General features: G+C 43.1%; 44 protein-coding genes, 2 rRNA genes and 1 riboswitch (1 of these 47 running past the window's edge). Of the genes, 40 read left to right on the plus strand and 6 right to left on the minus strand.

Features of this window, described 5'->3' with window-relative positions:
* The 11 genes from ACOSV2_RS15420 to ACOSV2_RS15470 form a co-directional block, all read left to right on the plus strand.
* A 23S ribosomal RNA gene (locus ACOSV2_RS15420) occupies positions 1 to 126 on the plus strand; the annotation flags it as partial.
* A 102-nt stretch (positions 127 to 228) separates the two neighbouring features.
* Positions 229 to 345: ribosomal RNA gene (gene rrf, locus ACOSV2_RS15425) — 5S ribosomal RNA — on the plus strand.
* Positions 346 to 508: 163 nt separating this feature from the next.
* A complete protein-coding gene (locus ACOSV2_RS15430; RefSeq protein ID WP_428975905.1) occupies positions 509 to 1,348 on the plus strand; it encodes a tyrosine-type recombinase/integrase in 840 nt (279 codons plus the stop codon).
* Between the two features lie 27 nt (positions 1,349 to 1,375).
* Positions 1,376 to 1,576, plus strand: a complete 201-nt coding sequence (locus ACOSV2_RS15435; protein WP_428975906.1) for a hypothetical protein — start codon at positions 1,376 to 1,378, stop codon at positions 1,574 to 1,576.
* Between the two features lie 118 nt (positions 1,577 to 1,694).
* Positions 1,695 to 2,138 (plus strand): hypothetical protein, encoded by a 444-nt coding sequence (locus tag ACOSV2_RS15440; protein WP_428975907.1) that lies wholly within the window; start codon positions 1,695 to 1,697, stop codon positions 2,136 to 2,138.
* Positions 2,139 to 2,255: 117 nt separating this feature from the next.
* Positions 2,256 to 4,064: a hypothetical protein gene (locus tag ACOSV2_RS15445; RefSeq protein WP_428975908.1), complete on the plus strand. Its 1,809-nt coding sequence runs from the start codon at positions 2,256 to 2,258 to the stop codon at positions 4,062 to 4,064.
* A 188-nt stretch (positions 4,065 to 4,252) separates the two neighbouring features.
* Complete coding sequence (locus ACOSV2_RS15450; protein WP_428975909.1) at positions 4,253 to 5,080, plus strand: SGNH/GDSL hydrolase family protein; 828 nt, start codon at positions 4,253 to 4,255, stop codon at positions 5,078 to 5,080.
* A gap of 501 nt (positions 5,081 to 5,581) precedes the next feature.
* Positions 5,582 to 7,159: a cell wall-binding repeat-containing protein gene (locus tag ACOSV2_RS15455; protein WP_428975910.1), complete on the plus strand. Its 1,578-nt coding sequence runs from the start codon at positions 5,582 to 5,584 to the stop codon at positions 7,157 to 7,159.
* 335 nt (positions 7,160 to 7,494) lie between these two features.
* Entirely contained in the window at positions 7,495 to 10,575 is a 3,081-nt protein-coding gene (locus tag ACOSV2_RS15460) for a cell wall-binding repeat-containing protein (protein WP_428975911.1), read from the plus strand.
* A gap of 285 nt (positions 10,576 to 10,860) precedes the next feature.
* Positions 10,861 to 11,421 (plus strand): competence protein ComK, encoded by a 561-nt coding sequence (locus ACOSV2_RS15465; RefSeq protein WP_428975912.1) that lies wholly within the window; start codon positions 10,861 to 10,863, stop codon positions 11,419 to 11,421.
* A gap of 245 nt (positions 11,422 to 11,666) precedes the next feature.
* Positions 11,667 to 13,433 carry a LamG-like jellyroll fold domain-containing protein gene (locus tag ACOSV2_RS15470; protein ID WP_428975913.1) on the plus strand — a complete coding sequence of 589 codons (1,767 nt, stop codon included), beginning with the start codon at positions 11,667 to 11,669 and terminating at the stop codon, positions 13,431 to 13,433.
* A gap of 73 nt (positions 13,434 to 13,506) precedes the next feature.
* Here ACOSV2_RS15470 and ACOSV2_RS15475 read toward each other — a convergent pair whose 3' ends face one another.
* Positions 13,507 to 15,159: a M4 family metallopeptidase gene (locus ACOSV2_RS15475; protein WP_428975914.1), complete on the minus strand. Its 1,653-nt coding sequence runs from the start codon at positions 15,157 to 15,159 to the stop codon at positions 13,507 to 13,509.
* A gap of 896 nt (positions 15,160 to 16,055) precedes the next feature.
* On the opposite strand from ACOSV2_RS15475, the gene ACOSV2_RS15480 reads away from it, so the two are divergent.
* The 6 genes from ACOSV2_RS15480 to ACOSV2_RS15505 all read left to right on the plus strand — a co-directional run bounded on the left by ACOSV2_RS15480 (position 16,056) and on the right by ACOSV2_RS15505 (position 21,301).
* A complete protein-coding gene (locus ACOSV2_RS15480) occupies positions 16,056 to 17,522 on the plus strand; it encodes a cell wall-binding repeat-containing protein (RefSeq protein ID WP_428975915.1) in 1,467 nt (488 codons plus the stop codon).
* A 199-nt stretch (positions 17,523 to 17,721) separates the two neighbouring features.
* A complete protein-coding gene (locus ACOSV2_RS15485) occupies positions 17,722 to 18,825 on the plus strand; it encodes a histidine kinase N-terminal domain-containing protein (RefSeq protein WP_428975916.1) in 1,104 nt (367 codons plus the stop codon).
* 122 nt (positions 18,826 to 18,947) lie between these two features.
* Positions 18,948 to 19,394 (plus strand): type IV pilus modification PilV family protein, encoded by a 447-nt coding sequence (locus tag ACOSV2_RS15490; protein ID WP_428975917.1) that lies wholly within the window; start codon positions 18,948 to 18,950, stop codon positions 19,392 to 19,394.
* Between the two features lie 13 nt (positions 19,395 to 19,407).
* Positions 19,408 to 19,842, plus strand: a complete 435-nt coding sequence (locus tag ACOSV2_RS15495) for a type II secretion system protein (RefSeq protein ID WP_428975918.1) — start codon at positions 19,408 to 19,410, stop codon at positions 19,840 to 19,842.
* Entirely contained in the window at positions 19,835 to 20,965 is a 1,131-nt protein-coding gene (locus ACOSV2_RS15500; protein ID WP_428975919.1) for a hypothetical protein, read from the plus strand. The genes ACOSV2_RS15495 and ACOSV2_RS15500 overlap by 8 nt, the downstream gene beginning before the upstream one ends.
* A 120-nt stretch (positions 20,966 to 21,085) precedes the next feature.
* A complete protein-coding gene (locus tag ACOSV2_RS15505) occupies positions 21,086 to 21,301 on the plus strand; it encodes a hypothetical protein (RefSeq protein WP_428975920.1) in 216 nt (71 codons plus the stop codon).
* 202 nt (positions 21,302 to 21,503) lie between these two features.
* Here the strand turns inward: ACOSV2_RS15505 and ACOSV2_RS15510 are convergent, their stop codons facing one another.
* The 4 genes from ACOSV2_RS15510 to ACOSV2_RS15525 form a co-directional block, all read right to left on the minus strand.
* The gene (locus ACOSV2_RS15510; protein WP_428975921.1) at positions 21,504 to 22,094 is read right to left on the minus strand and encodes an SCO family protein; all 591 of its coding nucleotides are present in this window, start codon (positions 22,092 to 22,094) and stop codon (positions 21,504 to 21,506) included.
* A 65-nt stretch (positions 22,095 to 22,159) separates the two neighbouring features.
* Complete coding sequence (locus tag ACOSV2_RS15515; protein WP_428975922.1) at positions 22,160 to 23,155, minus strand: aliphatic sulfonate ABC transporter substrate-binding protein; 996 nt, start codon at positions 23,153 to 23,155, stop codon at positions 22,160 to 22,162.
* Between the two features lie 62 nt (positions 23,156 to 23,217).
* A complete protein-coding gene (locus ACOSV2_RS15520; RefSeq protein ID WP_428975923.1) occupies positions 23,218 to 23,973 on the minus strand; it encodes an ABC transporter permease in 756 nt (251 codons plus the stop codon).
* The gene (locus ACOSV2_RS15525) at positions 23,957 to 24,745 is read right to left on the minus strand and encodes an ABC transporter ATP-binding protein (RefSeq protein WP_428975924.1); all 789 of its coding nucleotides are present in this window, start codon (positions 24,743 to 24,745) and stop codon (positions 23,957 to 23,959) included. The genes ACOSV2_RS15520 and ACOSV2_RS15525 overlap by 17 nt, the downstream gene beginning before the upstream one ends.
* 269 nt (positions 24,746 to 25,014) lie before the next feature.
* Between ACOSV2_RS15525 and ACOSV2_RS15530 the strand changes: the two genes are divergently transcribed.
* The 16 genes from ACOSV2_RS15530 (at position 25,015) to ACOSV2_RS15605 (ending at position 44,608) form a co-directional block, all read left to right on the plus strand.
* Positions 25,015 to 25,536, plus strand: coding sequence for an RNA polymerase sigma factor (locus ACOSV2_RS15530; RefSeq protein ID WP_428975925.1), 522 nt, complete (start codon positions 25,015 to 25,017; stop codon positions 25,534 to 25,536).
* Positions 25,520 to 26,938: a hypothetical protein gene (locus ACOSV2_RS15535; RefSeq protein ID WP_428975926.1), complete on the plus strand. Its 1,419-nt coding sequence runs from the start codon at positions 25,520 to 25,522 to the stop codon at positions 26,936 to 26,938. The genes ACOSV2_RS15530 and ACOSV2_RS15535 overlap by 17 nt, the downstream gene beginning before the upstream one ends.
* Before the next feature lie 423 nt (positions 26,939 to 27,361).
* Positions 27,362 to 28,948 carry a solute:sodium symporter family transporter gene (locus ACOSV2_RS15540; RefSeq protein WP_428975927.1) on the plus strand — a complete coding sequence of 529 codons (1,587 nt, stop codon included), beginning with the start codon at positions 27,362 to 27,364 and terminating at the stop codon, positions 28,946 to 28,948.
* Between the two features lie 72 nt (positions 28,949 to 29,020).
* Complete coding sequence (locus ACOSV2_RS15545; protein ID WP_428975928.1) at positions 29,021 to 31,264, plus strand: alpha-galactosidase; 2,244 nt, start codon at positions 29,021 to 29,023, stop codon at positions 31,262 to 31,264.
* Positions 31,265 to 31,510: 246 nt separating this feature from the next.
* Entirely contained in the window at positions 31,511 to 32,692 is a 1,182-nt protein-coding gene (locus tag ACOSV2_RS15550; protein WP_428975929.1) for a galactokinase, read from the plus strand.
* Positions 32,689 to 33,684 (plus strand): UDP-glucose 4-epimerase GalE, encoded by a 996-nt coding sequence (gene galE, locus ACOSV2_RS15555; RefSeq protein WP_428975930.1) that lies wholly within the window; start codon positions 32,689 to 32,691, stop codon positions 33,682 to 33,684. Before ACOSV2_RS15550 ends, galE begins: the two co-directional genes overlap by 4 nt.
* A gap of 6 nt (positions 33,685 to 33,690) precedes the next feature.
* Complete coding sequence (gene galT / locus ACOSV2_RS15560) at positions 33,691 to 35,187, plus strand: UDP-glucose--hexose-1-phosphate uridylyltransferase (RefSeq protein ID WP_428975931.1); 1,497 nt, start codon at positions 33,691 to 33,693, stop codon at positions 35,185 to 35,187.
* 398 nt (positions 35,188 to 35,585) lie between these two features.
* A complete protein-coding gene (locus ACOSV2_RS15565) occupies positions 35,586 to 37,544 on the plus strand; it encodes a beta-galactosidase (RefSeq protein WP_428975932.1) in 1,959 nt (652 codons plus the stop codon).
* A 2-nt stretch (positions 37,545 to 37,546) separates the two neighbouring features.
* Positions 37,547 to 38,587 carry an aldose epimerase family protein gene (locus ACOSV2_RS15570; protein WP_428975933.1) on the plus strand — a complete coding sequence of 347 codons (1,041 nt, stop codon included), beginning with the start codon at positions 37,547 to 37,549 and terminating at the stop codon, positions 38,585 to 38,587.
* An 8-nt stretch (positions 38,588 to 38,595) separates the two neighbouring features.
* Positions 38,596 to 39,594 (plus strand): LacI family DNA-binding transcriptional regulator, encoded by a 999-nt coding sequence (locus tag ACOSV2_RS15575; protein ID WP_428975934.1) that lies wholly within the window; start codon positions 38,596 to 38,598, stop codon positions 39,592 to 39,594.
* A 163-nt stretch (positions 39,595 to 39,757) separates the two neighbouring features.
* Positions 39,758 to 41,137, plus strand: a complete 1,380-nt coding sequence (locus ACOSV2_RS15580; RefSeq protein WP_428975935.1) for a Glu/Leu/Phe/Val family dehydrogenase — start codon at positions 39,758 to 39,760, stop codon at positions 41,135 to 41,137.
* A gap of 127 nt (positions 41,138 to 41,264) precedes the next feature.
* Positions 41,265 to 41,483 (plus strand): DUF1659 domain-containing protein, encoded by a 219-nt coding sequence (locus tag ACOSV2_RS15585; RefSeq protein WP_113970394.1) that lies wholly within the window; start codon positions 41,265 to 41,267, stop codon positions 41,481 to 41,483.
* A 36-nt stretch (positions 41,484 to 41,519) separates the two neighbouring features.
* Entirely contained in the window at positions 41,520 to 41,738 is a 219-nt protein-coding gene (locus tag ACOSV2_RS15590) for a DUF2922 domain-containing protein (protein WP_428975936.1), read from the plus strand.
* Between the two features lie 181 nt (positions 41,739 to 41,919).
* A riboswitch (SAM riboswitch) is annotated at positions 41,920 to 42,025 on the plus strand.
* Positions 42,026 to 42,096: 71 nt separating this feature from the next.
* A complete protein-coding gene (locus tag ACOSV2_RS15595) occupies positions 42,097 to 43,110 on the plus strand; it encodes a methionine ABC transporter ATP-binding protein (protein WP_428975937.1) in 1,014 nt (337 codons plus the stop codon).
* Positions 43,100 to 43,765 (plus strand): methionine ABC transporter permease, encoded by a 666-nt coding sequence (locus tag ACOSV2_RS15600; RefSeq protein WP_428975938.1) that lies wholly within the window; start codon positions 43,100 to 43,102, stop codon positions 43,763 to 43,765. Before ACOSV2_RS15595 ends, ACOSV2_RS15600 begins: the two co-directional genes overlap by 11 nt.
* A gap of 21 nt (positions 43,766 to 43,786) precedes the next feature.
* Positions 43,787 to 44,608 (plus strand): MetQ/NlpA family ABC transporter substrate-binding protein, encoded by an 822-nt coding sequence (locus ACOSV2_RS15605; RefSeq protein WP_428975939.1) that lies wholly within the window; start codon positions 43,787 to 43,789, stop codon positions 44,606 to 44,608.
* A gap of 100 nt (positions 44,609 to 44,708) precedes the next feature.
* On the opposite strand, the gene ACOSV2_RS15610 is transcribed toward ACOSV2_RS15605, so the two are convergent.
* Positions 44,709 to 45,881, minus strand: a complete 1,173-nt coding sequence (locus tag ACOSV2_RS15610) for a HEAT repeat domain-containing protein (protein WP_428975940.1) — start codon at positions 45,879 to 45,881, stop codon at positions 44,709 to 44,711.
* A 276-nt stretch (positions 45,882 to 46,157) separates the two neighbouring features.
* Here ACOSV2_RS15610 and ACOSV2_RS15615 point away from each other — a divergent pair, with 276 nt between their 5' ends.
* The 7 genes from ACOSV2_RS15615 to ACOSV2_RS15645 form a co-directional block, all read left to right on the plus strand.
* Positions 46,158 to 47,369, plus strand: coding sequence for a M20 metallopeptidase family protein (locus ACOSV2_RS15615; RefSeq protein ID WP_428975941.1), 1,212 nt, complete (start codon positions 46,158 to 46,160; stop codon positions 47,367 to 47,369).
* Positions 47,356 to 48,678 carry an amidohydrolase gene (locus ACOSV2_RS15620; protein ID WP_428975942.1) on the plus strand — a complete coding sequence of 441 codons (1,323 nt, stop codon included), beginning with the start codon at positions 47,356 to 47,358 and terminating at the stop codon, positions 48,676 to 48,678. The genes ACOSV2_RS15615 and ACOSV2_RS15620 overlap by 14 nt, the downstream gene beginning before the upstream one ends.
* On the plus strand, positions 48,675 to 49,907 hold the full coding sequence (locus tag ACOSV2_RS15625; protein ID WP_428975943.1) for a M20 family metallo-hydrolase: 1,233 nt from the start codon (positions 48,675 to 48,677) through the stop codon (positions 49,905 to 49,907). Before ACOSV2_RS15620 ends, ACOSV2_RS15625 begins: the two co-directional genes overlap by 4 nt.
* A gap of 3 nt (positions 49,908 to 49,910) precedes the next feature.
* Entirely contained in the window at positions 49,911 to 51,221 is a 1,311-nt protein-coding gene (locus ACOSV2_RS15630) for a hypothetical protein (protein WP_428975944.1), read from the plus strand.
* Between the two features lie 193 nt (positions 51,222 to 51,414).
* Positions 51,415 to 52,944 carry an AbgT family transporter gene (locus ACOSV2_RS15635; RefSeq protein WP_428975945.1) on the plus strand — a complete coding sequence of 510 codons (1,530 nt, stop codon included), beginning with the start codon at positions 51,415 to 51,417 and terminating at the stop codon, positions 52,942 to 52,944.
* 241 nt (positions 52,945 to 53,185) lie between these two features.
* Positions 53,186 to 57,157, plus strand: coding sequence for a cell wall-binding repeat-containing protein (locus ACOSV2_RS15640; protein WP_428975946.1), 3,972 nt, complete (start codon positions 53,186 to 53,188; stop codon positions 57,155 to 57,157).
* A gap of 177 nt (positions 57,158 to 57,334) precedes the next feature.
* A protein-coding gene (locus tag ACOSV2_RS15645) for a cell wall-binding repeat-containing protein (protein ID WP_428975947.1) crosses the window boundary here: on the plus strand, positions 57,335 to 57,671 show its 5' end (the start). Its footprint extends 2,117 nt past the window's final position; 337 of the gene's 2,454 nt are visible here — the first part of the coding sequence; it begins with the start codon at positions 57,335 to 57,337; its stop codon lies off the right edge, out of view.

Raw genomic sequence — 57,671 nt, forward strand, 5'->3', positions numbered from 1 at the left:
CGAGATGAGATTTCCCATCACGTAAGTGAGTAAGATCCCTAGAAGATGACTAGGTAGATAGGTCAGAGATGGAAGCATGGCGACATGTGGAGTTGACTGATACTAATCGATCGAGGACTTAACCACAAAGAGTCATTTTTTAAATGAACAACATGGGTCGATATTCGGCTTTCTTGACATCAATTCTTTATCTAGTTTTGAAGGAACAATCCTTCAATTGAATATTCGTCTGGTGATAATGGCGAAGAGGTCACACCCGTTCCCATGCCGAACACGGAAGTTAAGCTCTTCAGCGCCGATGGTAGTTGGGGGATCTCCCCCTGTGAGAGTAGGACGTCGCCAGGCAAATATAGAAAGAGTAACTCATTGGAGTTACTCTTTTTTTATCGTCTGATATTAAATTAATTCTTCCTCATTATACTCTTCTATATTCGGAGAAGTTGACTTCTTTATCTATTCGTTCTACGATATGATTAATACAGAGGTTTGATTCGAAAGGGTGGTACTCTTGCAAGGATCTTCTAGTACTACGATTGATCAGTTTTTAGCATGGCTGGAACATGAGGGAAAATCAACAAACACCATCTCGACTTACCATCAGGAGCTTAAGAAATATGAGAAATGGCTCCTACAGAATGACAGGGAGTTAATAGATATTACTCATCGTGATGTACAGGATTACATTCTATTTTTAGAAGAAAAGGGTAAAAGTCCGATTACGACGGATAAGATTTTGGGCGTGATACGAACTTTTTCCAGATATTTAAAGAGGCCTGATATAACCTTTGATATAAAGATCAAACAAGGAAATAAAAAGGAAGATATCGAAACGCTGTCTAAAGATGAGTGTGAAGCACTTTTATCGGAAGTAAGAGAAAGTGAAAATGAAAGGAACATAGCGATTGTGTATATGCTGCTTCATACGGGGATACGGGTATCAGAGCTTTGTGCCCTGAATACATCAGATATCAATCTTGTAACGAAACAAGTAAGTGTCTCGGATACCCATGGGGATCAACGGATCATTCCCTTGTCGGATGAAGTGGTTCACTACCTTACTGACTATATGGAAGCTATCCAACCACAGGAAGCATTGTTCCTTTCTAAATCAAATGAGCGATTAACGGATAGATCGGTTCAATATATGCTTAAGAAGTTCCATATAAATGCGCAAAAGCTGCGCCATACATTTTGCCAGCATCTCATCGATCAAGGTGTCAGTCTTGAAATAGTATCCAGGTTGGCTGGGCATAGGGATATTAATGTAACGAAAAGGTATGCGAAGTCACGCTTGCCTGAAACGGAATTTGAGGATGCGATTCGACGAACTTTTTCGAAGGATTGTTGAAGATTTTTTTAATGGGAGAGGAGAAACATGAAGGATGAATTAGCACATAAAAGGTGGATGGCCTTACCGGGACATATCCGAAAGAAATTTGAAGGAAATGTATTTTGTCGGTCATGCGGTGTGACAACGATTGTTGATTACAGTGTGGATTCTGATAATCATAATCTTGTTCTGGAAGGTAGCTGCATGACGTGTGGGCGTAAAGTAGCAAGAGTCATTGAGTCATAATGAAACAGAACTTCCTTATCAGGATCATGGTAAAGGAGTTCTTTTTATATTATGTGATTTTCTTCACGAACAATTATGGTAAAATAAACAATATCAAAACAATACTAGGTGATGTCCGATGAAGGATCTCTACAATAAAGCATTAGCTGCTATTATCTCACCTCTGTTTTTTGCTCTGTTTATGGGGTGGGCACTGTATACTCCAATGGAAGAAAGAGAATATGAATGTTGTTATATGAATTATAGTGATGGATTTGTCATGACGATTATGCCTTCCATTCCCATTTACCTCGTGTTTGGACTTTTAGGTGCCTATCTGATTGATAAAGTGACGAATGCTCTAAAAATCAAACGAAACGTGTATTTGTTTCAACTATTGATGTATACGCTGATAGCCATTCTTCCTGGCATATTTCTTTCCATTGCGTCAGAGGGGATTGGAATGACATTGCTTTTTTCAATTTATAGTGTTCCTGCTACGCTCATTTACTACCATGTCTTCCTCTTCCTACATTACTTCGAAAAATTTAGAAACAACCGAAGAAAACTACATGAAGCATAAATGAGTCAGGAGTTTCCGAAATTCGGAGATTCCTTTTTTGATTGATATGCGATTTTGTTCCAACGAAGAATGATATAATGGGATTTACTACTTGTTTTTCATGTATCAGGAGGACTCATGCTTACGTCTATACTATTACTATTCTTGTTATTTCTTTCCCTTGCCGGATGGGGGATGTTTTTTCTATATAAGGTAAAGGTTCATCCTGCCTTTATTCCTTTATTTCTATTTTCCAGTGTCACGACGGTGCTATTTGGAGCCGGGTTGCTTCATCGGATGCCATTGGCAGCGAATATCATCTATTATTCTGGTTTATTTTTATGTTTGATTTATCTCGTATTATTCTTTTTTAAAAAGATCTCGTTTAAACCTTTGCTGCATCCCTCGCTGGTGTTCTTTTCCTTAGCATTTCTGTTTGTCATGCTTTATATGAGGGGGACTCTCTTTTTAAATTATGATGACTTCAGCCACTGGGGACTGGTGGTGAAGGAGATTGTGAGACTCGATGGTCTGCCGGATGCCAGTACGCTGGTGACTTTCCAGAACTATCCGCCTGGAAGTGCCGTGTTTATTTACTATTTTCTCAATCATTTAGGGTTTCATGAAAGTTTGGCATTGATGGCACAAGGATTCATGACGATGGCTGGATTCACAGTCCTATTCACGTGGAGTTCCTGGAAGAAGCTGGGGACTGTCATCCTGCCTTGGGTTATTTCCTTTACCCTCCTATTAGTGAATGCGAAAATCTTCTACAGTTTACTGGTGGATATTATTCTTGGATCAGTGGCGTTAGCGATTCCATTAATCGCTTATTACTACCGTAAGGATTGGAAAAGACTGCTTCTCGTGAACATTCCGATTGTGATCTTGTTAATTCTATTGAAAGATAGTGGAAAGGTTTTTCTATTATTTAACGGGATTGCTACGCTAGGCATACTGATTGCTTCTCATCGGGAAGGGATTGAAAAGAGAATCGATAAAGTCATGCCTTATGCTTCATTGGTTCTGTTGATGGTTCTACCTTTAGTGGTGAATTTGCTTTGGCACACGTATACGTTACAAGCTTATAGTGAGAGCTATGGAGATAATAAGTTTGCCATTACAGAGGATAAGCTGCAGGATATTCAGAAATCGGAGGAGTTTTTAGCAGGTTTTGATGGAATGATGCTGGACGCTGCGTTGAATCCTTTGTCGTCGCCTCATGTGATGGCATTGTTGGTGGTCAATCTGATTGCCCTTCTATTAATGGTCAGAATGAAACGTAAAACGCCTAATGAACTGGTGGCGTCGTTTGTCCTGTTTAATCTCTTTTACGTGATGTATATGTGTTCTCTCTCCTATATGTATGTGTATCTGATGCCTGAGAACGAAGCGTCAAGGCTTGCAGGGTTTAACCGCTATCAGTCGACCATTACCGTGTATGCAGGCGGCATGCTCATGACGGTGGTTGTCTATGTATGGTCTAATTATGTGAAATCCTTTAAAAGGGTAACGGGCATTCTGTTGGCAGTCTGTTTTTTAATCCCGTACATTGGACATCTGGAAGTATTGGTGACCCGGCCGGAAGCACATGTTGAGCGTCGGGGCGACGTAAAAGAGTATTCTTCTGTAATTAAAACATCAGGGGTATCGGAACCTATGATTACCTATTATAGTCCAGGAAGTGCGGATGACGGAGGATATTTCAGCTATTTGATCAGGTATGAACATCTATCTATGAACTATTCTTTCATCAAAGGTGCTGAAACTAAAGATCAGCTCTCTTATTTGAAGGAAGTATTGATGAAGTCTGATTTTCTGATGGTGCTGGATCGTGACGAACATATCCAAGATGGGTTATCACAGTATACTGAAAATGAAATTTCAGAAGGGGTGTACCGGGTAAAACACGAGAATGATAGGTTTGAGCTGGTGCCGATGAATTAGGGAGGGTGAAAGTCTATCTTTTTAAGATAGGCTTTTATTTTAATTAAACGCTAGTTGATACTTTTTATCCAAATAAAACCAGTTATTTTGTCGTAACTTTTCGAACCGCCTTCTACACGTATATACAAATTCTGAACTCTATCTCCTCTATCATATGATTCATAGACTTTACGTTATGGGGGATGAGGATGAAGAAGTTTTTGTTAGTCGGTCTTGGCGTGATTACATTATCAACACTTGCAGGTGGAAAATATCATTGGGATCAAAGGGTCGAGGCCGTCCAGGTTAACGTCCATACAGAAAAAGTAGCCGGCGTTCAGGCGGTGAGTGAAGAAGAGCGTGAAGAAAATGAGAAAGAAAAAGCAGCGGCTGAAGAAGAAAAGAAGAGGCTGATAAAACTGGATAAGCTGAATTATCTTCCGCCAGAATTAAAAGACACGTTTAAGAAAAAGCTTGAAGATAATGAACCCGTTCACCTGATGATTCTTGGCTCTTCATCTACTCCTGGGAAGGAAGGAGCTTGGCCGAAAGAACTAGAAAAGGCGCTGCTCGACACGTACGGTCACGATTTGATAAAGGTGACGATGAAAGAAATCGCCGAAAAAACGTCAGAACAGGTTGTGAAGGAAGAATTACATAAACCACTGGCTGATATGAAGCCGGATATTCTCTTGCTGGAACCATTTTTATTGTGTGACAACGGGGAAATCAGAATGTCGAACCGCATTAAAAATCTTGAGACGATTATTGGGGATTTCAAGAAACAGAATTCTGAAATCTCCTTTATCATCCAACCGGCCAATCCAATTCCAGGTGCTTATTACTATCCTCAGGAAGAAGCTGATTTAGAGAAGTATACCCGGGAGAAGAAATATGTGTATCTTAACCATTGGGACGCATGGCCGGATTACAATCATAAAGAAATAAAGGACTATTTAACAGAGGAAAATATACCTAACGAAAAAGGAAATAAGCTCTGGCTTGATTATTTAATGAAGTATTTTATAAGGGGATAAATTTCCGAAGTCTTCAATCCGTTGCGGTTGAAGGCTTTTTTTGAATAAAAAAGGCCATTATAAGAAAGTGGACGGGTACATCGAGAAGGATCTACATGCTTAATTTTGACTCATGATAGTGTAGTTTCTGGAGCAGGTGTTCTTTCATTTTTTCATCAAGACAGTCTTGGATCAGGGTGTAATAGTAAGTGGCGAGAAACCTATGGATCATCTTCATTACGATCTTCACTCCTTATATCTGTTTATTTTATTTTCCACTATAAAGCACCTCGAATATATAGGGATTGTTATTTATTTTTATTACATCATTTGCAGGCGTAATGGCCAGATCCCACACAACTGCTTCTAAAGGATCGAATTGCGGGTTTTGTCGATAAAAATTAGGAGGAATATCCTAATGCCTTGGCCAATACCTATAATTGGATTGCCAAAATAGAGAGGAAGAACCACTTTGAAAAAAATTTGAAACATTCTTTGAAAGTGTTAACGGGAGCAATGACAATGGCATTAGTGATGACACCAACGATGGCTCTTGCTGAAATGAAAGAAGAGCATACGTATGTAGATTATCTTGCTTTAGGAGATTCGTTGGCGGCAGGGGTGCTGTATGACAACTCGCTAGGTAAGGGCTACCCTGATTTCCTTGCAGACGAATTTAAAGAAGATGGCTTTCATGTAGATTTTAACAAGAGCTTTGCCATACCGGGTTATACGTCTAAACAGGTATTGGCGGACATACAAGATCCTGCAAAGGGTTTGCAGAAAGAAATCATGGAGGCTGATACGATTACATTGGACGCAGGTGCCAATGACTTACTGCAATTGATTGAACATAAGGATGGCAGGATTTCAATTGATCCAGTAAAAGTGCAGGCAGCCCTTCAGGAAGTGGGTGTGAATATCGCTGCCTCTTTAGGCATCATCCATCAATTAAACCCTGACGTACCGGTGTATGTGATGGGTTATTACAATGCATTCCCTTATTTGCCACAAGAGACCCAGGCACAGTTAAAACCTGCGTTAGATGGATTGAACCAAGCCATTCAAGCAGCTAGCTTGCAGGGGGGAGGCGTGTTTGTCCCGGTTGAAGAAGCGATGGCCGATAATTTCCAAGTGAAACTTCCTAACCCGCAGAATGTCCATCCTAGTGAAGAGGGATATGAAGCCATGGCCGACGAGTTTTGGAAGATCATGGAGCTCTCAAGTGATACAGTTGGAAAATCAACTGCCCGTTTATACGGACAGGATCGTTACGAAACAGCGGCTGAAATCTCAGAAGAAAGCTGGGAAGCTGTTGAAACCGTGATCATTGCGAGAGGTAACGAGTATCCCGATGCATTGGTCGGAACACCTCTTGCCTATCAGTTGGAAGCGCCGATTTTGTTGACGAATGGAGCCACATTATCCAAAGAGACTGTAGAAGAGATCGATCGTCTTGGAGCAGAGAATGCGGTGATTCTTGGTGGGGAAGGAGCCGTTTCAGAGAAGATAGAGGCGGAATTGGATGAGTTGGGATTAAGCGTGGATCGAATCGGTGGAGGTGACCGCTTCGAAACAGCCGCTTTCGTCGCGAATGAATTGGGTTATTCAGAAACGGCAGTCGTTGCCTATGGATATGACTTCCCTGATGCCCTAGCAGTTGCTCCATATGCGGCCCAGCATGGATATCCAATCCTGTTAACAGAAACAAATTCCATTCCAGAAGCGACAGGCTTTGCCCTTCAGGATGTAGAGAACACCTATGTGATTGGGGGAGCAGGGGTCATCAGTGAAGAGTTAACGTTTAAAAATGGAAAGCGTTTGGCTGGTGACGCGCGTTATGATACAGCGGCTGCTATCTATAACGAGTTCCAAGGTCCCGCAAGCTATGCCGTAGTTGCAACAGGCCAGGACTTCGCTGATGCTCTTACGGGGTCTGTCTTTGCTGCCATAAATGAGGTTCCGTTATTGCTGGTGAAAAAGGATGACTTGCCTCAGCAGACAAAAGGATTGGTGATGGAACAAGGATTGAAGCACTTTATGGTATTGGGTGGAGAAGGTGCGGTTGAGAGTGGTGTTGTTGAAAAGTTAGTGGAGTAAAGATGTTCATAAACGGTCAAAAGAGTCCTGGACTATATTCAAATAGTCCAGGGCTTTCTTTTGTGTGTGAAACAATCGTTTAACAGCCTTAAGTAAGGCTGTGAGAGTGGTGTATTGAATCAATCAAACGTTTGTTTAAATAGAGTCAGTCTTTAATAGACATCAGAAGGAGTACAGTTAAGTTTTTCCATAGAGGAACAAGTACTTCAAAACAGCTCTTTAAACACGATAATTAAGAGACTATATTTTTCCTTAAAATATAAAATATTTCCAATTTTAGCTTTCTGTGGTTTAATAGATTCTGTAGTTCATTTTATAACATAGTGGAGGTTCTAATGAAAAAGAAGATTCGTAGTTTCGTAGCTTTGGTTTTCGTTTTTTCGTTGATTTTCAGCCAGTTTTCCGTGATGGAAGCAGGTGCGGAAGAGTCTGGTGTACCCAATGAGGAAGGAACGTTGATGATCGGGACACCGGTCGACGGTGAATTCGATGTTTCTGAAAACGTTCATTGGTATAAGGTCGATCCATCTGAAAGTGAAGTGACAGATTATACCCATTTACGGATGAAGCTTCAATCAGAATCGGAATTAAATGTGACGGTTTATTCCAGTCTGGAAAATGCCATCAATAATCGCGCATTTGAGCGTTATATGAGCTATTCCTATCAAAATGAACCAGCGATCATCGACTTCCCGATTTCCTGGGTAGGCCCTTATTATATTAAGATTGAGTCCTATGGAATGGAAGAAGAATATGTAGAGTTCGAAGAAGAGTTTGAAGATATGATGATTCCATACACGGTAAGCTATGATGGCATTACGTTACCTCCTTCTGATGAAGCCATTGCTGAGGAGTGTCCAGCGGAGTTAAGCACGAAAGAAAGAGAAAATGGAAAAAGCATTTTAAAAGATTTACGTACCGTTCGTGAAACGGTCTTGGCAAAAACGGAAAAAGGCCAGGATTTGTCTGCTCTTTATTACAAAGCGGCTCCGTTTATCAGTTCAAAAATGGTCTTCAGTAAAACACTGCGTGATAGTGTCTACCATGATCTTGTCCAATTAAAGGAATTGTTTGCCGATGTAGCGGCTAATGGAAGTGCAAGCTCATACAAAATCACCAAAGAAGATCAAAAAGCGATCAATAATCTGTACAATAATGCACTTGAATCGACTCCTGAGTTCATACAGGAGAAAATTGAGAATACAGGTAAAGAAGTAGGGATTTCAAACCTGACGAATTCAACGGTTTCTACTATTCTGGCAAAAGCGGGACTTTCCCCTATAAAGGCAGCCAGTGACGAAAATCGTTTAATCGTGAAATTAAAAGATAAAAAAGATGCAGCAAGTATCCAGGGGAAAACAAAATCAATGGGTGTTGAATCGATTTCCCCACTAAAGACGAAGGATTCATTCTTCTCCAATCTGTATGTGGTAGAAGTCGATGGGGACGGTTCCGATAAAGTGTCTACTGCCTCATTAAAAGTTACTTCAAAAGAGATTGCGAAGCTGCCTGAAGTCGAGTTTGTTGAGCCTGTCCAACAATACAAAGCACTGTCATCCGATGCTCAATATCCTTATCAATGGTCTCTACAAAATAACGGAGACAATGGTGGGAACCCTGATGCCGATATTCAGTACGAGCAGCTTCAGGAGCTTCTGAAAGAAAAAAATCTTGAAGAGACGATCATTGCTGTAGTGGATACGGGTGTAGACCACACGCTGGCAGATCTGAGCAATCATGTCTTAAAGAATGACGGTTATAATTTTGTAGGACGAAATTCCGATGCGATGGATGATCACGGCCATGGAACTCATGTATCTGGAATCATTGCAGCAGAAGCTAGTAATCACTACTCGATGGCAGGAATCAATCCTCACACGAAGATTCTTCCTGTTAAAGTGCTTGATGCATCTGGAAGCGGTGATACAGAACAAATCGCTTACGGGATTAAATATGCAGTCGATCACGGAGCTCAGGTCATTAACTTAAGTCTTGGCGGATCTTATAGCCGTGTCATTGAGTATGCTCTCAAATACGCTCATGACCATGGAGTGACCGTGGTAGCTGCAACAGGTAATGACGGAATGGAAGAAATTTCATATCCTGGTTCATCAAAATATGTGGTTTCTGTTGGAGCGACAAATAATATGGACCTTGTATCTGATTACTCAAACTTTGGAAAAGGAATCGACCTGGTAGCACCGGGAACGGATATTCCGAGTCTGGTTCCAGATGGAAACGTGACATACATGAGTGGGACGTCTATGGCGACTCCTCACGTAGCGGCGGTTGCAGGGTTACTTCTTTCCCATGATGCTGAGTTAACACCGGCTCAAGTGGAAAGAGTGTTAACGCGAACAGCTTTAGATATCACGTTTGATGAAGAAGATAATCCAGGTTACGGCTACTATTACGAGGAAGAGTACCCATACCCAGCGGAGTTGGTCCTTCCGGGATACGATACAGTTTCCGGCTGGGGAAGATTGGATGCCGTGAGTGCGGTTACGGGTATCGATCAAGCGAATATTGGCACGGAACGAATCTTTGGGACCGATCGTTATGAGACTGCTGTGAAAATTTCAAGCAAAGGCTGGGAACAATCTGATGTAGCGGTCATTGCAACGGGGCGTAATTACCCTGACGCATTAAGCGCCACACCACTTGCTTATCACCACAGCGCACCATTATTGTTAACCAATACAACAACCCTTCCTAAGGCGGTTAAGGACGAACTAAAACGCCTAAAAGTAAAGAAGGTGATTCTGGTTGGAGGTAAATCGGTTATTACAGCCAATATCGAGAAAGAAGTCAAAGATTTAGGAATCAAGACGATTTCACGCATCAGCGGAGCCGATCGTTATGAAACATCAGTGAAAATCGCTGAACAATTAGGCTTCACGGATCGTGCAGTCGTGGCAACCGGGCAAAGCTTCGCGGACGCCCTTTCCATTGCTCCGATAGCTGCTTCCCTTGAAATGCCGATTCTATTAACAAAGAAAAGTGGAACACCGGATTCTGTTCGCAGCTATATGGAAGAGAGCATGTTTGAGCAGTTCTATGTAATCGGCGGAGAATCAGCTATCCCGGAAACGGTAGCTGAGGAGTTCATGAATTATGAGCGATTAAGCGGAAGTGATCGTTACGAAACGAATAGCAGCATCATCAACTATTTCGCTAGTGAATTGAACATGTCCACACCATTCATTGCAACAGGTAAGAACTATCCTGATGCCCTGGCTGGTTCTGCACTGGCAGCTGTAGAAGGAAATTCCGTGGTGTTGACTCATCCGAAAGAGGCACAGTTTACAACGATGGATACCCTTGCTATGTTTGCTCCGGTTACAGATATGTATTATATTCTTGGTGGAGAAGGGGCCATCTCTGATTCAGTGGTTGAATCACTTTTGGCACAATAAAAAATTAGGAAGCCTCCATTCGATGCATTTGTGTATCGAATGGAGGCTTTTTGATGCCTTATCATATCTGAATCATCCCAACGTAATCATATATTTCTAAGGCCTTTTTTCGACACTATCTCCCAGGAAATAATCCATTTCCTCAAATTATGAGATTTTTCTCAAAAAATATACAAATATAAATGGAAATAATTTAACATTAGTATATAATAGTAATAAAGTCTCATATATAAGAAGATTCTGACAAAAGGGGCTTTATTAAAAAGGAAAAGGAAGGTGTTTTGATTGAAAGGTTTAGAAGTGCTGGTTACTCGAAGGACGGTGGCGGTTTGTCCTGCTTATGATGGGATTCATCAGTCAATCATTTATGACTACTCGGGGAAAAAGACGTTCAGCAAAAAATCAGTCATGGAGATTTTAGACGAATCCTGTATGGCTTACCGGTCTACATATGACGGCAGGATCAAAGCCGTTCGCCATGCTACCAGGTATTTACGAAAGACACCTCTTATGATTTGCCCGCAGGAATTCATCTATGCGATACCTACAATGGCTTCAACACACTATGATTGTATCTGGTTATTCTGCCAGCATATCGAATCTACTGTCACATCAGAAGGGAAAACATACATCCAGTTTACGAATGGCGAAGAGTTGGAAGTCAACTGTTCTGAAAAAGTGATCACCAAACAACGTGAACGGGCGGCTGCCACCATGAATCACTTCGCAAGTTTCCCATCCCGCAGAGCTTTGAGAAGGACCGAAAGCGAACTATATCTTCCAGGATTTCATCCAGGTCTGCTTGATTCCACAGACATAACAAATGATTCACAGATCGATTTTTGAGGGACGGACCTCTGAGTATCAAAAACGAAATCATTAAATAATGAAAAAACAGGAGTAGGGTGATTATACCAACTCCTATTTGTCATTTTCTTTTACGATTGCTGGAGGGACGGACCTCAGTATGTAAATGGTTAAAAATCTTCTAATGATTTGTTGATTAGAAGATTTTTTTGTCTCAATACAATACATCTTCTTTTCGACACGGTCCATACTAATTAAAAAACGATTGTAAAGGAGGGACGACATTGAGATTAGACAAGAAACACATGCTATTCATAACGGGACTGGCTGGTTTGATGGTTCTACTTTGGGTGTTGTTCCCTCCTGTCATTTCCGGACGGGACATGGAAGAGAGAGGTCCTTCTACAACCATCGCCGCCCATTGGATCTTCTCGAAGGATCATATTCAAACCGGAACCATCACCGGAAAGGATCTGGTTATGAGAGATGTAAGTGGCAACACCAATCATCTCCGGTTAATCAACCTTGAAGGCTCCAATCAAAAGCTTCCGTTCATCCGCTGGTCGGAAGAAGATTACGAACAAAAGGATGCGGTGGAGACCTTGCAATTTACTCACAAAAAAAGTGAGGCTGGGGGTCAATACTTTCAAACGGGCAAGGATGCCCCTTTGAATCATAATCGTTTTAAAAACGGATATACCATCGAGGTTTTATTCAAACTGCCGAAACAGTTCTCTCCGAAAGACCACGGTGGAATGGAGATTATGTCAAGGGGTGGAGAGCGCTCCACCTTATCAGTATCTGACTTTAAACAAGTCCAGTGGGAAAGTCATCCCTTAAATCTTCAACGCAGCGAGACAGAATGGTCCCTTGCCCTTGATAGTGAAGAAGACTGGTATCATGTAGCGGTCGTCAATGACGGGAAGAATACGAGCATCTATATAAATGGAGTGGCCGACTTCCGGCACACCACTGCTGAAATGATCGGGATTGATTTTGCAAAAGGAAAGGGATGGAATATCGGGGCGTCAGAAAAAGCAGACGCTTTGTTTGCAGGGAATTTACAGGAAATCCGCATCGCCAATCGATCTATTCCAAAAGAAGACTGGCTTATCCAACATAAGCCCAGTGACCACGTCAAAAATGGAACCAATCGATATCAATCCTTACGAACGAAAAAGAAAAATTATTCCTTTCTTTTTGTACCGGATCCACAAAAAACGGTGCGATATAAGCCAGAGATTTTCAAAGAGCAAATGAGATGGATTTCAAAGAGATATGAAAGGTTGAACATCGCTATGACTGCTTTCTTAGGAGACATGGTCGATCAAAGCGATTCATTGGAGGAATGGGTCCACTCGTCTACAAGCGTCGGGATCCTCGACGAGAGAAAGGCACAGTATGTGACGATTGCCGGGAATCATGACTACGGTAAAGGAGATCCGTATCTTAAATATTATGGATCAGGGCGTTTTGCGGAAAGATCGTATTATAAAGATTCTTCCCCTACTGGATATAGTTCGTATTCCATCATTAAAGCGGGAAGCTATCATTACTTATTTCTATCCCTCGACATGGAACATATGAAAGAGGACATTCCCTGGGCAAAAAAGGTTCTTAAAGCACATCCCAAAACACCGACCATCCTTCTTTCTCATCAAATCCTCAACATAGAGGGGGGCACTCCCATAGAGACAGAGAGAGGGACACTTGCCTGGGATGAACTGGTCTATCCATTTAATCAGGTATTTATGACGGTCAATGGCCATCATCATGGCTCCACTCACAGAATGAAACAAAATGCAGCGGGTCATCCCGTTTTACAAATACTTGTCGACTACCAATCAAGCTATCACGGGGGCAATGGCTGGATGAGGTTTGCAGAATTCGATGAAGAAGATGAGATGATTTCGTTTAAGACCTATTCCCCATGGGTGGATAAGCTGCCACGGCCACAGAAAACGTATTTTGATGTGGCGTATTTAACGGGGGTGCGTGATCAATTTCAGATACCTTTTGATTTTGAAGAGAGGTTTGATTTTGCACGGTGATCAACGGGGGTGGAGCCGGAAATATATAAAAGAAGCATGAAGAGTGGATCTTCATGCTTCACAAACCTAAGATTTATTCCACAATCCCCACAGAATCAAAGCCGCCAGCCGCTGCTTCTGCCTCTGCACTGCCTTCTCCATATAAATCGAAAGCAGATTGAATGATCGCTTGACGGGCATCACTGAAATCAGACATAGGCGTCAAATAAACCGTCAATGCACGATAATAAATTTTCCCGAGCTTTTCACGTCCGATATCCTGAGCCGTCAGGTAGGCAGCATGATTAATGATGGAGGAGTTAATATGAACACCACCGTTGTCCAAGGAACGGGGAAGATCATAAAATTCATCCATATGCGAAGGGTATTTGCCCTCGCCATTTCCGTACTCCACATATTTTGCTCCTACCGGGTATTTGCTTGGGTCACTTAAGCTGCGAAGAGATTCTCTGCCGTCTGCTTTGGCAGCCGGTGCCATGATGTCTTCACCGAGCTCCCAGTTCTCGTCATCGATCAATGCGCCGAAAATGTCTGCGAAAGCTTCATTCAGCGCACCTGGTTGAAAGCGGTACACAAGATTGGCGGAGTTGGAAATGACTCCGTGGGTCATTTCATGAGCCGCCACGTCAAGCCCGGCAGATAATGGAACCATGAATTCTCCATCTCCGTCCCCATACGTCATTTGGCGTCCATTCCAGAAGGCGTTGTTATAATTTGTTCCAAAATGAACATAAGAAACAATCGCCATTCCTTCATCATCCAGGGAATTTCGGTCATGCTCATTTAGATAATAATCGTATACCTTTTCTGAGTTATAATGGGCGTCCACGGCAGGCCGATCGTAATCTGATTTAAATGAAGCATCTTTATTGGAGAAAACCTCTCTTGAAGGATAATCGTATGTTAAAATCCCCTCCAAATCCTCATGACTATAATCCGCCATCTGAAACTCGGTACCTGAACGCGGTTCCTTTACTTGTGAAATATGTAAAAGACGATGTTCCCCTAATACACCGGTCCCTGTTCCTGTTTGAGTTTTAATCTTTTCCGAGTGCATAATTCCATTATATTGATCTACCACTTTTCCACTTTTCGCATCCACGAACACAAACCAGTTTCCAGGCTCTTCTCCTAAGAAGTTCACATTCACTTTATAGGCCACATGATTTTTCCCTTCAAACGGGTAGATCACGAGTTCCGAAGTTGGAGTGTATTCTGTTTTTTCAGGAGCTTGAACAGAGGCTTTCGCTGCTTCTACTGCTTTTTTACTGGTAACTAGTGTAGACGTATTCAGTTCGCTCGTTTCCACTTGTTCATTGTAAGAACCATTCACAGCTGTAATTTCATTGTTTTGGTTATAGTGAACAATGATTTCAGATCCTTCAACCGGCAGTCCACTCTTTGTTTGATGAAAGCGGATGTGAGTCATCCCCAGCTCATCTTTTTTTGATTCCTTCACTTTTAAACCGGCTTTGGGATTCTTCATTCCTATTTTACTTTTATGTTGATCTAAATAGTTAAGAGCATCATTAGAATTAACTGCAAGACGTTTGACTGCCTGCTTTTCCTTTACAAAAAGAGGGACATTGGCCTTCACATTCCATTCTTTAGAAGCTGCATTTATAGCGTGTTCATGAGGTTGGACGGCAAGGGCATCATTGGACGGAAGACCGGCAGAAAAGAGAGTAGTAGAAAGAATAATTGGTGCGATTAGTATTTTCTTCAAGTTATTTCCTCCTTTAGTAGCTTATGTACAAGTATAGAGAGGGAGGAAAATAATTACATGATTCGGATTCATTATCTTAATAGTCTGAAAATATAGGTATTTATTGGTAGGAGTAGAAGTATGCTATGGGGAAATTTGAGTAATGAATAACTCTTTGTTATTCATTTCGGAATTCGAAGTAATGAGTAAGAACTAGTTATTGTCGAAAGAAAAAGAATAATGGGGAGATTATATAAATATAAATAGGTTATAAATAGAAGTTTTATGGGTACTTAGAATTGTGTGGAAGATATTCCCTACAATAAAAAATAATTAATGCCCACGGTTTTATTAAACCTGAAATAGATACAGACTCAACTGAAAAAGTTGTCGATAAGTATTCTTTCTTAATAGATAGATTATTCTGAAATTTATTCTATAATAGAGGTACAGGAAATATCTGTTAAACGAATTTACTTTGTTAGGAGGAATGACGATGTCTGGATATTATATGAAAGAAATATGGACCCCGTTAAAATTAGTAGGGGTAAAAATTTTTAAAACGGAAGAAAATCGGATATTTATGAAATTTCTCAAGAAACCTAGAAAGCGTATTTTCTAGAAACATAAAGTGATATTTCAAGTAGAACATCAGCAACGTGTTGTAAGTTACTCTTTCAGTTAGCCGCTATTTGCGTATTTCCATCCGTATTATGCAGTCAGCCTTTCATTCCCAACTGCTTTTCTTACACTATCCTCACAATATAAATCATATCTCAAATTTTGAATAATCCATTCTCCATAAACCATTTTAAGAAGATGATAGAACCAAATTTTCAAGTCTAGAATTCACCTTTCCAAAATAATATAAGGTTGTAGGGCGTTACATATCATTTCAACTCGAAGGGGCTGGGATCATGAAGAAAATCAGTACCGGTTTATTTGTCATTCTATTGATCTTCTGTTTTAGTGTTTCACCGTCGGTTGCCGCAGGTCCGTTTGATCACCCAACCATTAAGGAAGAACTTCACTCTCTCTCAAAGAAACAATCTTCAACGACACTTGATGACTCAACATTCACAAGACTGAAAGAAAGGATGAAAGGATTAAAGAAGTCCGATGAAATGAGGTTGATGGGTGAGGTGTATGAAGAGGAACCAAATGATTATCCATACCAGGCTGACTATATCCGCCTCGATGACATCGTACTTGGCACCTTTTGGTGGGCTGAAGACTTGGATTATTACAGCTTGGATATTGATGAAACGCAAGATACGTATATTTACGGAACGACATTGACAACTCTCAATAGTCTGGGGTATTTGCTTTTTACCCCGGAAGGCGAGCCTGTCTATCCCGATGAATGGCTGGAAGATGGAAGCGATAATCTCCAGATTTATTATTCTCTTCCTCCAGGTTCCTATTATCTTGTAGCCACTGATCTCAATATGTTCGGCGGGGACGGAGTGTATGGGTTGACCGCATTCACTGGAGAAGAAACCGTAGATAATGTGTATCGTATTTATGGAAAGGACCGGCATGAAACCGCCATTGAAATCTCGAAGGTGGGATGGCCTGACGGTGCTGAAACGGTTGTATTGGCAAGAGACACCACATTCCCTGACGCTTTGGCAGGAGCCCCGTTCGCTTACCAACAAGATGCGCCGATTCTATTGAATCCAAAGGATAGCTTGAATGGTAAGGTGAAAGACCGAATAAAAGAACTAGGGGCGAAGAAGGTTGTCATTTTAGGAGGAGAGGGTGCGATATCGGCTAAAGTGGCAAAGGAATTGAAGAATAACGGATTGGAGGTTCGCCGGATCGGGGGAAAAATACGCTATGAAACGGCAGCGAAACTTGCAAAAGAATTAGGGTATTATGATCAGGCAATCATTGCATACGGTGGCAACTTCCCGGATGCCTTATCCATCGCACCTTATGCTGCCTCCAATGGAATACCGATTCTGTTAAGTCCTGCCAATGAATTAGCGAATGAAACGAAGGAAGCTCTGAAGTCTGTCACGGACACGATCATTGTCGGAGGAAAATCAGCCATTTCCGATGGAGTCCAAAAGCAACTGGCTAAAACGAATCCTGTACGGATTTCAGGTAAAGACCGTTATGAAACATCGGTCAACATCGCCACACAGCTTGAAATGCCGGGAGATATCATCACGGTTGCGACAGGTCAAAATTTTGCCGATGCACTGACAGGATCTGTACTTGCCGCTAAATACTACGAACCTATCCTCCTGGTAGAAAAAAATAAAGTGCCTGACCCTGTACGAAAGTATATCTCAGATAATGGAACATGGTACTACACTGTACTTGGGGGGGAAGGAGCGGTTTCTCAAAAAGTTGTAGAGGAGCTCAGTGGTTTGTAGGTTATATAACATGACAGAAAGACTAATGATCACTCTTAGGGTGGCCATTAGTCTTTTTTATCCATTTAAGGAATCTTCAACTGTAAAAATACCAAATGACTATCATCCTGTCCCTCTTTTTCTGTTATGATGATATCAACGAATATTTCGACAATAACCGGAATGAAGGGACTGCCATTTGATGACTAGGGCTTCTGCCATGTTAATAGAATTTCTTGAAAATCATTCAGACGAATTTTTACATAATTGGCGAAAGAGTATCGTCATTTCAGATAATGATTTATATAAAGAAGAAGTGTTGAATAATGGAGTGAAAATGTTTCAGTTAGTAAAGCGTGCGATCGAAACGCCTCTCAGTGAAGAGGAAATCACCTATCTCGCCTATAAGACAGCCCTGGAACGGGTAAACGCAAACGTGAATATAAGCGAGTTTGTCTATAATGTGAATGTGGGGAAAAGTATCATTATCAAGTGGGTGAGTAATTCCGGAATTGAACTCCGGGATTTGCAGCCCATCATTGAAGAAATCAACGCCCTTTTCGACCGTTTCTCTTACTTAGCCGTCAGAAAATACACGGAAATTAAAGAACAGCAGCTCCAGGAAAAGGAATTGTACATCGATCAAACCCATAAAGAACGTCTAACGATCCTTGGCCAGATGAGTTCGAGCTTTGTCCATGAATTCAGAAACCCCCTCACGTCGATCATCGGATTTACTAAGCTCTTGCAAAACGGTTATCCTGAGTTACCTTACCTCGATATTATGCAGCATGAATTGGAGCAACTGAATTACCGGATCTCTCAATTCCTCCATGTGTCGAGGAAGGATTTGATAGAGAGTACAAGGGAAGAGATCATTCTTACAAATCATCTGGAAGATACCATTGAATTTCTATATCCCAGCCTTCTGGATGGTGATGTATCCATTGACTTTCAGTGCGATGCTGCCATCAAGGTGTTGGGAAACAGGGATGAGCTTAGACAGGTCTTTCTTAACCTCATCATGAACTCCATTGACGCCCTTCAGGAAGTAGAAGGAGAACGTCAAATCACCGTTTCATGCGAAGAAGAAGAAGGTAAAACAAAACTGGAAATCTCCAACAACGGTCCGCGGATCAAAGAAGAAACCATCGAAGCCATTTTCGAACCTTTTTACACGACAAAAGACCTCGGAACGGGAATCGGTCTTTATATTTGTAAAAAGCTGATTGAAAAGCATGATGGGGAAATCCGTTGTCAATCGAACGATGAGTGGACGACGTTTACAATCGGTATTCCTGTTCAATCTAATATGGTTATTTAATAGATTTCAGACCAATCGGTGCCGAGCTACGCCCGGCATCGATTTTTTTATTTAGATTTAGTGATTAGTAGAATGTAAATGATATAATCGATATAGGTAAATATGATCAGTTAGAGAGGAGGTTGGATAAGATCATGACGCAAAATGAAAAAGGGATTACGTTACTGGAAGTGCTTTTGTCGATGGTGATCTTATCAATTGTCCTCTTGACGATTGTGAATTTTTTCCCCCAGATGGGCAGGATGAATACGTATAATGGCGAGAAGATGAAGGCTGTGAACTTGGCCAGGGGAGAACTTGCTACGTGGAAGGAAAGGGACAGCCTTGACACACCGCCACCACATTACATATTAAATGAAGGAACAGACCCCCATAACTATCATTATTTCACTTCAACCATAGATGGATTTAAGGTAAATGTAACGATCGATAAACAATCTGATTTGGATACAACAGAATCTCCATCTCTATCTCCATCTCCATCAAAAGCTCATCAAATGCTCATTCAAGTGCTGGAAGATCAAAAAATAGTAAGTGAAACCTACGGATACATGATGGTAAATGACTAAGGGGGTTTCTGAATTGTTACATAACGAACGTGGATTAACGCTTGTGGAAGTCCTTGCTACTTTAACCATTTTGTCCATTATAGGTGCAGTAGTATGGAATGTTTTCTTTCAAGGGATCCATTATACGAAAAAGGCCGTTTCGCAAAATAGCATTCAGCAAGAAGCGAATATTATAACGATGAGGTTGACAAGGATTCATCAGTCTTCTGAATCCTATGAATTGGAAAATCCGGATTGTACCATCAAAGTGAACTACAGTGAACTAGAAGAGGAGTTTCATCATAACGATCTGTGTTTTTCACTGGAAAATGCCCCGGAAGAACCTATCTTACCAAGCAAGATCGATTATCCTTTACTCATCACGATTACAGATAAGCATCATCCCAAAAATAAGTTCGTCATAGATACAACCTTATATAGACTGAAGGGAAGTAACCATAATGAATGATCTAAATAACGAAAAAGGATATGCATTGGTAACCGTTCTATTAATGATGGTCGTTTTTGTGGTAATCTCATTATCCTTCATGGGTCAGTCCTTTAGTAGTGTGAAACAAAATAAGGAAGTGGAGAAGGACTATCAATCGGTTGCATTGGCGGAGATGGGCGTGGAGTATTTTGAAGGTAAGATCAGGAATGTATTGAAAGAAACAGAGATAGACGGGGCAACAAATAGTGAAGATTTAAAAGTGAAAGTTGAAGGGTCCCTGGAGAATGAAAAGGTAGAGATAGAAAATGAAGAATTGGGTTCTTATTTTCAAATAACTAAGAATGATGATTTAACGAACTTTAGTGACCTTAATGAACAAAAGAATGAACTCTTCATCCATTTTAAAAGCATAGGAAGTTCGGGAAGTAAAGAAAATACCTTACATACGACCATGACGATACCAATGAGAATAGGATCGACCTCATCGAAAGAACTACCAGATTTTAATCAAATACAGAAGCCGGAAAATGTTCAGGCAGAATGTAAAAACCCGCCGATTATATATAAAAGTTGTGCGGAGATATTAGTTCTCGGATCCGGGTCTTATCCTCAAAACCATAATAACTTAGATGGCAAACTTATATATACTACCGGAGCACTCATCCTGGACGGTAATGCCAATAACATGGACAATACAAAAATTCATACAGACGGTTCCTTGTCACTCGGGAAGAATATAAATAATGCTACAAACGTGACCCTTGAAGTAAAAGGTGCGATGAGCATTGGAGGGCAGTTAAGATTGGACAGTTCCAAGGTATACGTCGGAGGCAGCATGAGTCTTGACGGGCATATGGATATAGAAGACAAATCCTATACTTATATTGAGGGGGACGCTTCTATTTCCAAACATTTATCCATTGGTACAAACTCAAAAATGTGTGTAGCTGGTAACCTGGAAGCCGGTCAGCTAGATATAGATGGGAAGTTATATGTGAAAGGGTCAGTAGAAGGAAAGATCAAAACTGGACAGCCAACCTATGTAAATCACACTGAATTTGTGAAAAACTGTGGCGTAAGCGACTCCTCTCAAACGTTATCCATTATGTGGGATGAAATTTCTACTGAAGTCGATTATTGATTGTAAATGCAAGCCTTTCACTTTTTGTGGAAGGTTTTTTTATGGGATATTAATGAAATATGTCCACTCTTTCCCATGTTAAAGCTGAATAGTAAATAGGAAATAGTCAGGAGAGTCAGGATGATAAAGGAAGATGGGAGTCTATTCACAGGTTTATTTTGGGGAGTGATGTTCAGTAATCCCGCTTTGGATTTCATTATTCGGGTGGAAAAAGCTGTTGAAGAGCGTTATTGGTTGATTTATTCCGGTACTGCCGTAAATAAAGATTTATCGACAAAGATGCTTGATTATTTGAAAAACGGATCAATTGTTCCTAATTCCAGATTAATTATTTGAAATCAAGATTGTGAAAAACCCAAATCAGGATTAATCTACCGTAATAGTGGATTAATTATTAAAGATAAGTGAAATAATCTTTCTATTTCATATAGTCTCCGAAAATAGTGCTGAAAAACATAAAGAAACAGCTATAAAGTGTTTAGAATAAACTTCAGACATAAATCCATATAAAAAACCTCCTCGATTCCACTCGAAAAGGTCACTTCAACTTCTCAATATCCTCAAGGATCTCCTCATATGGAGGATTCGACACCCCTTCATACTGCTTCAACAAAACCCCATTTTCACTTACTAAATAAAAAGAAGTGCCATGAACGAATTGATTAGATCCTTCCACTTGAGCAGCAGGAGTTTTAAAAGAAACATTGGCAAAAGATTCGATCTCGTCACGGGAATATCCCGTCAAGAAGCTCCAATTCTTATCATCCACTTCATAGCGGCCGCTATATTCCTTCAACACTTCAGGAGAGTCATGTTCGGGATCCACACTAATCGAAACCAGCTGAACTTCCCCATCCAGTCCCGCCTCCGCTATCTTCTTTTGAAGCTTCGACATATTCGCCGTCATCGGAAGACATACGGTATCGCAATTCGTAAAGATGAAATCAGCTATCACAATCTTCCCCTTATTGAGCTCACCTAAAGAAGTAGTCTCCCCATCCTGATCCACCGCAGCCAAATCACCGACCTCTACTTTCATAGGAAAAGACTCCTCAACATTTTCACCCTGGCAGCCTGCCAACAAGAAAAGAGATAAGGCAACCGTAGCAATATTAGATATTACTCTCACTTCACATTCTCCTTCTGAAATAGAGGTCCGTCCCTCTCACCAGAAGAGGGACGGACCTTGTCAGGTTAGTCTATAAACTGTTTATCAATTAAATCGGTGAATTTTGGTTTTTCTTTCAGGAACTTCAGTTCATAGGATGAGTCAGCGAAGGCTTGAACGGCATCGGAGTCCACTTTGTAAGTGAAGCCGATTCGTTCCCAAGCCTGGTCGACGACTTTCTTGCTTAGTTCTTGGCCGGTTACGTCTTTCACGTCCTTAATCGTGATTTCTTTTGCTTCTTCCGGATTTTCAGCGATGAAAGAAGTCGCTTCTTTATGTGCGTCCACGATTTTTTGAATGGTGTCCGGATTTTCTTTTACGGATTTTCCAGAGGCTACAAGTACTGATGCTGGTAATGTTTCACCGAATGAAATCTCATCATGATCGATGATGATGTTGGCACCTGTTTCCTGTTGAATCACGGCTGCCCAAGGTTCCGGCGCTACGGCAATATCGACTTTCCCTGATTTCAACATATTGGCATATTGTGCCGGGTTTCCGGTTACATGTTTCATCGTCCCACCGATACGTTGAGATTCAATGCCGTGTTCTTTCAAGAATGTTTCGACCTGAACATCATGTGTACAACCGACGGCAGGGGTGATGAAGGATTTACCTGCAAAGTCGTCCACGGTCTTTACGCCGCTTTCCTTACTTGCAAGAACCACGGTTCCACCAGTGGATCCCCCACCGATGATCTTCACGTCAGCCCCGGTCATGTAGTTGTTCATAGCTGGACCAGGTCCGACAAGACCGGCATCAATTTCGCCTGTTTTCAAAGCGGTCATAAACGATGAACCATCGGGGAAGGTTTTGTATTCAATCTTTGTACCGTCACCCAGCTGTTTTTCGTAAAATCCTTTGTCCTTTGCAACCATTGCGGGAACGTGATTAATATTCGGGAAGTAACCGATGACGACCTTCTTGCTTACGTCACCGCCTGAGCTTTTTTCCGTACCGCAGCCTGCTAAAACACCTAGGAATGTAAAGAAAATCGTCATGAGTAGAAATGCTTTTTTCATTTTGTAACCTCCTGTTTTTTTTAATGAGGCAGGCGATTGTCACCTGCCGTATTTTTCTATGCTTAAGACTCCAATCCCCAACGCTTAATCACTGATCTTTCAATACGCTGGAAAATCAGTTGATCCACGATGGCACCGATGACGCCAATGATGATCATCACGGCAATGACAAGGCTCATGTCACCAAAATCGGATGCGTATCGGAGGGTGTAACCGAGTCCGGGACCGGTGCTTAATAGTTCCCCTGCCATCAGCGCTCTCCAGGCGAAGGCCCATGCAAGGCGTGCACCCGTGACCACATAAGGAATCGATGCCGGAAAGATGACTCGAATGAATAAGTCCAAACCTCTCGACCCCATCGTTTGTGCTGCTTTTAAAAAGAGGGGAGAGACGTTTTTTATGCCCATTCGAATGTTGAGTGCCATGACGAATGTACCGCCGAGGATAACGACGAAAATGACCGCTTTTTCATTGAGTCCGAACCACATGATAGCCAGTGGCAGCCAGACAATACTCGGTACACTTTGGAAAGCCAGCAGTAAAGATCCCAGTGTATCGTCAGCCGTTTTTGATTTGGCCAGAAGAACGCCTATGCTGGTTCCAATAAGCAACGAAATCCCTAACCCGATGAATAAACGTTTGAAGCTCGCGATAAGGTCAATGATCAAGGTTTGATCTGCTATTCCTGTAAAAAGGGCCTGGAAAACGGAAGTGGGAGAGGGGAGGACCACTTCTGTCCATAGTCCGAATCGTGATCCCGATTCCCAAAGGCCGATAATGAGGGCAAAAAAGATGATGCGTTTAAGAGCTGTGTTCATAGGCCAATTCCTCACTTATCACTTTGTCGATTTCTTTCTTTAAATAGCTCATAATATGTTCTTCAATCTTTACCATTTCCTCTTTATGAGCATCCCGGGGACGGGGAAGATCCACTTTGATATCTGTCAATATCGTACCGGGTCGGGTACCCATGACGATGATCCGGTCTGAAAGCTTAATAGATTCAGAGATGCTGTGAGTGACGAACAGGACGGTTTTCTTCGTTTCCATCCAAATCGTTTCAAGCTGGTGGTGAAGACGGGAGCGTGTTTGTTCATCCAGTGCACCGAATGGTTCATCCATGAGAAGGATTTCAGGGTTCATGGAGAGAGCCCGTGCAATCGCCACCCGCTGCTGCATCCCTCCCGACAGCTCATGAGGGTAATGATCCTGATAGTTTCCCAGCTGGACCATATGTAAGTACTTGGCGGCTTGCTGCTTCGCTTCTTTTTTTGACATCTCTTTTTTGAGAGGGAACGTCACGTTGTCACGGACATTCAGCCATGGAAAAAGGGCAGCTTGCTGAAACACCATCCCCCGGTCTTTTCCGGGCTTCTTGATCGGATTTCCATCTACAAGAATTTCTCCCGAAGTCGAGCTGGTCAGTCCTGCCACAATGGAGAGGAGCGTAGACTTTCCGCATCCTGAAGGTCCCAGGATAGAAACAAACTCCCCCTTATCAATCTCAAGGTTAATATCTTTAAGAACATCGGATGGTTTTCCTGACTTATCGAGGTATTGCTTATGGAGATGGTTGATCTGTATAAACATGTTATCACCCTTATCTTATAATTCATATTAGTTTAGTCGGAATATAAATAATGTAATTATAGTATATTGGGGGAGGTTGTCAAGGTTTCCTTTATTTTGGAGGGGTTAGATAAACCGGTGCCTGGCACCGAATTTAACCATTAGTATGGCATAGGTATGTTCACCGTGTTGAAAATAATTTCATTAAATTGGAAAATAAATCTAAAAAGTGAAATGATTTCAACTTCTGTATCGTCTAATATATAAAAGAAAAAAAGCGGGGGAATGGGATGTCCAACAATAGATTGGTCGCAGATTGGTTTCGGCTCTACAGTGATCCTATATATACATTCTTGGTATATCGGATGGGTTCCGCTGATGTGGAAGATCTTGTTCAGGAAGTTTTCATTCGGGCACTGAATTCCGTGGACTCTTTTGAGGGAAAAGCAAATCCGAAAACATGGTTATATTCCATCGCCAGGAATCTGGCCCTTGATGAACTTAGAAAGATGAAGAGGAATAAATGGTCCATTACTTCTTTTTCCCCAAAAAATCATGAAGCCGCTTCATTAGAAACACCTGAATCTCTTTATTTTCTGAATGAAGGAAGTCGAGAACTTCTAGCCACTATTCAGAAGCTTAAATCCAATTATCGGGATGTGATGGTTTTGAAAGGAATAAATGGCTTTGACGTAAAAGAAACGGCCATCATTCTTGGGTGGACGGAAAACAAAGTTCGAATCACCTATCACCGTGCGTGTAAAAAGCTGCAATCCATAACAGGAGGATATACAAATGAAGAATCACAATGAAGCCAATTTACGAAAAAAGCTTCCCCCGCTTCAATTAAATGACGAGGCGAAAGAACGGATTCATACATCCATACTTCATCATGAACCTTCACCGCCATCACGGAAGAAAGTATGGAAAGAGGGCAGACTTGGCAGCATTGCGGCTGCAGCTGTAGGGTTACTGGTTTTTTCAATCTTGACGGTATATATCATTTCCGAAACAGAAAAAGATAAAGCAAATCAGTTATTCGCTGATGCTGAGGAAAACATTCAAGCGGTTTATGAAGAAATGGAATTGAACCTGCAAGAAACGGAAGAGGGCGGATTATTAAAAACGATTGAACCTTCAGAACTAAAGTCGGCTCAAGTATCACTCCGAAATGCTGAGAAGGAAATTTTGAAAAGTGGAGAAGAAAAGGAAAGGGAACTGCGTCAACATTTAATCCCGATGATGAAAGAAATAGAGGATTATAACCAAGCCGTTCCAGTGGCCAATGAGCTTCAACAGAATATTAACGAAGTAAGCAGTCTCCTGGAGAAAAGTCCTTTAGAAGAAAAAATGGCTGAAAAGGTAGCTTCAATAAAAAGCGAACTGACAGACAAATTAAAGACATTCGACAAACTTGAAAGCTCATCCCTTAGAGCGTTTTTCACTACTCATTATTCATCACAGGTGAATCATATTGATCAAACGTTAAATCAATATAAGGAAGTACAAGAAGAAATCCAAAACCTTATAGCAATTGCAGAAGATCAATCATTAAACGAACAGGATTTCGAACATCAAGCAGAGAGAATGATGAAACAGGTCAACCTTTTGCCGGATAATCAAACGACTGCTGAATTGAAAGAAGAAATACTGTCGGCAAAAGATGGATTCTATAAGGTTAAAGAAGAGGTGGAAAACAAAAAGCGGCTTGAAGAAGAAGCGAGTCTTGAAAAGAAAAAGGTAAGCAGCAGCGAGGTAAGAAGTGCCTCTACAGATGAGAAAGAAAATGAAGATATAAACCAAGGCAGTACTGATGACGAACTATACCCGATGGAATTCACCATGACTGATTCTAACGGACATACGTTTAAGCTAAGTCGTGATTTTGACATATATAAAATCGGTAAGGAGTATGATGAAATTGCCAGAAGGTACGGAGGGCGTTTCTACTATACTCCAAACTCAGATATGACACACGTTATTATAGGCAGAAAGATCATAGCGACCGTTTCTCTCGTATCTGCAGCTGACCTGGAATATAAAGACCTCTTTATCGATTTGATGTCACATCGATCAAAAAAATATACAAGGGATCAATTCGCCTCCATTGTAGCCGAGGTTATACAGAGTGGTGAGCCGTATAAAGTGGAGGAAGGAAATTCAGGAGAATTACTCTTGGTGGAAGATGGAATGTTGGTTTATCATGGATGGTAGAGAAATTTATGTAAGTAATTTATATGCTCGATTGATTGCGTGAAAAGCCAGAAGAGACATCCTTTATCTGATAAAGGGTGTCTTTTTTAATTCCTTTTACAGGGTTCCATGAACAAATCAGCTATCTGGTGACTGAAATCCAATACTTTGATGAAAATTTACACCCTCTCAACATTTGTCCCATAAGCCGGCCTTCTTCTAAAAAATTCCGATACAGTGGACTTTTAAGCAATTTTCTTGTCCGCAAATCGAAGCTTTCATTCTCTCTGGTAAAAAATAATAGTAAAATTAAATTATTTTATTTACTAAAATGTTTACTATAATAGCGCTTTCACGTTATACTGTTTTTAAAGATTTAGAAAAGTCTTCATTCAGCTTTGATAAAGTAGCTAAAAGAGAGATTGATAGAGAGGAGTTTCAACTATGGTATTCACAATTGTTTCCTTCGTGTTTTTCACGCTTCTTGTTGCGTTGATTTCGTATTGGAAAACAAAGGACGAGGATCTGGGAACACAGGAAGGGTATTTTCTTGCAGGGCGCAGCTTGACTGGATGGGTGATCGGGGGATCGCTTATGCTTACGAACTTGTCGACGGAGCAGCTGATCGGCCTGAATGCCCAAGGTTACACCGATAATATGTCGGTGATGGGCTGGGAAGTGGGATCGGCTATTGCTCTTGTTCTTGTAGCGTTTTATTTACTTCCCCGTTATTTAAAAGGGGGAATTACGACGATACCTGATTTTCTTGAAGAGCGATTTGACTCTGGTACGAAGCAAATTGTTACGATTCTATTCTTGTTCGGGTATGTGTTTAACTTATTGCCTCCAATCCTTTATTCCGGGGCAGTGGCACTGAGTGGGATCTTCAATGTTCCTGAAATGTTGGGAGTGGACCGTACAACGGCACTTTGGATCACGGTTTGGTCGATTGGGATCATTGGTTCCTTGTATGCCATTTTCGGTGGATTGAAAGCGGTTGCTGTTTCCGATACCATCAACGGAGTCGGGCTTTTGATTGGTGGATTGATGATTCCGGTCATTGGATTGGTTGTTCTGGGGGATGGTTCCCTCTTTAAAGGGTTCGGCACCATCATGGAAAATACACCCGAGAAACTGAATGCGATTGGGAAGCCGGAAGATCCGGTTCCGTTCAGCACGATGTTCACGGGAATGCTTTTGGTGAATCTTTTCTATTGGGGAACAGCTCAGCATATTATGCAGCGTGCTCTTGCCGCGAAGAATCTGAAGGAAGGTCAGAAAGGGGTTCTGATTGCAGCAGCATTGAAATTGATCGGACCATTTTTCTTAATTCTGCCTGGGATCATCGCGTTTAACATGTTTGGGGAAAATCTTGAGCCGACGGATGCTTATCCACGATTGGTGAATGAGATCCTGCCGACTCCTCTTGTAGGGTTCTTTGCAGCTGTATTGTTCGGGGCGATCTTATCGTCATTTAATTCAGCGCTTAACTCTTCTGTCACACTGTTTACGTTAAATATTTATAAGCCGTACGTGAAACCGGGTGCTTCTGATAAGCAGCTTGTCAAAAACGGGAAATATTTCGGGGTCTTACTGGCCGTTTTCGCCATGATTTTGGCACCGCTCATTGAAAAGGCGCCGCAAGGATTCTTCCAGTACCTGCAAATTGTAAACGGATTCTACAACGTGCCGATCTTTACGATTATCATTATTGGGTACATGACGAAACGGGTACCGGCGATTGCAGCGAAAATTTCGCTATTTGTGTTCATTACATTGTATGCGATTACACAGTTATTCTGGGATACAGGTCTGCACTTCCTGCATATTTTAGGGATTCTTTTCGTTCTATGTTCCGCACTGATGCTCGTTATCGGGAAGTTCAAGCCGAGAGACACGGAGTATACGCTGCAGGAATCCCATAAGGTGGATATGACACCATGGAAAATTGTCTATCCAATCGGGATTGCTTGTACGATTGCGATGATTATCATTTATATGGTCTTCTCTCCTGTAGGAATCGGAGCGTAGGCTTACAACAAAACAGTCAGGTGTTTGCCTGGCTGTTTTTCTTCTATATTCAAATAAATGGGAGGTCCCTCAATGAAAAAGAATACACGCATTCACGTTAACGAATCCAACAAAGAGTTTCACCTGCAAGGGGAAAATATCAGTTATATTTTCAATGTGCTGAGAAATGGGCAGCTTGGACATCTTCATTATGGGAAGAAGGTTCGTCATCGTGACGATTTTTCCCATCTTTACAAAGAAGAGCATCGAGCGACTTCTTCGTGCGTATTCGAAGGGGATTTATCTTTCTCACTGGACTTCCTTCGTCAGGAATACCCGGGCTACGGGACAACCGATTACCGTGAGCCAGCCTTTCAGATCCTTCAGGAAAACGGGAGCCGCATCACGGATTTTCGTTATGACGGCTATCGGATCATTCCAGGAAAGCCCTTGCTTAACGGGCTTCCTGCCACATATACAGAAAACGATTCTGAAGCAGAGACCCTTGAAATTACACTGCGTGACAAGCTGCTTGATGCAAGGATCGTTCTTTTATATTCCGTTTATAAAAACCGGGACGCGATCGTACGTTCAGCGAAATTCGTGAATGACGGGAATCAAAAACTTCAACTGGATCGTTCATTAAGCTGTTCGGTTGATTTGCCTGATTCTACTTTTGATCTCGTTCAGTTATCCGGTGGCTGGTCAAGGGAACGTCATGTGAAAACGAGATCTTTACAGCCAGGGATCCAAAGTATTTCAAGTACGCGTGGAACGAGCAGCAGTCAGCAAAACCCGTTCCTCGCTCTCAAGCGTCCTGAAACGACCGAGCATCAAGGAGAGGTCTTTGGGTTTAGTCTGGTGTACAGCGGAAACTTCCTGGCTCAGGCTGAAGTGGATCAGTATGATGTCACACGGGTTTCCATGGGAATCAACCCCTTTGATTTCAGCTGGCTTCTGGAGAGTGGCGAAAGTTTCCAAACCCCGGAAGTGGTCATGGCTTATTCAGATGCCGGATTGAATGGACTCAGCAGGGAGTATCACGATTTATACAGAAGCAGGCTTGCTCGCGGCATGTGGCGTGACAAAGCACGTCCGGTTCTGATCAACAACTGGGAAGCCACCTATTTTGATTTTGATGAAGAGAAAATTTTAACGATCGCTCGCACGGCCAAAGACATGGGAGTGGAGTTGTTTGTACTGGATGACGGCTGGTTCGGGAAGCGGAATGATGATACAACCTCACTGGGGGACTGGTTTGTCGATGAGGACAAGCTTCCCGAAGGCATACCGTCCCTTGCGGAGAAAATCAAGCAGTTGGGCATGGATTTCGGTTTATGGTTCGAGCCTGAAATGGTATCGAAGGTTAGCGAACTTTATCAGGAGCACCCAGACTGGATCATTCATGTCCCTGGCAGATCACCTTCTCACGGACGTCATCAATATGTACTCGATTTTTCCAGAAAAGAAGTGGTGGACCATATTTATAACATGATGGCGGATGTGTTGGAAGAAGCCCCTATTTCGTATGTGAAATGGGATATGAACCGTTATATGACTGAGGTTGGTTCAGTGGCACTCCCGTCCGGACGTCAGCGGGAAGTCCCCCACCGATATATCCTCGGTGTGTATGATTTGTATGAAAGGCTGACTTCTGCCTTTCCTCATATCCTATTTGAATCCTGTGCAAGCGGCGGGGCGCGGTTTGATCCGGGTATGCTGTACTATGCTCCTCAAGCTTGGACCAGTGACGATACGGATGCAGTGGAACGACTGAAAATCCAATTTGGGACATCACTGGTGTATCCGCTCAGCTCAATGGGGGCTCACGTATCGGAGGTTCCGAATCATCAGGTAAGACGGATTACTTCCTTGAAAACAAGAGGAAATACGGCTTTCTTTGGTGTTTTCGGGTACGAACTTGATGTGACGAAAATGACTGATCAAGAGAAGGAACAGGTGAAAGCCCAGATCGATTTTTATAAAAAGCATCGAAATACCCTTCAGTACGGGGATTTTCACCGACTGATCAGTCCGTTTGAGGGGGATGGAAACGTGACTTCCTGGATGACTGTGTCCGCTGATCGAAAAGAAGCGATCGCGGGTTATTATCAAGTGCTTTCTAAACCGAATCATGGATATGAAAGACTTTTACTGAAAGGTCTTCATCCGGATAAGGAATATCGCATTAAGGGAAGGAAGGGAACCTATTTCGGAGATGAACTCATGCATGTAGGGATACAGCTAGATAGCGGCTATTCCGGCACCCAACTTGGCGGTATCGAAGAGTCGGGTGACTTTACTTCTGAAATCTATATTCTATCTGAGGTGGATTGAAAACATTTTAAAAACATCAGGCCGTGATTGATTGAGGTCTGATGTTTTTTTACACCTAATCTATAGACAAAGAAAACTTAGTAAAACTTTTACTAAAATTTTATTGACCTTTTCCCTGCCTTGATTTATCATGGGGTTGAAAGCGGTTTCTGTAATTTCAAAATATATCCGCGAAATTCTATACAGAACTCTCGCGACATGAACGATATAACGCAATGATCGGTATAAATAGTAGGAGGAATCAGAATGGATGTTCAGCAACTTTTGAGGAGCTTTAAAGAGATTTTCGGCAGTGAAGCAAACCGTGTCTTTTTTGCCCCTGGACGTATCAACTTAATTGGGGAACACACGGATTATAACGGAGGGCATGTGTTTCCATGTGCGATTACGTTCGGCACCTATGCAGCAGCGAGAATTAGGGAAGACCGTCTGGTGCGCCTTTATTCTTTGAACTTTGACCATACTGGCGTAATAGAATTTGATCTCGACAGCCTGGAATATGATCAAGATCATGATTGGGCGAATTACCCGAAAGGAGTGATCCGTTATTTGAAGGATGCAAACTATTCCATTAATACTGGAATGGACGTTCTTTTTTACGGGAATATTCCGAACGGAGCAGGTTTATCTTCATCGGCTTCAATTGAATTGGCGACAGGTGTCATGCTCCAAGGACTGTTCGAACTGGATATAGACCGGATCGATCTCGTCAAGACGGGTCAAAAGGTGGAAAACGAGTTTATCGGCGTGAATAGCGGAATCATGGATCAATTTGCGATTGGAATGGGGAAAGAGGGAGCCGGCATTTTACTGGATACCAACACCCTCCACTATCAATATGCTCCGATCGATCTTGAGCATCACAATATCATCATCATGAATTCCAATAAACGACGGGAACTGGCAGGGTCAAAATACAATGAGCGAAGAACGGAATGCGAATCTGCTCTTGAAAGCCTGCAATCGGTGACGGATATCGGTTCGTTGGGTGAGCTGACGGAAGAGGGATTCGAGCTTTATAAGCATGCGATCCCAAACGAAACCGAACAGAAAAGGGCCAAGCATGCTGTCTACGAAAATCGCCGTACGCTTAAAGCTCTTAAATTTTTACAAAACGGACAGCTTCATGAGTTCGGGAAGTTGATGAATGAATCCCATGTATCGCTCCGTGACGATTATGAAGTGACGGGAAAAGAGCTGGATGCTCTTGTAGAAGCAGCGTGGAATCAACAGGGCGTAGTGGGAGCGAGGATGACCGGAGCAGGCTTCGGTGGCTGCGCGATTGCCATTGTGGAAAAGGATTATGTGGAGAATTTCATTAACGGAGTAGGAGAGAAATACAAGAATTATATAGGGTATGAAGCAACCTTCTATGTAGCAAGTATCGGTAATGGTGCAACAGAATTAGACAAAGAGGTGATCGTATGAACGTGTTAGTGCTCGGCGGTGCAGGTTATGTTGGTTCTCATGCGGTATTTCAGCTTGTAGAGCAGGGATACAGAACCATTGTTGTGGATAATTTGGAAACTGGTCATAGAGGAGCGGTTCACGAGGACGCGGTTTTCTATAACGGAGATATCCGGGATAAAGACTTTCTGCGATCTGTGTTTGAAAAAGAAAACATTGATGGGGTGATCCATTTTGCCGCGAATTCCCTTGTCGGCGAATCTATGGAGAATCCACTCAAGTACTTTGATAACAATGTGTATGGTACCCAGATAACCCTTGAGGTGATGAACGAATTCGGTGTGAAGCATATCGTCTTTTCATCTACGGCTGCAACATACGGAGAGCCGGAGCAGGTGCCGATCACAGAGAAGATGCCGACCGCACCGACCAACGCCTACGGGGAAACGAAGCTTGCCATGGAAAAAATGATGAGATGGTGTGATGAGGCATATGGGATCAAGTTTGTTTCTCTCCGCTATTTCAATGTGGCTGGTGCCCGCTGCGAAATTGGTGAGGATCACACTCCTGAGACTCATTTGATTCCGATCATCCTTCAGGTGGCACTAGAACAACGTGATTATATCACGATCTTTGGAGATGACTATGACACTCCTGACGGGACATGCATCCGTGATTATATTCATGTGGATGATTTGATTGAAGCCCATATCCTTGCCCTTGATTACCTGAAGCGAACAGGCGAAAGTAATATTTTCAACCTGGGAAGCAGCCAAGGGTTTTCGGTAAAAGAAATGATCCACGCTGCAAGAGAAGTGACCGGGCATCCTATCCCTGAGAAAATCGGCAAAAGAAGAGCAGGTGACCCGAGCAAATTGATCGCTTCCTCTGAAAAGGCGAAAGAAATGCTGGGCTGGACCCCATCCCGTACCTCGATAACCAAAATGATCGGGGATGCCTGGGAGTGGCACGAAACCCATCCGTATGGATACAACGACAGAAAGGGAGAGTGACCGAGGATGAGCATTTTCTTGACCATTGATGCGATTGTCAAAAAGGCGATAGAGGCGGAACTAATCGGGAAAGAGGATGAAGTCTATGCCCGGAACCGGATCCTTGCCCTTTTAAAAATGGAAGAGTACAAGACTGAAAAGACAAATTCATTCGACGATTTCTCCATTCCCGACCTGCTTGAAACATTAACGGTTTATGCAGTGGAAAATGGAATCATCGAAGATCTGTTTGATCATAAAGAAATGTTCACGGCTACTGTGATGGACTGTTTTGTGGCACGTCCATCTGTCATCAATCAAACGTTTGCTGCCCATTATAAACAAGATCCCAAACAGGCAACCGATTACTTTTACCAGCTAAGTCAGGACAGCAATTACATCCAGACGAAGCGGATCAGTCAAAACATCAGCTACAAGGTGGATACCGAATACGGGGAACTTGATATTACGATCAATCTATCCAAGCCGGAAAAAGATCCAAAGCAAATTGCCCTGGAAAAGTCGATGCCGAAAAAGGATCAGACGTATCCACAGTGTTTATTATGTATTGAAAATGAAGGGTACCAGGGGAGAATAGGTCACCCTGCCAGGGTCAATCATCGGATGATTCGCTTGAATCTTGCTGATGAAGGCTGGATGCTGCAGTATTCACCTTATGTCTATTACAACGAACACTGCATTGTGTTATCGGAAACCCATCGTCCGATGGAAATCAACCGTGCCGGATTCGAGCGACTGCTTCATTTCGTCGACCAGTTCCCTCATTATTTTGCCGGTTCGAATGCAGACCTTCCGATAGTCGGTGGATCGATCCTTTCCCACGATCACTATCAGGGTGGACATTATGACTTTGCCATGGCGAAGGCGGAAAAAGAATACCCCTTTTCTATGAGCCATCATCCTGAAGTGGAAGCTGCGATTGTGAAGTGGCCGATGTCGGTGATCCGCTTGAACAGTGAAAACATGGAAGCACTATTAGATGCAGCGGAGGATATTTTATCAGGGTGGAGAGGGTATAGTGACCATGAAGTTGAGGTCCTTGCCTTTACCGGGGACACACCTCACAACACCATTACACCCATCGCCCGCATGCGAAACGGGAAGTATGAAATGGACCTCGTCCTAAGGAACAACCGGACGAATGAGGAACATCCAATGGGCATATTCCATCCTCATGAAGATGTCCATCATATCAAGAAAGAAAACATCGGCTTGATCGAAGTGATGGGACTTGCCGTTCTGCCGGCCCGCTTGAAAGATGAATTGTTGGAAGTTGAAAAGTCCCTGCTGGGTGAAGCCCATCAGGTGGCAGACTACCATAAGCCATGGGTGGAACAGTTGAAGGACCGTTACCAAGGCGAAGTGACCATTGACAATGTCGGTGGCATCGTCAGAGAAGAATTAGGAGTGAAATTCTCCCGTGTCCTTGAAGATGCCGGAGTATTCAAGCGGGATGAAAGAGGACAGAAGGCATTTATGAGGTTTGTGGATGGGTTTCAATAGGTTTTGAACCGATTCGACTGCTTTTCAAGAAGAATAAGGTGGATTTTTTGGGTGAAACGGGCTAAACAGAGTCATTAATAGGTCAAAATGATAAAAAAGCATGCAATCTTTCATTTTAGAAGTTCTTTTTCAAGACTTATGATTCGATTCGGACATATTATGAACCAGAATTTCATTTTATGATCCGGATTCGGCACTTTATATTCCAAAAATCCGTTTTTTGATCCAAAATTTTAATATATGATCCAATTTTGCTACTTTATGATCCGTTTGTCGAAAAGTGTAAAATGCTATTGAGTAAACCAACACAGAATAAGAAACGTAATTTCCAAGTGAAATAAGAAACCGATGAACAGGTTTCTTATCTTCTCTATACTAAACTAAAACAGGTGATAAATATGTATTTAGGCGTAGATTACTACCCGGAACATTGGGATATCGAATTGATTGACGAAGACCTTTCACGGATGAAAGACATGGGTGTAAATATGGTCAGGATCGGCGAGTTCGCCTGGCACTTGATGGAGAAGGAAGAAGGCAGCTTTGATTTTTCTTTTTTTGATCATGTCATCGAGCATGTGAAGGCATACGATATGAAAGTGATGTTCGGGACACCGACAGCTACGTTTCCTGCGTGGCTTGCTGCTAAACATCCCGATATTTTCATTGAAGATATCAACGGTGTGAAAAAGTCGTTCGGGGGAAGAAGGCAGTATTGCTATAACTCTGAAACGTACCAAACCTACTCCATGCGAATCGCTGAAAAGCTGATCAATCATTATCGTGACGAAGAAGCCATCGTGTCATGGCAAATCGACAATGAATTTGGTCACGAAGATAGTGATATGTGTTACTGCTCCAGCTGCCAGCGTGCTTTTCAATCGTTCCTCGAGGAGAAATATGAATCGGTCGACGAATTGAACGAGCGCTGGGGAACGATTTTCTGGGGACATACGTATAACAGGTTCTCTGAAATCCCCGTACCCAAACAAACGATCACGGTTCATAACCCGGCCATGATGCTGGACTGGTCCCGTTTCCGTTCAGCTTCATTGAGCGGCTTTGCCCTTAAACATGTAGAGCTTGCCAGACGTTTGAAAGGCGCTCATCAAACCGTGACAACGAACCTCCCAGGCGGTTTCTTTGGAAAATGGTTTGATCATAATGAATTTTCGAGAGATCTCGATTTTGTTTCCTACGATAATTATCCCGTGTGGGGAGGCTTGAAGGAACCGATTTCCCCGGCCCACCTTTCGATGACACTCGATTTTGTACGGGGATTAAAGAAACAAAATTTCTGGATCGTTGAAGAATTAATGGGAGCTCAAGGTCATGATGTGATCGGGTATTTACCAAGACCTAATCAAGCAAAGGCATGGGCATGGCACGCCTTTGCTCACGGCTGTTCCAATATGCTTTTCTTCCGCTGGCGTGGAATGAATCGCGGAGCTGAGCAATATTGTCTTGGAATCCTTGATGCCAATAACCGGACGACGCGTAAATTCAATGAAGTGAAACAATTTTTCAGTGAAGTAAAAGAATATCAGACCCTCTTTGATTCACCGGTAAAAGCGGATGTCGCTCTTCTATACGATTTCGATAATGTATGGTCCTGGCGAATTCAACAGCAGAATCCGAGCATTGATTTTACGGAAGAAGTTCTTCGTTTGTATGAACCTTTTCATAAACAAAACACGATGATCGATGTGTTGAAATACGATCAGGATTTTTCACAATACAAGGTAGTACTTGTACCAGTGCCTCAGCTGATGGATGACAGATTGACGGCGAGACTTGAAGAGTTCACTAAGAACGGAGGGACTGTCATTGTGTCGTACCGTGCAGGAGTGAAGGATAAAGATAACAATCTGGTATTCGGAAAAATGATTCCGGGAGGACTGTCCCCGCTGCTTGGCATTGAAGTGGAGGAATCAGAATCGCTTCATGAAGGACAAGCCGTTCCTGTCGTGTCAACGGATTCAGGTCGTACGACAATAGCTGAATACTGGCGTGACCTGGTGAATCCGATTACGGCCAAATCCCTTTATCACTATGACGACGCATTTTACAATGAGTACGCCTGTGTAACAGAAAATGAATTCGGCACGGGGAAAGCGTACTATATCGGTGCGGGAATCGAAAAAGAAATCATGGACGTGCTTGCAAGGAAAATCACAAGTGATACAAACATTGAAACGTTGGAAACAAATCCGGGGGTAGAGGTTGTCACGAGGACAGTCGAAGCTAAAACGTATCAGGTGATCATCAACCACAATGGGTATGAGGAAACGTTTGGTGAAGTGGTGTTACAGCCTTATGACTGCGTGATATGCGAATTGAAAAAGGATTGTGAATGAACATGGATGTGATCAAAAAGCCATTTGGCGAAATGGACGGAAAAGCGGTTGAGTCCTACACGTTAAAAAATGATAGCGGTATGGAAATGACGTTCATTACTTATGGAGGGGCCATCACAAAAATCATCACCCCGGACAAGAACGGGGTACTTGAGAATGTCGTCCTTGGTTTCGATACGTTAGAGCAATACGTTCAGCACGTCCACTATTATGGTGCCCTGATAGGAAGGGTTGCCGGCAGAATCGGGAAGGCAAACTACCCTTCCCGGGGAAAAAAAGTTGAGCTGACCTCTAATGATAGCGGCAACCACTTGCATGGTGGTAAAATAGGATTTAATAGAGTGATATGGGCAGTCGAGGAAGCGTCCGTTGAAAAGGAAAAAGTCAGTGTCTGCCTGTCCTACTTGAGTCGTGACGGAGAAGAGGGTTATCCTGGGAACGTCAAGGTGGATGTGACCTACTCCCTGACGAACAGCAATGAACTTCTCATTGAGTATGGGGCAGAACCGGATTGTGACACTCCCATCAACATGACGAGCCACAGCTACTACAACTTGAGCGGTAATTACAAAGAAGATATACTGTCTCACAGATTGCAAATGAAGGCGGATTGGATCCTTGAGCTTTCCAGTGATAAAGTGCCGACCGGAAAGTTTATTCCTTCAGAGGGGACAGCCTTTGATTTTCATGACGGACAAACCATTTATGAAGGAATGCAGTCCGGCCAAGGGGAAGGGTATGACCATGCCTTTGTTTTAAATAAAGGAAATCAGGGAATCGTCCTCTCACACGAAGAAAGCGGAAGAGCGATGACGGTGGAAACGGATCAGGAAGCGGTCGTTCTATATACGGGGAATCATCTGACCGACGATCTCTTGACAGGCGGTGCCCGAGGACGCGAACATCTCGGCCTTTGCCTTGAAGCACAAGGATACCCGGATGCCGTGAACCACCCGCATTTCCCATCGGTCATGGTCAAAAAAGGGGAAGTATATAAAGCTTCGACTAGGTATAGCTTTCATGTATTAAACGAACAGGGGTAGATTTTAAAATGGCAACGATTAAAGATATTGCGTTAAAGGCGGGTGTCTCGATTTCCACGGTTTCAAGGGTACTGAATTACGACAAGAGTTTATCTGTACCGGATAAGACAAAACAAAAGATCTTTGAAATTGCCGAGGAATTGGAATATAAGAAAAAGAAAGCACCACGGAAATCAATGGAATCCAGTATCGCGATTTTTAACTGGTACACGGAAAAAGAGGAACTGGACGATCTGTATTATATGTCGATCCGCCTTGGTGCAGAGCAGCGCTGTCAGCAATACGGGCTCAATCTGGTGAAGTACTTTCAAAATGATTTCGAGGAAATGAAGAAAGAAGAATTCGACGGTGTGGTGGCAATCGGAAAGTTCAGTCCGAAACAGGTGCAGGAGCTCCACAGCATAACAGAGAATATCGTATTCGTTGACTTCAGTCCAGAGGGTGAGGATTTCGATTCTGTTCTCACTGATTTCTCCATCGCTACGAAAAAAGTGTTGAACTATTATTTTGAAAAAGGACACACCGAAATCGGCTATATCGGGGGCCGGGAAACATACAAAGAAAATGGCGGAGAGTATATTCCTGATTCCAGGGAAGCTACTTTCAAGACTTATCTTGGCGAAAAAGGGATGCTGTCAGAATCCGCCATGTATGTCGGTGCTTTTACGGTGGACGATGGCTTTGACTTAATGAAAAAGGCGATCGCCGAGCACGGGGACAAACTGCCGACGGCCTTCTTCTGCGGAAATGATTCCCTTGCCATCGGTGCCCTGCGCGCTCTTCATGAGGAAGGGATCAGTGTACCCGACCGGGTGAATATCATCGGTGTCAATGATATAAGTGTCGCGAAGTATGTGTATCCGCCACTTAGTTCTGTCAAAGTCCAAACCGAAATCATGGGGGAAACGGCTGTTGACTTCATGATGAAGCGTCTTGAGCAGAAGCAGAAAGTGACACATAAAGTGTTTATTTCATCCGAGCTTGTCATTAGAAAAAGCAGTCATTAAATCGCATCTGTTGAAGACCACATCTTTTTAAGGGTGTGGTCTTGTCTGCTTGGCGGGAGATGTCGATATGAGAGTTTAAGAATAGTCGTTTTTAACCAGGGGTGACAGGGTAACACTATAGTATATACCATTATTTTCTTTGAATTTATAGGAGGGACCCGATTTGATCAGCCAAACGAGAGATATTGTTCAGAAGTCATTGGATGCTTTACTAGAGGATGGATCTTTTTTGCCCGAAGTGAAAGGTGAGACAAGAAAGAAAGCGTTTACGTCGCTGACTTCCATTCTATCGACACCGAACCACGTACATAAATCGTATTTAAGGATTCCATTGGAGGATGAAAAGGTGGTCCGGATCCCTGCATTCCGCGTTCAGCATAATAATGCCCTGGGACCTTATAAGGGCGGGATCCGTTTTCACGAGACGGTGAATGAGGAAGAGGTCGTGAATCTGGCTTCCTTGATGACGTTGAAAAATGCCCTTCATGATGTTCCATTCGGTGGAGGGAAGGGCGGTATCATCCTGAATCCACGGGAGTATACGGAGAAGGAGCTTCATCTGATTGCGAGGAAGTATGTCCAATATTTCAGCGATGTCCTTGGACCCGATAAAGATATCCCTGCTCCTGATATGGGATCAGGGGAACGTGAAATGGACTGGATGATGGCGGAGTACAAGAGCATCCGGCCGGGAATGCCTTATAGAGGGAGCTTTACGGGAAAAAGCGTTGTGAACGGCGGATCGTTAGGCCGGAGAGAAGCGACGGGAAAGGGTGTATTCTTTACATTCCGCTATCTCGTTCATGATTTTGTAAGGGAACAGAAGAGTCTATTAACGAAGACGGATAATGTCTTTGCGAAAACAGCTCTCGATTTTGAGGACCGTCCCTTGACGATTTCAGTGCAGGGATTCGGGAATGTAGGTTCGGTTGCGGCACTTGAAGCCCATCAATCCACTCATTTACAGAATAAAGTGGTGGCGGTGAGTGACCGGAATGTGACGTTGTTCAACTCGGATGGTCTTGATATTCCGGCATTGGTTGAGTTTACAATGAAAAATAAGGGAGATCTTCCCACGAAGGATGAACAGTTGAAGGAAATCGGCGTGAAGGCAGAGATACGTGACCGTGAAGAGGTTTTGTACCTGGATGTGGACGTCCTGATGTTAGCGGCGTTAGAGGATCAGGTGCACAAGGATAATGTAGAAAAGGTGAAAGCAAGAATCATCGTGGAAGGAGCCAATGCTCCAATTACAACAGAAGCGGATAAATATTTAAGTGATCAAGGTGTCATCATCATCCCTGATATCCTGGCAAATGCCGGCGGGGTCATCGTCTCCTACTTCGAATGGCTGCAAGGACGGGAAACCCAGTTCTACACAGAGGAAGAAGTATTCAACCTCCTCTACGACAAAATGAAAACAACCATGGAGACCGTCCTGCCACTATTCTTCGGCGACCCATTCCCACTTCGCCAAAACTGCTACATCCACTCCGTCATGAAACTATCCACTGTTCTATACAGGCAAGGGAAACTTTATTAAGAACGAGGGACGGACCTCCATTCCTAGGAGCTGGTGCTAGGAGTGGAGGTCCGTCCCTCTTTTTTTCAAAGGGGGTGTCCATCACTCTCCTTATCCCCTATATAAAGGGTGAAAGGAGGTGAGGCACATGGCAACAGCGGATTTGAAATCTACGAGAATACGATTGGCTTACAATGATGGTCTGGATGAGAAAGGGAATCCTAAGATTGTGTACAAATCGTATAGCTACATCAATGCACTGGCAACGGCGGATGAGATGAACAGCGCGGCTTTATCCGTGGCAAGTCTTTCATCAAAGGGATTAAACAACATCGAGAAGGTCGAAACCTTTGACATTAACGAGTAAGGACAATCGATAGTTTCATAGAAAGGAGGAGACGGTATGGCAAAAGTATTAGAACTGGAATTCCTGACGGAAACGGGGAAGTCAGGGAAACTATCCATCAATGACCCGATCGAGCCGATTGATACGGTGACGGTGAAAGCAGCGATGGATAACCTGATCGCGACCAATGTGTTTGGAAGCTCGAACGGAATGTTTGTGAGTGTGGAAGGAGCTCGAGTGGTCGAGCGTAATGTGACGGATTATGATGTGATGTAATCGAGTGAAAGTGTTCTCCTTAATTGGGGGACACTTTTTTCATGTTCACAAAAATTCTCCACCCTATTCTATCAACAAAGATAACGCTTACATAAAGAATATGGAAAATCCCCTATTGACTTCCCCTACGATACCCAGTATTATCCTCTATAAGATAAGAATTTAGAAAATTACATACTTTCAATTATCCAGAGTGACCGAGGGATCAGGCCCTATGACGTCCGGCAACCTCCAGTATTGGAACGGTGCCAATTCCTGCAGAATGATTTCATTCTGAGAGATAAGTCGAGATAAACAGGCGATGCTTCTTTCAGTTGAAAGAGGCATTTTTTATTGGATGAAAAAAGGGGTGTGCACATTGATCGAGATTCGGAATTTGGTGAAAACGTACAGTACAAAAAAGCAAACGGTGGTCGGTGTCGATAACGTTTCCGTAAAGATTGAAAAGGGTGAGATCTTTGGAATCGTCGGATACAGTGGAGCGGGGAAGAGTTCACTCATTCGCTGCTTGAATCTATTAGAAACCCCGACATCGGGTGAGATCATCATTGACGGACAGGATTTCACGAAGCTCACGTCCAAACAACTAAGACTCGCCCGTCAAAAAACGAGTATGATCTTTCAGCATTTTCACCTGATTAAATCGAAAACGGTGTTTGACAATCTGGCTTTTGCCTTGAAAGCGGCCAGTGTACCGAAAGCGAAGATCAAGCCCAGGGTCGTCGATCTCCTTGATATGGTCGGTCTTTCAGACAAAGCCGACGCGTATCCGGCCCAGCTCAGCGGAGGACAAAAGCAGAGAGTCGGAATTGCGAGAGCTTTGGCGAATAACCCATCTGTTTTACTTTGCGACGAAGCGACATCGGCACTTGACCCGAATACGACGAAATCGATTTTGAAGCTATTGAAAAAGATCAACAAAGAACTGGGTTTGACGATCGTCCTCATTACCCACGAAATGGAAGTGGTGAAAGAAATCTGCGACCGGATGGCCGTGATGCAGGATGGGAAAATCGTGGAGGAAGGTCCGGTTTACGACCTGTTTGCCGAACCGAAGCAGCCTTTAACGAAACAATTCATTGAAACGATCCTTCAATTTGAACTACCGCCACACCTTGTGGAATCAAGAAAAGGAAAGCTGATCAAAATCCAATTCAAAGGATCGATCGCAGAGGAAAGCGTCGTTTCAGAAGTGTTCCAGAAATACAAAGTGCGAGGCAATATTCTTCACGGCAAGATTGAATATATTCAGGAAGTGCCACTCGGGATTTTTATCATGGAACTGATCGGCTCCCATGAAGAGATCGAGGCAGCGATTGAATATATCACGTTGAAGACGCAGAGCTTGGAGGTGCTTGAAAATGCTGCCTGATTCATTGACTGCGATTTTACCAGAATTGAATAAAGCCTTCTTTGAAACGGTGTATATGGTGGGGATTTCCCTGGGAGTTGCGATTTTGGTGGGATTACCTCTCGGGATTCTTCTTTTCGTAACAGACAAAGGCTTGTTTTTACAAAATAGTTTGATCAAAAAGGTGGTTGGATTTGTCGTCAATATGGTGCGCTCGGTTCCGTTCATCATTCTATTAGTCGCACTCTTACCATTAACCAAATTATTGACCGGTACCACGATCGGACCGACGGCAGCATCCGTATCACTTTCTGTAGCGGGAATTCCGTTTTTTGCGAGAATGGTAGAAACATCGCTCAGGGAGATTGACAAAGGAGTGATCGAAGCATCGGTATCCGTTGGGGCGAGTCCCTGGATGATCATCAAGGACGTGCTGTTACCGGAAGCGCGACCGGCAGTGATTCAAGCTGTTACGATTACAACGATCAGTTTAGTTGCCTATTCAGCCATGGCCGGCATCGTCGGTGGAGGCGGAGTCGGTGACCTGGCGATCCGCTTCGGGTACTACCGATATGACAACACGGTGATGATCACGACCGTCGTCATTTTAATTTGTTTGGTTCAACTCATCCAATATACGGGTGATGTGTTTGCACGATTAGTCGATAAACGATAACTACTTTAGGGGGAACAACAAGTGAAAAAGTGGATTTTATTAGTGGCATTAGCGGTAACAATGAGCATTCTTGCAGCTTGCGGAGGGGACGAAGCAAGTTCAAGTGCGGAAGGTAAAAAAGAAGTGACCATCGGGGCTACATCCGGACCATACAGTGATATGGTGACAAAAGCAATCAAGCCCGGTCTTGAAGAAAAAGGATACAAGGTGGAAGTGAAGGAATTCAGTGATTACATCCAGCCGAATAACGCACTGGCTCAGGGAGATCTGGATGCGAACCTTTTTCAGCATAAAATCTACATGGAAACTTTCGCAAAGCAACACAACATGGATTTATCCGAAGTGATTGTTGTACCAACGGCTCCTATGGGAATCTACTCACAGAAGTTCGATTCGATTGAAGACATCAAAGAAGGCAGTGCCATTGCGATTCCGAATGATCCAACGAACGCAGCACGAGCGTTTCAGATCCTGGAAGATGCTAAGCTGATCACGTTAAAAGCGGATACAGATCCATTGACGGTATCAGAAAAAGACATTGCTGAAAACGTGAAAAACCTGCAGTTCAAACCAATCGAAGCGGCTCAGCTTCCAAGGGCCGTTGACAGCGTTGATCTATCTGCGGTTCCAGGGAACTACGCACTAGCTGCTGACATGGACTTACTTGATGCACTTCAGCTGGAGGACATGCCTGACCAGTATCGAAACCGAGTGGTTGTAAATACGAAGGACGTTAACTCACAGCTGGCGAAAGACATCAAAGCAGTAGTAGAAGCAGACGGTTTCGAGAAAATCATCGATGAAGAATTTAAAGGCTTCGGTAAGCCGGAGTGGATGGAGTAGAGGGACTATGGAATAGAGGGACGGACCTCTAATCAGGAAATTTAGTATAAGAATGTGAAAGGGACGGGCTTCCGCTGAATGCGGAGGTCCGTCCCTAATTTTATAGGCAGCACTTCTTATATTTTTTGCCGCTTCCGCATGGGCAAGGGTCGTTGCGTCCGACTTTGTCTCTGTTTTGGACGGGTTGTGGAACGAGGAGTGGTTGCTCTTTCATTGATTGGTGTTCCACGTCTTCAATGAAACTTCTCCACTGTGGAAGTTTCGGATGATCGATCCCATTCATGATGCAGTTGACATAGAGGGATTCTTCCAGGCATAACATTCCTGCATCATAGCCCTCTTCGATAAACACTTCGATTTTTGGAATCGCGTCTGTTGATAACTGCTGGCATAAATAATCTGAGATCAGCGTTTTTGCGGTAATGTCAGCTGTTTGATCAAATAATCTCAAGAGCGCATTTTCCGCTTCTTTAGTTTTGATTCTTCCGAGTACGTCCAGTGTATAGAAATAAGTATTACCATAAAGTGCCACTTTTTCAACCTCATGCACTACCTGTTCCGTCCCTATTTTCACCAGGGTATTTGCCACTTCTTCGAATAATAGATCACTTTCATCTTCATCTTTAAAGAGATTCACTAACCGAGGGACGACGCTTTTTTCACGAATTTCACCAGCCATATAAACGATGTATATCCCGTGAAAACCATAGAACTTATTTTCCTCATCATTTTCTTTCAATCCATTCCGTACTTCCCAGCTTTCGATACCGCCTTTTTTTATTAACTCCCTGTTGATTCTCTTACCATGGTCATAATGGGCTTGGCTATATTCATGAACATCCAGATAATTTGTGACACCAGCGAGCTCCATGTAAAGTTCATCAATCGTTAAAGAAGGCAGCTTCACGATTTCTTTTAATTGGCTTTCATCCACAAATCTTTTTACTTCATTCTTCTGTGCAATCAACAAATTGGTATCAGCATTTAGCAGTAACTGAGTATAGAACAGCCGATCATTATCCTTTTTGCCCAGACGGTCTAATCGGTTGATGACTTCTATCATCCCATCCTCATTCAAAGGCATGTAGATTAAGTAAGGAAGAACCGGGGAGGAGAATTCCGACACCGGCCCGCGGTCAAAAGCTTTCAACCCGGTCAAAAATGTATCCCCATCAACTAAATAAGTATCCTCCAACATTTCTATCGCATATCTCTGAACAAATGGATTCTTACTCAAAAAATAAGGCTCCACCCTTTCAACAAAACGATTCATCCAACCATCCTTTATCATAATAATTTCTTTTAGTGTAAATGGTGGGAGGTGAAAAGGAAAGAGGGACGGACCTCCAACTCAATGCTAGAACAGAAAAATGCGATAGGGACAGGCTTTCCCTAAAAAGAAGAGGTCCGTCCCTCTTCTATTACTATTCTTTTTGAAAAACTTCCCCATCCACATAGGATTTTCCAAGTTAATATCGAATATATCTATTAACGGTATTATTAAGGAATTTTTCCTTAATAATCATTCGACCGAAAAAGGAGATTTTTCATGAAGTTAAAGCAGCTTGTCCAATCAGTAGAGAATGAAGTCATTGAATTACGCAGACACCTTCACCAATATCCTGAGGTGAGTGGAGAGGAATTCGAGACATCGAAAACGATTCAGAAAAAATTAGCAGAAGCAGGAATTCCCTTTAAAACAGGCTATGCCAAAACAGGAGTCCTCGGCATTATACAAGGAGAAAAGCCAGGAGGCACGGTCGCATTAAGAGCGGATATCGACGCTCTGCCAATCCAGGAGGAAAATGATCTTTCCTACAAATCCACTATCCACAACAAAATGCATGCCTGTGGTCACGATGCCCATACGGCCATGCTCGTTGGTACAGGAAAAGTATTGAATCAACTGAAATCGGAAATAGCAGGTACGATTCTACTTGTGTTTCAACCGGCGGAGGAGAATGCCCCTGTAGGAGGGTCTCAGCAAATGATGGACGACGGGGTATTCGACGAATATACGCCTGACGTCATTTTCGGGCAGCATGTTTGGCCGGATCTGCCTGCCGGGGAAATAGGGGTTCTCCATCATGAAATCATGGGGGCTTCCGACCGTTTTAAGATTACCGTTAAAGGATCTGGTGGACATGCGAGCATGCCTCATCAGTCCAATGACGCCATCATTATTGCCAACAACCTCATCACACAGCTTCAAACGATCGTGAGCCGAAATACGGATCCCATTGATTCAGCCGTCCTCACCATCGGGAAAATTGAAGGAGGCTACCGCTACAACGTAATCGCGGATGAAGTCACCCTTGAAGGGACCATTCGAACCTTCAAACCGGAAGTGAAAGAAATGGTGAAAAGTCGTTTCCACTCCATCATTGAGGGTGTCGGAAAAAGTTTCGGGGCCAGCATGACCATCGACTATTTAGATGGATACCCCGCGACGGTCAACACACCCCGATGGGCGGATGAAGTGCGTAATGCTGCCCAAAAAGTACTTGGGGAAGAAGCTGCACCAGTGGTCTCACCGTCTCTTGGAGGAGAAGATTTCTCCCGTTTTCTGAAGAAATATCCAGGTGCCTTCTACTGGTTGGGTACGTCTGTGAAGGATTCAGAACCGCAATACCCACTCCATGATCCGAGATTTAAATTAAATGAAAGTGCATTGCCTAAAGGGGTTGAAGTGATGGCCCAGCTTGCACTGGATACCTTGAAAAAGTTTGAAAAAGGAGTCTTGAAAGATGAGAACAGTTGAACAACTTATTAATGAACTCTCACCGTCACTCACTGCCTTCAGACGCACCTTTCATCAGAAACCCGAACTTGGATTCACTGAATATGTCACCACCTACCTGATCGGAAAAGAATTAATCAACCTCGGCTTCACAGTTCACCTTGGAAAAGATGCACTGGAGTCCACGGAACGAATGGGGGTACCTCCACAGGAATATTTAGGACTTCAAGAAGAACGTGCCATAAAAGAAGGCGTGGAAAAGAGCTGGCTCGATAAAATGAAAGGTGGTCATACAGGATTGGCTGCCACAATTGATACAGGAAAGCCTGGTCCTCACATGGCGTTCCGTTTTGATATCGATGCCCTCCCCATCAAGGAATCTGGTGGTCCTGATGACCACCTTCCAACGAAAGAAGGCTTTCGTTCCCAAAATGAAGGAATCATGCATGCCTGCGGTCATGACGGTCACGCTGCCATCGGCCTGGGTGTGGCAAGCTTCCTGTCAGCTTATAAAGATCAGCTTTCTGGGAGGTTCACTCTTCTCTTCCAGCCAGCTGAAGAAGGTGGGCGGGGAGCAAAAGCCATGGTGAAAAAAGGTTGGCTGGAGAATGTCGATTACTTTGCAAGCGGTCACATCGGAATCCGGAATACGAAGCTTGGACGAGTGTACGCTACGACTCATTCTTTTCTCGCTTCATCCAAAATCAACGTCACTTATATAGGAAAAGCGGCCCACGCAGGTCTCGAGCCTGAAAAAGGAAAGAATGCTTTATTGGCAGCTGCTGCAGCAAGCCTTCACCTTTACAATATCCCGCGCCATTCTGACGGGGCGACCAGGATCAATGTCGGGAAGCTTCAAGGGGGAGCAGGCAGAAACATCATTGCCGATGAAGCTCATCTTGAAATGGAAACGAGAGGGGAAACGACTGCCATCAATCAGTACATGGTGGAAGAAGCCCTGCGTATCCTTCAAGCATCGGGAGACCTTTATGGTGTGAAGACCGTAATCGATGTAGTGGGAGAGACGGTTGAAGCAGCATGTAACCCTGAATGGATTCAATGGTTAAAAGAAGTTGGCGAGGAAAGTCCATTTCTATCCGAAATTCATAATGGTTTACCTTTAAAGGCATCAGAGGATGTTACTTATATGATGAACGAGGTTCAGAATCAGGGTGGCAAAGCAACCTTCATGGTATTCGGAACCGGATTGAAAAACGGACATCATCATCATCAATTTGATTTTGAAGAAGGGGTTTTAGCCGTTGCAGTGGATGCCTTCGCACGCCTAATTCTAAAATTATCCCACCTAAAAGAGGAGGTTGCGAGTTGAAAGAATGGTTAAGTACAACTCTAAAAGCTTTAAATCTGGTTGAAACGATGGAACAGCCCGATGGATTTACGAGATTAGGATATTCCAAGGAAGAGATTGCTTCCATGAATGTGTTTCGCAGCGTTGCAGAAACATTGGGGCTATTCGTACAGAGGGACCGGGCAGGGAACCTATTTGCCAGGTGGGAAGGGACTACCGGCCAAGTAGTCATGACCGGATCTCATCTTGATACGGTTGAAAATGGAGGAGGATATGACGGGGCAGCGGGTGTCCTATGTGGACTGGGAGCCGTGAAAGCATTAAAAGACGGTGGTTTCAAACCCCATCACTCCATTGAAGTGGCCTGTTTTGCCTCTGAAGAGTCAGCACGTTTCGGGGTTTCTACCCTGGGAAGTAAGAGCGTGGCAGGAATTCTTGATAAATCAGTAGAAAACGTAAGGGACCGCCACGGAGTCAGCATGAAAGAAGCCGTGGAATCAACGGGCCTAGACTGGTCATCCATTGAAAAAGCTGAACGCTCCCAAGAGGAAATCCTCTCCTTCATCGAACTTCATATTGAACAAGGGACCCAAATCGAAGATCATGGTGCTCAATTTGGAATTGTCCGGGGTGTAGCCTGTCCGATCCGGTTGAAGGTAAAGGTGGAAGGAATGGCGGGTCATACGGGGACGACACCAATGGGGAAACGGACGGACGCTCTTGTTGCTCTTGCTCCCCTTATCACATTTGTTTCCCAAGAGGCGGAAGAGCTATCAAAGCAGTCCCAGAAACCACTGGTAGCAACCGTCAGCACGATGAACGTAAAACCGAACGTCATGAATGTGATCCCCGGTTATGCAGAAGCGGGAATCGATATTCGATCCGTCGACGATGACCTAAAGAGATCTATGGCCGATAAAATAATTGAACAGTGTCGAAGCTTAGAGAGTGAATTTAATGTTACAATCAACGTAGAAACTCTTGTAGATAATCCTTCTATTCTATTGGATGAAAAGCTGACAACCAGAGTCAAACAAGCAGGGGAATCCCTGGGGTACGACACGTTCGAAATGGACAGCGGGGCAGGGCATGACGTCATGAATATGGCAGCGAAATGGCCTTCTGCTTTAGTATTCATTCCCTGTGAAAAAGGGATCAGTCATCATCCAAAGGAACATAGCTCGTTAGAAGACTTGTATGCAGGAGTCGAGATTCTAGCTGAAGTATTGCGGCAAGAAGCAGGTGAATAACAGTTGATGATCAAAATTGGTGTCATCGGCCCGGATGATTCGATTCAGCGAATCAATCATGTGGCCACTCATTTTGACAATATAGAACTAATGAATTTTCCCTATCACGGGGTGAATGAGATAGAAGAGATTCTTGAGAAGAACCGGGGCTTAGTTGATCAATGGTTCTTTTCGGGACAATCCCCTTTTTACTATGCACTGGAAAAAGGATGGATCACGGATAAGGAAGGAAGCTTTCCTCCCCTGCACGGATCCAGCTTTTTTGGGGCATTATTAGAGGCACAAATGAAAGAACGGACATTATTGAATAAGATCAGTATCGATACGATTTCAAAGGAGGAAATTGAAACGGCGGTTCAATTTCACTCATTTGATCAACTTGAAATCTCAAGCTATCCGTATGAAGGGTACCGAAGTCCGGATGAGCTCGTAGACTATCACCGTTCACTCTACGAAAAAGGTGAAATTGAAACGGCGATCACGTGTATTCAAAGTGTTCAAAAACGCCTCACTGAAGCAGGTATTCCTTGTTACCGTGTCGTACCGACGAATTTATCCATCCGGATGATACTGCAGTATTTATTAGAGAGGGCACAATCGAGGAAATATCAAAAATCCCAAATTGCCATCGTTGGAATCGAAGTCATCTATTCCACCCAGACCTTGGACGAGTCCCATTTTTCTTATAAAATGAAGCATCAAGAGCTGGATCTGAAACGTAATCTCCTTGATATCGCCCAAAAGATCAATGGTTCCATGGTTCAATTAGGGGACGGATTGTTCTTCGTTTATACAACAAGGGGGGAACTCGATCTTCATGAGAAGGAGTCGGTTTTCACTACTTTGACTAAGGAAGTGAAGGCCCATACAGATCTGGATATCCTTGTGGGGTTAGGGTTTGGTGTGACCGTGTTGGAAGCTGAGCATCATGTCCGTCTTGCTTTTCAACATGCTAGAAAGCACGAATCTTCCATCGTCATAAGTGTCAATGAAGACAAGACGGTAACGGAAATTCTTCCATCGTCGGAGTCCATTACATACACTCTTAACAACTTGGGCAATGAATGGAAGGAAGTATTTAAAGAGGCCTCGGTCAGTTCAGCCATCGTTTCAAAAATCCTTTCTCTTTCCCGTCACTATGAAAAAGAGGAGATCACGTCCCAGGATCTGTCCCGGTGGTTAAAAAGCACCGAACGTAACGGACGCAGAATCCTTACTGAAATGGAACGGATCGGGATTGTGAAAATCAGCGGAGAAGAACAAAGCGGCGGCAGAGGAAGGCCCAGGAAGTTATATCGTTTCCAACTTAAATAACTGTATCTTAAAACCCCTTATTCTATCTATGAGTAGGGGGTTTTTTATATTCGCTGAGATAGTAATCCGTAAATTTAAAATTTTCTCATAAATATTAAAAAATAAGAAGGATTTATACAATCAATATCGAAATACTTATTAACGGAAGTAAAAAGGAATTATTCCTTAAAACATTTTATGAAGGAGTGACCTCATGACAAATCCTAATTTAGAGCCGAATTCACCTAAAAAGGAGAAGGGATATCTTCGCCTTTTAGGTGGAATCGAAAAGGTAGGGAATAAGCTCCCTGATCCATTCATGTTGTTTGTATACTTATCTGTCTTTATTGTTTTATTTTCCTGGTTCATTTCAAGTCTGGGTGTAACGGTTATTCACCCGAAAAATGGAGAAGAATTAGCGATCAAGAGCCTCGTCTCCGGAGAGGGACTCCAATACATCCTGACCTCCATGCTCGATAACTTTACCGGCTTCGCTCCACTCGGCCTCGTACTAGCGATGATGCTGGGGATTGGATTGGCGGAAAAAGTAGGTCTTCTTGAGACAGCGATTAAGAAAACGGTTTTAAACGCTCCAAAAGGATTGATTACATACGCTGTTATTATGGTAGGGATCATGGGGAATTTGGCGTCAGACGCAGCCTTCGTTATCATTCCTCCACTTGCTGCCATGATTTTCTATACGGTGGGAAGACATCCTCTGGCGGGGCTTGCTGCCGGCTTCTCCGGAGTAGGAGCAGGTTTTACGGCAAACTTCATCATTACCGGAACCGATGCGTTACTCGCAGGGATATCTACAGAAGCTGCCAAAGCATTTGAAGTAACGGTCACACCGGTGGATAACTGGTACTTCATGATTGCTTCTGTTGTCCTTCTTACAGCTGTAGGAGCTTTTGTCACAGAAAAAATTGTTGAACCCCGTTTAGGAGCGTATAAAGGGAAAGTAGATAAAACATTAGAAGAAGAGAGTCCTTTAGAAGGAAAAGGACTTCGAAATGCAACCCTGGCAGGATTAGCATTCATCGTCCTGTTAGTCGTCGCGATTGCCTGGCCGGACTCTCCTATGCGAAATGAAGATGGGGGACTCATTCCTTCTACCTTCTTATCCGGAATCATTCCCATCACACTCTTCTTCTTTATTGTGATCGGGGTTGCTTACGGCGTTACAGTGAAGAAAATTCAATCAAGCAGGGACGTACCCAAATATATGACAGAAGCCATGAAAGACATGGGAGGTTATATCGTTTTAATCTTTGCAGCCGCACAGTTTATCGCTTACTTCGATTGGACGAATCTAGGGACATGGGTAGCCGTCAGCGGAGCGAATTTCCTGGAATCGATCAATATGACGGGACTCGCCGCCATCATCGGTTTTGTTCTGTTGACAGCATTATTGAATCTATTAATCTTTAGTGGATCCGCTCAATGGGCATTGGAAGCACCGATCTTCATCCCGATGTTTGCGACACTTGGATATAACCCGGCGTTTGTACAAGCGGCCTATCGTATTGCGGATTCATCAACGAACATCATCACGCCGATGAACCCGTATATCATCGTGATACTCGCATTCATGCGGGAATACGATAAGAAAGCGGGACTGGGAACTTTGATCTCACTGATGCTTCCTTATACGATTGCGTTCTTATCGGTATGGATTGTGTTACTTCTGACGTTTGCTTTATTGGGTATTCCGTTTGGTCCTGGGGTAGGGGTTTATTTGTAAAAAGTAAAATTATCACCATTTAACTAAAAAATAATCATAAGCCCGGTTCAAGAGCTGTTAATCCGCTCCAGAACCGGGCTTTGTCAATTTTCATAGTTCAAATGTATTTAATTATATTGTAAGCGCTAACAAAATTTCAGTTAATTTACCCTATTTTTACACTATTATGACAAATCCTGTTGTATACTGGTAGATGGTGGCGAATCTACCACTTTACTAAACTACGAACAGGGGGAAGAAAATGAACGGGAAAACAATGAAGCGTCAATTGTTAAGTGTAACAGTTGCCTCCAGTATGGCTTTAAGCTTGTTTGCACCGCCTTTAACCCAGCACGTATCTGCTGCAGACGAGACATTTCAGGACTTAATCATTTCTGAATATATCGAAGGATCCAGTTACAATAAAGCCATTGAACTATATAACGGTACTGGTGAAGCAATTGATTTATCGAATTACTCCTTGGAATTACATACAAATGGTGCGGCAGAGGCTGATAAGACTTTCTCTTTATCAGGTGTGCTTAATGCGGGAGAGGTTTTAGTGCTTGCTAATTCGGGTGCGGATCCTGCAATCCTTGAACAAGCTGACATACAAGACAACACGGTCATCAATTTCAATGGCAATGATCCTATCACATTAAAAAAGAATGGAACAATCATTGATTCCATTGGCCAAACGGATTCAACTGCCAATTTTGCAAAAGATGTAACGATCGTCCGTAAAGATACTGTTATGAATGGTGACGCAGATGTATCAGATGCATTTGATCCTTCTGTAGAGTGGAATTCACTACCTGTTAACACTTTTGATCAACTAGGCACTCATTTATCTGATGCACCAGCTCCTGAACCGACACCTGTCGAACTCTCCACCATCGCTGAAGCACGCACAGCTCCTAAAGGTACAGTGGTAAAAGTACAAGGTATCGCAACAGCATCCTTCGAAGCAGGCGGACAAACGAACCTGTTCATCCAGGATGGAACAGCTGGTGTCATCATCAGGGCAAGCGGACTTACTGCCAAACCGGGTGACGAAGTAATCGCAGAGGGGAAACTGGGCGATTATTATGGAATGCAGCAAATCGAAGCATCTGCTTCAAACGTTGAAATTACAGAAGAAGACAAGGGAGTTCCGTCACCAGCCTCTCTAACCTCTCCAGACCTCTCAGCTGAAAATGGTGAAGATCACGAAGGGATGTTTGTTGAATTTACGGATGTGACAGTGGAATCCAAAGACAGCAACGGTAATTTCACTGCAACAGACAGCTCTGGTGAATTCGTCATCAAACCAAATGATAGTACGATGCTTGAAGTTGGCAAAACGTACGAAATCCTTCGGGGCGTGGTTGATTATAACTTCGACGAATACAAACTGGTCCCGCGTATTACGTCAGATGTCATTGAGACAGCCTTCTCTGTAACCGCTGATCCTGCTACAGGATCTGTCGTGGAAGGAACGAAGGTTATACTTCAAACGGCAACTGAAGGCGGATCCATTCATTACACAATCGATGGAACGGATCCGACTGGTGCCAGTCCAGAATATTCCACACCAATCGAACTTACTGCGGATGTAACGATTAAAGCAGTTGTTGTAAAAGATGGCGACACAAGCGATGTTTCCACCTTCACTTACAAAATCCTTAAATCTGCAGATGGTTTAAGCATTCATGATATTCAAGGAGACTCACATGCTTCTCCTTACGAAAATATGAACGTCTCCAATGTTCAAGGAATTGTGACGGCGAAGGCCGGTTCCAATGCATTTTATATGCAGGAAGAGACACCGGACGATAGTCTGGCGACTTCTGAAGGAATCTATGTATATGCAAAGGGCAATTCTGTAAAAGTCGGGGACAAAGTAAACGTGGCTGGACAGGTAAAAGAGTGGAGAGAAGATGGCTACGATGATGCGAAAGATCTTCTTACAACTCAAATCACAGCATCAGCCGTTACTGTAGAATCTTCAGATAATACAGTACCTGCAGCCATCATGATGGGGGTAGACCGTGTACCTCCAACTGAGATCATTGAAGATGATGAAATGACCTCATTCAATCCCGAATCAGACGGCCTGGACTTTTATGAGAGTCTTGAAGGGATGCTGATTGAAATCCCGGATGCCACGATCACCGGTCCGGTAAAATATGATGAACTACCTGTTGTAGTGAACACAAGCGAAGATCAACTTCGCACAAGAGCAGGGGGAGTACTGATTTCTCCTGAAGATTATAACCCTGAGCGCATGCTGATCGACGTGGACGGCATGAATATAAATGTGAAAACAGGTGATATGCTGGATGGTTCCGTTACTGGAAACGTAAGCTATGATTATAGCAACTTTAAGATCCGTCCAACAGGAACTTTCCCTACAGTTGTTGATGGGAAAACAGCGCAGGAAGTGACGTCGATCACTCCGGTGAAAGAAGACCTAACGATTGCTTCTTATAATATTGAAAACTTCTATGCTGGAATTGAAGAAAGTAAAGTAGAGAAGATTGCTGACTCAATTGTTTCGAATATGAAAACGCCAGATATCATTGGCCTGGTTGAGGTTCAGGATAATAATGGACCAACCGATGATGGTACGACAGATGCCAGTGCATCCTATGAAACAATCATCAAGGCCATTGAAGAAGCGGGCGGACCGACTTATGAATTCACCGATATCGCTCCAGTTGATAAAACAGATGGTGGGCAGCCTGGTGGAAACATCCGTGTAGGTTTCATCTACAATCCTGAACGTGTCCAATTGACTGAAAAAGAAGCTGGAGATGCGGTGACTTCCGTAGGTGTTGATGAAAATGGACTTACTCATAACCCGGGACGCATAGATCCTACAAACGAAGCATTTGACGATTCCCGTAAAGCACTTGCTGCCGAATTCATGTTTAACGGTGAAAAAGTCATCGTTGTAGCTAACCACTTTAACTCAAAAGGTGGAGACGGAGCATTATTTGGTGCAGATCATCCGGTTGTGCTTGGTAGTGAGGTACAAAGACTGAAACAAGCTGAGGTACTAAATGATTTTGTAACTGATGTGAACGAAAAGGTCGAAGATGCAAACGTTGTGGTTCTTGGTGACCTGAACGACTTCGAATTCTCTGCTCCAATCAATACTCTCGAAGGGGACGTCTTGACCAATATGATGGAAAAGCTCCCTGCAGAGGAACGCTACACATATATCTATCAAGGGAACTCTCAAGTGCTTGATCATATTCTAGTGACGAATAATCTAGCAGAACGAACGATGATTGATAGTATCAACATCAACTCTGATTTTAGTGAAGAGGATGGACGTGCGAGTGACCACGATCCTGTCCTGGCTAAGATTCAGTTTGAAAATAAGGTAGAACGAATTTTTGGTGACGATCGTTACCAAACGGCCATTGAGATCTCTAAAAAAGGCTGGGAGTCCGCAGACACAGTGGTTATTGCCAGAGGCGATAAATTCCCTGATGCCCTTGCAGGAGCTCCACTTGCATATAAACATGATGCACCGATCTTATTGACACAGCAGGGAAGTTTGAACGCTGAAGTACAAGATGAAATCAAGCGTTTAGGTGCGAAAAAAGCGATCATCCTTGGTGGTGAAGGTGCTGTATCCCAGTATGTTCAATATCAGCTTAAAGGATTAGGATTGAAAACAGACCGTATCTCTGGTGACGACCGATTTGAAACAGCGACAAATATCGCTGCTAAATTGGATGGGGATCCTGAAAAGGCGATTGTTGCAAATGCATACCAATTCGCTGATGCTCTTTCTGTTGCTTCTTATGCAGCTCAGAATGGATATCCGATTGTACTATCTGCTCAAGACAAATTGTCAAAAGCATCAAATAAGGTATTAAAAGACATTGATGAAAAAATCGTCGTTGGTGGCGAAAATGCGATCAGCACTGAAATTTATGAAAGTTTTGATGAAGCGACCCGTTATAGTGGACTGGACCGCTATGAAACATCAGCCGAAATTTCGAAACACTTAACTCCTCAAACAAACAATGCGATTGTGGCAACAGGGACTAATTTTGCTGATGCTCTGGCAGGTTCCGTGCTTGCAGCAAAAGAAGGTGCTGAAATCCTGCTTGTGAAGAAAGAAGAAGTACCAGATGATATTATGGAAGCAATTGATATGGATGACATTTCAAACTTTCGTGTTATTGGTGGGGAAAATGCAGTTAGTGAAGAAGTTGTAAAGCAACTAAAGAAATAGATTATAGAAAAAGGCAGGGGGAATACCTCCCCTGCCCTGATATGTAAAAAGAACCAGATTTGTTTTAATATTTAGTAAAAATATCACAATTTGTCATAAAATTGCTATATAATGGGTTTTGTGGAAGAAGTTCCGACAAAAACCTACATAAGATAAGAAAGGGAAGGGATTAACCAAATGAATATTAAAAAACCTTTATACGGTGTGTTATCAACTGCAGCTCTGGCCGCTGCGATTTTTGCAGTATCTCCTGCAACATCAGCTTCAGCAGAAGGGGAAGAGTTTGATTTAACGATCATGCATACCAACGATACGCATGCTCATGTTGAAGGATACCCTCGTTTAGTAACAGCAGTAAACGAGCTGCGCACTGAAAAAGCGAACTCTTTACTTTTAGACGCCGGTGATGTATTCTCAGGGACTCTGTATTTCCGACAATACCTTGGACAAGCAGACCTTCACTTTATGAATGAGCTGAAATACGATGCAATGACACTTGGTAATCATGAATTCG

It is taken from the genome of Rossellomorea sp. DUT-2 (genome assembly GCF_052665285.1).

What these genes read in the sequence shown, in the direction of transcription:
- ACOSV2_RS15435 (WP_428975906.1), top strand. Translation starts at nt 1,376, where the DNA reads ATGAAGGATGAATTAGCACATAAAAGGTGGATGGCCTTACCGGGACAT.
- ACOSV2_RS15440 (WP_428975907.1), top strand. Translation starts at nt 1,695, where the DNA reads ATGAAGGATCTCTACAATAAAGCATTAGCTGCTATTATCTCACCTCTG.
- ACOSV2_RS15445 (WP_428975908.1), top strand. Translation starts at nt 2,256, where the DNA reads ATGCTTACGTCTATACTATTACTATTCTTGTTATTTCTTTCCCTTGCC.
- ACOSV2_RS15450 (WP_428975909.1), top strand. Translation starts at nt 4,253, where the DNA reads ATGAAGAAGTTTTTGTTAGTCGGTCTTGGCGTGATTACATTATCAACA.
- ACOSV2_RS15455 (WP_428975910.1), top strand. Translation starts at nt 5,582, where the DNA reads ATGGCATTAGTGATGACACCAACGATGGCTCTTGCTGAAATGAAAGAA.
- ACOSV2_RS15460 (WP_428975911.1), top strand. Translation starts at nt 7,495, where the DNA reads ATGAAAAAGAAGATTCGTAGTTTCGTAGCTTTGGTTTTCGTTTTTTCG.
- ACOSV2_RS15480 (WP_428975915.1), top strand. Translation starts at nt 16,056, where the DNA reads ATGAAGAAAATCAGTACCGGTTTATTTGTCATTCTATTGATCTTCTGT.
- ACOSV2_RS15485 (WP_428975916.1), top strand. Translation starts at nt 17,722, where the DNA reads ATGTTAATAGAATTTCTTGAAAATCATTCAGACGAATTTTTACATAAT.
- ACOSV2_RS15500 (WP_428975919.1), top strand. Translation starts at nt 19,835, where the DNA reads ATGAATGATCTAAATAACGAAAAAGGATATGCATTGGTAACCGTTCTA.
- ACOSV2_RS15505 (WP_428975920.1), top strand. Translation starts at nt 21,086, where the DNA reads ATGATAAAGGAAGATGGGAGTCTATTCACAGGTTTATTTTGGGGAGTG.
- ACOSV2_RS15515 (WP_428975922.1), bottom strand. Translation starts at nt 23,155, where the DNA reads ATGAAAAAAGCATTTCTACTCATGACGATTTTCTTTACATTCCTAGGT.
- ACOSV2_RS15520 (WP_428975923.1), bottom strand. Translation starts at nt 23,973, where the DNA reads ATGAACACAGCTCTTAAACGCATCATCTTTTTTGCCCTCATTATCGGC.
- ACOSV2_RS15525 (WP_428975924.1), bottom strand. Translation starts at nt 24,745, where the DNA reads ATGTTTATACAGATCAACCATCTCCATAAGCAATACCTCGATAAGTCA.
- ACOSV2_RS15530 (WP_428975925.1), top strand. Translation starts at nt 25,015, where the DNA reads ATGTCCAACAATAGATTGGTCGCAGATTGGTTTCGGCTCTACAGTGAT.
- ACOSV2_RS15535 (WP_428975926.1), top strand. Translation starts at nt 25,520, where the DNA reads ATGAAGAATCACAATGAAGCCAATTTACGAAAAAAGCTTCCCCCGCTT.
- ACOSV2_RS15540 (WP_428975927.1), top strand. Translation starts at nt 27,362, where the DNA reads ATGGTATTCACAATTGTTTCCTTCGTGTTTTTCACGCTTCTTGTTGCG.
- ACOSV2_RS15545 (WP_428975928.1), top strand. Translation starts at nt 29,021, where the DNA reads ATGAAAAAGAATACACGCATTCACGTTAACGAATCCAACAAAGAGTTT.
- ACOSV2_RS15550 (WP_428975929.1), top strand. Translation starts at nt 31,511, where the DNA reads ATGGATGTTCAGCAACTTTTGAGGAGCTTTAAAGAGATTTTCGGCAGT.
- galE (WP_428975930.1), top strand. Translation starts at nt 32,689, where the DNA reads ATGAACGTGTTAGTGCTCGGCGGTGCAGGTTATGTTGGTTCTCATGCG.
- galT (WP_428975931.1), top strand. Translation starts at nt 33,691, where the DNA reads ATGAGCATTTTCTTGACCATTGATGCGATTGTCAAAAAGGCGATAGAG.
- ACOSV2_RS15565 (WP_428975932.1), top strand. Translation starts at nt 35,586, where the DNA reads ATGTATTTAGGCGTAGATTACTACCCGGAACATTGGGATATCGAATTG.
- ACOSV2_RS15570 (WP_428975933.1), top strand. Translation starts at nt 37,547, where the DNA reads ATGGATGTGATCAAAAAGCCATTTGGCGAAATGGACGGAAAAGCGGTT.
- ACOSV2_RS15575 (WP_428975934.1), top strand. Translation starts at nt 38,596, where the DNA reads ATGGCAACGATTAAAGATATTGCGTTAAAGGCGGGTGTCTCGATTTCC.
- ACOSV2_RS15585 (WP_113970394.1), top strand. Translation starts at nt 41,265, where the DNA reads ATGGCAACAGCGGATTTGAAATCTACGAGAATACGATTGGCTTACAAT.
- ACOSV2_RS15590 (WP_428975936.1), top strand. Translation starts at nt 41,520, where the DNA reads ATGGCAAAAGTATTAGAACTGGAATTCCTGACGGAAACGGGGAAGTCA.
- ACOSV2_RS15600 (WP_428975938.1), top strand. Translation starts at nt 43,100, where the DNA reads ATGCTGCCTGATTCATTGACTGCGATTTTACCAGAATTGAATAAAGCC.
- ACOSV2_RS15610 (WP_428975940.1), bottom strand. Translation starts at nt 45,881, where the DNA reads ATGAATCGTTTTGTTGAAAGGGTGGAGCCTTATTTTTTGAGTAAGAAT.
- ACOSV2_RS15615 (WP_428975941.1), top strand. Translation starts at nt 46,158, where the DNA reads ATGAAGTTAAAGCAGCTTGTCCAATCAGTAGAGAATGAAGTCATTGAA.
- ACOSV2_RS15620 (WP_428975942.1), top strand. Translation starts at nt 47,356, where the DNA reads ATGAGAACAGTTGAACAACTTATTAATGAACTCTCACCGTCACTCACT.
- ACOSV2_RS15635 (WP_428975945.1), top strand. Translation starts at nt 51,415, where the DNA reads ATGACAAATCCTAATTTAGAGCCGAATTCACCTAAAAAGGAGAAGGGA.
- ACOSV2_RS15640 (WP_428975946.1), top strand. Translation starts at nt 53,186, where the DNA reads ATGAACGGGAAAACAATGAAGCGTCAATTGTTAAGTGTAACAGTTGCC.